The sequence below is a fragment of the Streptomyces sp. NPDC050997 genome (assembly GCF_040660135.1).
Taxonomy (GTDB): Bacteria; Actinomycetota; Actinomycetes; order Streptomycetales; family Streptomycetaceae; genus Streptomyces.
The window spans coordinates 147,371-202,848 of record NZ_JBFAGK010000017.1; the positions used below are offsets into that span (position 1 = coordinate 147,371).

General features: G+C 69.6%; 52 protein-coding genes and 4 pseudogenes (2 of these 56 running past the window's edge). 25 read left to right on the top strand and 31 right to left on the bottom strand.

Features of this window, described 5'->3' with window-relative positions:
* The 4 genes from AB0H86_RS31765 to mce all read right to left on the bottom strand — a co-directional run.
* On the bottom strand, positions 1–238 hold the 5' portion of the coding sequence (locus AB0H86_RS31765) for an ABC transporter ATP-binding protein (RefSeq protein ID WP_362446502.1). It extends 716 nt beyond the left edge of the window; the window shows 238 of its 954 coding nt (coding positions 1–238); its start codon is at positions 236–238; the stop codon falls past the left edge of the window.
* A gap of 171 nt (positions 239–409) precedes the next feature.
* Positions 410–1,345, bottom strand: coding sequence for a cellulose-binding protein (locus tag AB0H86_RS31770; protein ID WP_362446505.1), 936 nt, complete (start codon positions 1,343–1,345; stop codon positions 410–412).
* Between the two features lie 184 nt (positions 1,346–1,529).
* Entirely contained in the window at positions 1,530–5,444 is a 3,915-nt protein-coding gene (scy, locus tag AB0H86_RS31775; protein ID WP_362446508.1) for a polarized growth protein Scy, read from the bottom strand.
* Between the two features lie 234 nt (positions 5,445–5,678).
* Positions 5,679–6,119: a methylmalonyl-CoA epimerase gene (gene mce / locus AB0H86_RS31780; RefSeq protein ID WP_362446510.1), complete on the bottom strand. Its 441-nt coding sequence runs from the start codon at positions 6,117–6,119 to the stop codon at positions 5,679–5,681.
* 150 nt (positions 6,120–6,269) lie between these two features.
* Between mce and AB0H86_RS31785 the strand changes: the two genes are divergently transcribed.
* Complete coding sequence (locus tag AB0H86_RS31785; protein WP_362446513.1) at positions 6,270–7,472, top strand: acetyl-CoA C-acetyltransferase; 1,203 nt, start codon at positions 6,270–6,272, stop codon at positions 7,470–7,472.
* 34 nt (positions 7,473–7,506) lie between these two features.
* Positions 7,507–8,463, top strand: a complete 957-nt coding sequence (gene meaB, locus AB0H86_RS31790) for a methylmalonyl Co-A mutase-associated GTPase MeaB (protein WP_362446516.1) — start codon at positions 7,507–7,509, stop codon at positions 8,461–8,463.
* Between the two features lie 68 nt (positions 8,464–8,531).
* Here the strand turns inward: meaB and AB0H86_RS31795 are convergent, their stop codons facing one another.
* On the bottom strand, positions 8,532–9,209 hold the full coding sequence (locus tag AB0H86_RS31795) for a PepSY domain-containing protein (protein ID WP_362446519.1): 678 nt from the start codon (positions 9,207–9,209) through the stop codon (positions 8,532–8,534).
* A gap of 136 nt (positions 9,210–9,345) precedes the next feature.
* Here AB0H86_RS31795 and AB0H86_RS31800 point away from each other — a divergent pair, with 136 nt between their 5' ends.
* Together AB0H86_RS31800 and AB0H86_RS31805 are read left to right on the top strand one after the other, a co-directional pair.
* Positions 9,346–10,017 (top strand): response regulator transcription factor, encoded by a 672-nt coding sequence (locus AB0H86_RS31800; RefSeq protein ID WP_362446522.1) that lies wholly within the window; start codon positions 9,346–9,348, stop codon positions 10,015–10,017.
* Positions 10,014–11,459: an ATP-binding protein gene (locus tag AB0H86_RS31805; RefSeq protein WP_362446525.1), complete on the top strand. Its 1,446-nt coding sequence runs from the start codon at positions 10,014–10,016 to the stop codon at positions 11,457–11,459. Before AB0H86_RS31800 ends, AB0H86_RS31805 begins: the two co-directional genes overlap by 4 nt.
* Before the next feature lie 16 nt (positions 11,460–11,475).
* On the opposite strand, the gene AB0H86_RS31810 is transcribed toward AB0H86_RS31805, so the two are convergent.
* The 4 genes from AB0H86_RS31810 to AB0H86_RS31825 all read right to left on the bottom strand — a co-directional run bounded on the left by AB0H86_RS31810 (position 11,476) and on the right by AB0H86_RS31825 (position 14,133).
* Complete coding sequence (locus AB0H86_RS31810; RefSeq protein ID WP_362446529.1) at positions 11,476–11,952, bottom strand: MarR family transcriptional regulator; 477 nt, start codon at positions 11,950–11,952, stop codon at positions 11,476–11,478.
* A gap of 96 nt (positions 11,953–12,048) precedes the next feature.
* Positions 12,049–12,846, bottom strand: coding sequence for an AIM24 family protein (locus tag AB0H86_RS31815; protein WP_362446532.1), 798 nt, complete (start codon positions 12,844–12,846; stop codon positions 12,049–12,051).
* A gap of 2 nt (positions 12,847–12,848) precedes the next feature.
* Positions 12,849–13,499, bottom strand: a complete 651-nt coding sequence (locus AB0H86_RS31820; RefSeq protein ID WP_362446535.1) for an AIM24 family protein — start codon at positions 13,497–13,499, stop codon at positions 12,849–12,851.
* Position 13,500: 1 nt separating this feature from the next.
* The gene (locus AB0H86_RS31825) at positions 13,501–14,133 is read right to left on the bottom strand and encodes an AIM24 family protein (protein ID WP_362446661.1); all 633 of its coding nucleotides are present in this window, start codon (positions 14,131–14,133) and stop codon (positions 13,501–13,503) included.
* A gap of 212 nt (positions 14,134–14,345) precedes the next feature.
* Between AB0H86_RS31825 and AB0H86_RS31830 the strand changes: the two genes are divergently transcribed.
* Together AB0H86_RS31830 and AB0H86_RS31835 are read left to right on the top strand one after the other, a co-directional pair.
* Positions 14,346–14,696, top strand: coding sequence for a DUF3817 domain-containing protein (locus tag AB0H86_RS31830; RefSeq protein ID WP_362446538.1), 351 nt, complete (start codon positions 14,346–14,348; stop codon positions 14,694–14,696).
* Complete coding sequence (locus tag AB0H86_RS31835; protein WP_362446541.1) at positions 14,693–14,986, top strand: MTH1187 family thiamine-binding protein; 294 nt, start codon at positions 14,693–14,695, stop codon at positions 14,984–14,986. The genes AB0H86_RS31830 and AB0H86_RS31835 overlap by 4 nt, the downstream gene beginning before the upstream one ends.
* On the opposite strand, the pseudogene AB0H86_RS31840 reads toward AB0H86_RS31835, so the two are convergent.
* Positions 14,943–15,140, bottom strand: a pseudogene (locus AB0H86_RS31840) (hypothetical protein); the annotation flags it as partial. The gene AB0H86_RS31835 and the pseudogene AB0H86_RS31840 overlap by 44 nt on opposite strands.
* Position 15,141: 1 nt before the next feature.
* Between AB0H86_RS31840 and AB0H86_RS31845 the strand changes: the two are divergent.
* The 4 genes and pseudogenes from AB0H86_RS31845 to AB0H86_RS31860 all read left to right on the top strand — a co-directional run.
* Positions 15,142–15,537: pseudogene (locus AB0H86_RS31845) on the top strand (MFS transporter); the annotation flags it as partial.
* A gap of 10 nt (positions 15,538–15,547) precedes the next feature.
* Positions 15,548–16,057 (top strand): MarR family transcriptional regulator, encoded by a 510-nt coding sequence (locus AB0H86_RS31850; protein WP_362446544.1) that lies wholly within the window; start codon positions 15,548–15,550, stop codon positions 16,055–16,057.
* A 43-nt stretch (positions 16,058–16,100) separates the two neighbouring features.
* Entirely contained in the window at positions 16,101–16,439 is a 339-nt protein-coding gene (locus AB0H86_RS31855) for a DUF3817 domain-containing protein (protein ID WP_362446547.1), read from the top strand.
* Between the two features lie 75 nt (positions 16,440–16,514).
* Positions 16,515–18,251: a methylmalonyl-CoA mutase family protein gene (locus tag AB0H86_RS31860; protein ID WP_362446550.1), complete on the top strand. Its 1,737-nt coding sequence runs from the start codon at positions 16,515–16,517 to the stop codon at positions 18,249–18,251.
* Here the strand turns inward: AB0H86_RS31860 and AB0H86_RS31865 are convergent.
* Positions 18,227–18,934, bottom strand: a complete 708-nt coding sequence (locus AB0H86_RS31865; RefSeq protein WP_362446553.1) for a TetR/AcrR family transcriptional regulator — start codon at positions 18,932–18,934, stop codon at positions 18,227–18,229. The genes AB0H86_RS31860 and AB0H86_RS31865 overlap by 25 nt on opposite strands.
* A gap of 203 nt (positions 18,935–19,137) precedes the next feature.
* Here AB0H86_RS31865 and AB0H86_RS31870 point away from each other — a divergent pair, with 203 nt between their 5' ends.
* The 4 genes from AB0H86_RS31870 (at position 19,138) to AB0H86_RS31885 (ending at position 23,460) form a co-directional block, all read left to right on the top strand.
* Complete coding sequence (locus tag AB0H86_RS31870) at positions 19,138–20,118, top strand: tetratricopeptide repeat protein (RefSeq protein WP_362446556.1); 981 nt, start codon at positions 19,138–19,140, stop codon at positions 20,116–20,118.
* A gap of 652 nt (positions 20,119–20,770) precedes the next feature.
* Positions 20,771–21,403 (top strand): DUF6230 family protein, encoded by a 633-nt coding sequence (locus AB0H86_RS31875; protein ID WP_362446559.1) that lies wholly within the window; start codon positions 20,771–20,773, stop codon positions 21,401–21,403.
* 103 nt (positions 21,404–21,506) lie between these two features.
* A complete protein-coding gene (locus AB0H86_RS31880) occupies positions 21,507–22,118 on the top strand; it encodes a DUF6114 domain-containing protein (RefSeq protein ID WP_362446562.1) in 612 nt (203 codons plus the stop codon).
* A complete protein-coding gene (locus AB0H86_RS31885) occupies positions 22,108–23,460 on the top strand; it encodes a hypothetical protein (RefSeq protein WP_362446565.1) in 1,353 nt (450 codons plus the stop codon). Before AB0H86_RS31880 ends, AB0H86_RS31885 begins: the two co-directional genes overlap by 11 nt.
* Positions 23,461–23,567: 107 nt before the next feature.
* Here AB0H86_RS31885 and pyk read toward each other — a convergent pair whose 3' ends face one another.
* The 3 genes from pyk to pta all read right to left on the bottom strand — a co-directional run bounded on the left by pyk (position 23,568) and on the right by pta (position 28,415).
* Complete coding sequence (gene pyk / locus AB0H86_RS31890; RefSeq protein ID WP_362446568.1) at positions 23,568–24,992, bottom strand: pyruvate kinase; 1,425 nt, start codon at positions 24,990–24,992, stop codon at positions 23,568–23,570.
* A gap of 130 nt (positions 24,993–25,122) precedes the next feature.
* Positions 25,123–26,328, bottom strand: coding sequence for an acetate kinase (locus AB0H86_RS31895; RefSeq protein WP_362446571.1), 1,206 nt, complete (start codon positions 26,326–26,328; stop codon positions 25,123–25,125).
* Complete coding sequence (gene pta, locus AB0H86_RS31900; protein WP_362446574.1) at positions 26,325–28,415, bottom strand: phosphate acetyltransferase; 2,091 nt, start codon at positions 28,413–28,415, stop codon at positions 26,325–26,327. Before pta ends, AB0H86_RS31895 begins: the two co-directional genes overlap by 4 nt.
* A gap of 240 nt (positions 28,416–28,655) precedes the next feature.
* Here pta and AB0H86_RS31905 point away from each other — a divergent pair, with 240 nt between their 5' ends.
* Positions 28,656–29,681: an ATP-dependent 6-phosphofructokinase gene (locus tag AB0H86_RS31905; RefSeq protein ID WP_362446577.1), complete on the top strand. Its 1,026-nt coding sequence runs from the start codon at positions 28,656–28,658 to the stop codon at positions 29,679–29,681.
* 17 nt (positions 29,682–29,698) lie between these two features.
* On the opposite strand, the gene AB0H86_RS31910 is transcribed toward AB0H86_RS31905, so the two are convergent.
* Positions 29,699–30,409: a helix-turn-helix transcriptional regulator gene (locus tag AB0H86_RS31910; RefSeq protein WP_362446580.1), complete on the bottom strand. Its 711-nt coding sequence runs from the start codon at positions 30,407–30,409 to the stop codon at positions 29,699–29,701.
* Between the two features lie 178 nt (positions 30,410–30,587).
* On the opposite strand from AB0H86_RS31910, the gene AB0H86_RS31915 reads away from it, so the two are divergent.
* The gene (locus AB0H86_RS31915) at positions 30,588–31,046 is read left to right on the top strand and encodes a PPOX class F420-dependent oxidoreductase (RefSeq protein WP_362446583.1); all 459 of its coding nucleotides are present in this window, start codon (positions 30,588–30,590) and stop codon (positions 31,044–31,046) included.
* A 33-nt stretch (positions 31,047–31,079) separates the two neighbouring features.
* On the opposite strand, the gene AB0H86_RS31920 is transcribed toward AB0H86_RS31915, so the two are convergent.
* The 5 genes and pseudogenes from AB0H86_RS31920 to AB0H86_RS31940 form a co-directional block, all read right to left on the bottom strand.
* Positions 31,080–31,919 carry a carbohydrate ABC transporter permease gene (locus tag AB0H86_RS31920; RefSeq protein ID WP_362446586.1) on the bottom strand — a complete coding sequence of 280 codons (840 nt, stop codon included), beginning with the start codon at positions 31,917–31,919 and terminating at the stop codon, positions 31,080–31,082.
* Positions 31,920–31,925: 6 nt separating this feature from the next.
* Positions 31,926–32,759 carry a sugar ABC transporter permease gene (locus AB0H86_RS31925; RefSeq protein ID WP_362446664.1) on the bottom strand — a complete coding sequence of 278 codons (834 nt, stop codon included), beginning with the start codon at positions 32,757–32,759 and terminating at the stop codon, positions 31,926–31,928.
* 115 nt (positions 32,760–32,874) lie between these two features.
* The gene (locus AB0H86_RS31930; RefSeq protein ID WP_362446588.1) at positions 32,875–34,257 is read right to left on the bottom strand and encodes an extracellular solute-binding protein; all 1,383 of its coding nucleotides are present in this window, start codon (positions 34,255–34,257) and stop codon (positions 32,875–32,877) included.
* A 190-nt stretch (positions 34,258–34,447) separates the two neighbouring features.
* Positions 34,448–35,134, bottom strand: a complete 687-nt coding sequence (locus AB0H86_RS31935; RefSeq protein WP_362446591.1) for an SDR family NAD(P)-dependent oxidoreductase — start codon at positions 35,132–35,134, stop codon at positions 34,448–34,450.
* A gap of 135 nt (positions 35,135–35,269) precedes the next feature.
* Positions 35,270–35,610: pseudogene (locus AB0H86_RS31940) on the bottom strand (SDR family NAD(P)-dependent oxidoreductase); the annotation flags it as partial.
* Positions 35,611–35,702: 92 nt separating this feature from the next.
* Here AB0H86_RS31940 and AB0H86_RS31945 point away from each other — a divergent pair.
* Positions 35,703–36,311 (top strand): TetR/AcrR family transcriptional regulator, encoded by a 609-nt coding sequence (locus tag AB0H86_RS31945; RefSeq protein ID WP_362446594.1) that lies wholly within the window; start codon positions 35,703–35,705, stop codon positions 36,309–36,311.
* Positions 36,312–36,386: 75 nt separating this feature from the next.
* Positions 36,387–36,935, top strand: a complete 549-nt coding sequence (locus tag AB0H86_RS31950; RefSeq protein WP_362446597.1) for a GNAT family N-acetyltransferase — start codon at positions 36,387–36,389, stop codon at positions 36,933–36,935.
* 375 nt (positions 36,936–37,310) lie between these two features.
* Here the strand turns inward: AB0H86_RS31950 and AB0H86_RS31955 are convergent, their stop codons facing one another.
* From AB0H86_RS31955 to AB0H86_RS31965, 3 genes are all read right to left on the bottom strand, one after another.
* A complete protein-coding gene (locus AB0H86_RS31955) occupies positions 37,311–38,003 on the bottom strand; it encodes an alpha/beta hydrolase (protein ID WP_362446600.1) in 693 nt (230 codons plus the stop codon).
* Between the two features lie 83 nt (positions 38,004–38,086).
* On the bottom strand, positions 38,087–38,491 hold the full coding sequence (locus tag AB0H86_RS31960) for a nuclear transport factor 2 family protein (RefSeq protein ID WP_362446603.1): 405 nt from the start codon (positions 38,489–38,491) through the stop codon (positions 38,087–38,089).
* A 95-nt stretch (positions 38,492–38,586) separates the two neighbouring features.
* Positions 38,587–39,567, bottom strand: a complete 981-nt coding sequence (locus tag AB0H86_RS31965) for an aldo/keto reductase (protein WP_362446606.1) — start codon at positions 39,565–39,567, stop codon at positions 38,587–38,589.
* A 205-nt stretch (positions 39,568–39,772) separates the two neighbouring features.
* Between AB0H86_RS31965 and AB0H86_RS31970 the strand changes: the two genes are divergently transcribed.
* Positions 39,773–40,684, top strand: a complete 912-nt coding sequence (locus AB0H86_RS31970; protein WP_362446609.1) for a helix-turn-helix transcriptional regulator — start codon at positions 39,773–39,775, stop codon at positions 40,682–40,684.
* A 131-nt stretch (positions 40,685–40,815) separates the two neighbouring features.
* Here the strand turns inward: AB0H86_RS31970 and AB0H86_RS31975 are convergent.
* The 3 genes and pseudogenes from AB0H86_RS31975 to AB0H86_RS31985 all read right to left on the bottom strand — a co-directional run.
* Positions 40,816–41,206, bottom strand: a pseudogene (locus tag AB0H86_RS31975) (transposase family protein); the annotation flags it as partial.
* Between the two features lie 15 nt (positions 41,207–41,221).
* Positions 41,222–41,413: a hypothetical protein gene (locus AB0H86_RS31980; RefSeq protein WP_362446612.1), complete on the bottom strand. Its 192-nt coding sequence runs from the start codon at positions 41,411–41,413 to the stop codon at positions 41,222–41,224.
* 16 nt (positions 41,414–41,429) lie between these two features.
* On the bottom strand, positions 41,430–42,287 hold the full coding sequence (locus tag AB0H86_RS31985) for a helix-turn-helix transcriptional regulator (RefSeq protein WP_362446615.1): 858 nt from the start codon (positions 42,285–42,287) through the stop codon (positions 41,430–41,432).
* Positions 42,288–42,580: 293 nt separating this feature from the next.
* Between AB0H86_RS31985 and AB0H86_RS31990 the strand changes: the two genes are divergently transcribed.
* Positions 42,581–43,081: an ATP-binding protein gene (locus tag AB0H86_RS31990; protein WP_362446618.1), complete on the top strand. Its 501-nt coding sequence runs from the start codon at positions 42,581–42,583 to the stop codon at positions 43,079–43,081.
* A 112-nt stretch (positions 43,082–43,193) separates the two neighbouring features.
* Here AB0H86_RS31990 and AB0H86_RS31995 read toward each other — a convergent pair whose 3' ends face one another.
* The 3 genes from AB0H86_RS31995 to AB0H86_RS32005 form a co-directional block, all read right to left on the bottom strand.
* Complete coding sequence (locus tag AB0H86_RS31995) at positions 43,194–44,075, bottom strand: GNAT family N-acetyltransferase (protein WP_362446621.1); 882 nt, start codon at positions 44,073–44,075, stop codon at positions 43,194–43,196.
* A 205-nt stretch (positions 44,076–44,280) separates the two neighbouring features.
* The gene (locus tag AB0H86_RS32000) at positions 44,281–44,988 is read right to left on the bottom strand and encodes a response regulator (RefSeq protein WP_362446623.1); all 708 of its coding nucleotides are present in this window, start codon (positions 44,986–44,988) and stop codon (positions 44,281–44,283) included.
* A complete protein-coding gene (locus AB0H86_RS32005) occupies positions 44,985–46,835 on the bottom strand; it encodes a sensor histidine kinase (RefSeq protein WP_362446626.1) in 1,851 nt (616 codons plus the stop codon). The genes AB0H86_RS32000 and AB0H86_RS32005 overlap by 4 nt, the downstream gene beginning before the upstream one ends.
* 179 nt (positions 46,836–47,014) lie before the next feature.
* On the opposite strand from AB0H86_RS32005, the gene AB0H86_RS32010 reads away from it, so the two are divergent.
* Positions 47,015–48,406 (top strand): cation:dicarboxylase symporter family transporter, encoded by a 1,392-nt coding sequence (locus AB0H86_RS32010; protein ID WP_362446629.1) that lies wholly within the window; start codon positions 47,015–47,017, stop codon positions 48,404–48,406.
* Positions 48,407–48,958: 552 nt separating this feature from the next.
* On the opposite strand, the gene AB0H86_RS32015 is transcribed toward AB0H86_RS32010, so the two are convergent.
* Positions 48,959–49,639: a TetR/AcrR family transcriptional regulator gene (locus tag AB0H86_RS32015; protein ID WP_362446632.1), complete on the bottom strand. Its 681-nt coding sequence runs from the start codon at positions 49,637–49,639 to the stop codon at positions 48,959–48,961.
* 168 nt (positions 49,640–49,807) lie between these two features.
* Between AB0H86_RS32015 and AB0H86_RS32020 the strand changes: the two genes are divergently transcribed.
* The 4 genes from AB0H86_RS32020 (at position 49,808) to AB0H86_RS32035 (ending at position 54,796) form a co-directional block, all read left to right on the top strand.
* Positions 49,808–51,505, top strand: a complete 1,698-nt coding sequence (locus AB0H86_RS32020) for an MFS transporter (protein ID WP_362446635.1) — start codon at positions 49,808–49,810, stop codon at positions 51,503–51,505.
* Between the two features lie 64 nt (positions 51,506–51,569).
* Positions 51,570–51,998 carry a MerR family transcriptional regulator gene (locus AB0H86_RS32025; protein ID WP_362446638.1) on the top strand — a complete coding sequence of 143 codons (429 nt, stop codon included), beginning with the start codon at positions 51,570–51,572 and terminating at the stop codon, positions 51,996–51,998.
* Between the two features lie 14 nt (positions 51,999–52,012).
* On the top strand, positions 52,013–52,327 hold the full coding sequence (locus tag AB0H86_RS32030) for a thioredoxin domain-containing protein (protein WP_362446667.1): 315 nt from the start codon (positions 52,013–52,015) through the stop codon (positions 52,325–52,327).
* A 246-nt stretch (positions 52,328–52,573) separates the two neighbouring features.
* On the top strand, positions 52,574–54,796 hold the full coding sequence (locus AB0H86_RS32035) for an ATP-dependent DNA helicase (protein ID WP_362446641.1): 2,223 nt from the start codon (positions 52,574–52,576) through the stop codon (positions 54,794–54,796).
* Positions 54,797–54,918: 122 nt separating this feature from the next.
* Here the strand turns inward: AB0H86_RS32035 and glgB are convergent, their stop codons facing one another.
* A protein-coding gene (gene glgB / locus AB0H86_RS32040) for a 1,4-alpha-glucan branching enzyme (protein WP_362446644.1) crosses the window boundary here: on the bottom strand, positions 54,919–55,478 show its 3' portion. It continues 1,879 nt past the right edge of the window; 560 of the gene's 2,439 nt are visible here — the last part of the coding sequence; the start codon falls outside the window, past its right edge — the gene reads right to left on this strand; it ends in the stop codon at positions 54,919–54,921.

Genomic DNA, 55,478 nt, shown 5'->3' on the forward strand with positions numbered 1-55,478 from the left:
CCAGCAGGGCGCCGATGTACGTCAGCGGGTCCTTGAGCTGGTCGTAGTGCTTGCCGTCGATACGGACGTCCCCGGCGGTGGGGCGGTCGAGGCCGAGCATCATGCGCATGGTCGTCGACTTCCCGGCGCCGTTCGGTCCGAGGAAGCCCGTCACGATGCCCGGTCTGACGGTGAAGGTCAGGTTGTTGACCGCCGTCTTCTCGCTGTACCGCTTGGTGAGGCCCTCCAGCTCGATCATGCGGACCACGCTAGGACCCGTGTTCCGCGAATGCCAACCGGCTGGGCAAACGGAGTCCGACGAGTGTGGCAAGAAACGTGAAAGACGGCCGGGAGGCACCGGCACGACGAAGGCCCGCATCCCCTGTACAGAGGATGTGGGCCTTCGCCGTACTACTTCACCCGCTCGCGCCTACCGGGACTGCTGAGCCGGGACACCCCGGGAGATCGGCTCGTCGTCGGCCGGCGAGCCGGCGGCGGCCACCGCGGCGCCCGTGAGCGTTGCGAGCATCTCGCGCACGTTCGTCAGCTGGGCGTTGATGGAGTCGCGGCGGTTGGTGAGAGCCGCCAGCTCCCGCTCGGATTCCGAACGGATGCGGTCCGCCTTGGCGTTGGCGTCGGCCACGATGTCCTCGGCCTGACGCTGCGCCGTCTCGACGGTCTGACGGGCACGACGCTCGGCGTCCGTGCGCAGCTTCTCCGCCTCCAGGCGCAGCTGCTCCGCGCGGTGCTCGATCTCCGCGAGACGCTTCTCCGCCTTCTGCTGACGGGACGCCAGGTCGCGCTCCGACTGCTCGCGGCGCTTGGCGAGGTTCGTCTCGAAGTCGGCGGCTGCCTGCGCGGCCTTGGCGCGGGTCTCCTCGAAGAGGGCGTCGGCCTCCTCGCGCTTCGACTGCGCGTCCTTCTGAGCCTCGGAACGCAGCTGCGAAGACTCGTTCTTGGCCTTCTCGACGATCCGGACGCCCTCGTCCTCGGCCTTGGACTTGCGCTCCGCAGCGAACGATTCTGCGTCGTTGCGAACCTGCTGGGCCGCCGACTCGGCCAGCTCGCGGTGCTGCTCGGCCGCGCGACGTGCCTCGTCGCGCAGGTCCTTGGCCTCCTCCTCGGCGAGGCGGAGGATCTTCTCGACACGCGCGCCGAGACCGGCGTACGACGGCTCGGCGTCGGTTACCTGGGCCTGGGCGTTCTGCGTCTCGAGGTGGAGCTCCTCGATGCGCTTTTCCAGAGCGGTGATGCGGGCGAGAGCGCTGTCACGATCGGAGACGAGCTTCGAGATCCGTTCGTCCACCTGAGCGCGGTCGTACCCACGCCGCACAAGCTCGAAGCCGTAGGGGGAAGTGTCGCTCATGGGGTTCCTGTCGAATGAGACCGGTGAGGTGATAGGGGGAATCCTAGGGGCCGAAGCGGTGTGTCATCGAGCGGATACGTGTTTGATCTGGAGAATGACACCCCTTTTGGGTGGCTGAACCCTAGGACGACTTACCAAAGACTTGGTCAAAGGCCCCAGAAGACACCAGAATCCGCTCTCCGGTCTAGCCCTCTGACGTCTTGCCACCCGAACGAGGGGCACCGACCACGGCACCCGCCTTGACGCCACCATCCTTGCCCGCCCCGGGCGTCTCGAAGGATTCCAACGCCTCCAGGACGTCCTGGACACGGGAGATCTCGGCGTTGATGTCCTCGCGGCGGCGCACCAGGATCTCCAGCTCGCGCTTGCCCTCCTCGACGGTGCGCTTCGCCTCGCGGATCGCCTCCGCCCTGAGTTCCTCGGCCTCCCTGATCAGCGTCGCCTTCTTCTGCTCGGCCTCCTTCAGGAGCCCCTCCGCCTTCTTCACGGCGGCGATCCGGACCTTGCCCGCCTCGGAGTTGGCCTCCGAGACCAGTTCCCTGGCCTTCGACTCGGCCTTGGCGAGCTGCTCCTCGGACGCCTTGATGAGCGCGTCGCAGCGGTCGCCGGTCGACTTCATCGTCTCGGCGGCCTCGCGACGGGCCCGCTCGTGCAGGTTCTCGATCTCGCCCGTGATGCGGTCGCGCAACTCCTCGGCGCGCTCCCTTATCGCGGTGGCGTCCCGGCGGGCACCGACGAGCAGTTCGTCCGCGTCCGTACGGGCCCTCTCCACCAGCGCGTTGCCCTCGACCGTCGAATCGGACACCAGCCGGTCCGCCTCGGTGCGGGCCGCGCCGACCATGCTGTCGGCCTGGGACTCCGCGTCCGCGGTGGCCTTCTGTGCCTGCTGCTGCGCCTCGGTGAGCAGCTTGTCGGCCTCGGCGGTGGTCTCCGTGATGAGCTTGTCGACCTGTTCGGCCGCCTCGGAGCGCCGCTTGTTGGCGTTCTTGCGGGCCTCGTCGAGGGTGTTCTCGGCCTCCTGGCGCGCGGAGTTGACCAGCCGCTCGGCCGCCGCCTCCGCCTCCGCCCTGATCCGTTCCGCCCCGGCGCGGACCCGCTCGGAGTGCTGCTGGGCCGCCCCGACCGTGTCGGCGGCCTCGGCGCGCAGCCGCTCCGCGTCGCCCCTCGCCTCGCCGACCAACCGATCGGCCTGGCTGAGCGCCTCGGACCGTACGCGCTCGGCCTCCGCGACCGTCTCCGACCGCAGCCGCTCGGCCTCGGCGACCGTCTCGTGGCGCAGCCGGTCGGTGTCCGTGATCGTCTCGGTGGTGAGCCGCTCGGCCTCGTTGCGTGCCTCGGTGATGAGGGTGTCGGCCTGCGTCGCCGCGTCCGACCGGATGCGGTTGGCGTCGTCGCGGGCCTCCGCCCGGGTGCGCCCCGCCGCCTGGTCGGCCTCGGCGATGGTCTCCGACGCCTGCGTACGGATCCGCTGGGCGTGCTCGGACGCGTCCGACCTGAGCCGCTCGGCCTCCGCGATCGCCTCCGACACCGTGCGCTCCGCGAGCGCCTTCGCGGCCTCGGACTCCTCGCTCGCCTGGCGCCGGACCCGGTTGGCGTCGTCGGTGGCGCGCTCCCGCTCGGAGTAGGCGTCGGAGCGGACCCGGTCCGCCTCCTCCTGGGCCTCCCGGCGAGTACGGTCCGACGCGTGCTCGGCGGCACTGCGCAGCCCGGTGATCTCGTCCTGTGCCTGCTCGTGCAGCCCGGCGACCGAGTCCCGGACCTGCTGGGCGTGCTGCTCGGCGGCGGACACCATCTCGCCCGCCCGCCGGTCGGCCTCCTCGACCAGTCGTACGGCCTCGGTCTGCGCCTCCTCCACGCGCTTGCGCGCCGAGGCCAGCAGCTCCTCGCTCTGCTCGCGGGCCCGCTCACGCTCCTGGTCGGCCTCCTGCCGGGCGGAACCGAGGTACTCCTCGGCCTCGCGCCGGCGCCGGTTGGCCTCCTCCTGCGCGGCGGCCAGCGTCTCCGACGCCTCCGTCGACAGCCGCTCGGCGGCGGCCTGCGCCTCCGCCCGTACCCGGTCGGCGGTGTCCTGAGCCTCCGACTTCAGCCGCTCGGCCTCGGCCGCGGCCTCCGACCGCAGGCGTACGGCGACGGCCTCGCCCTCCGCGCGGGACGCGGACGCGTCCGACGCGGCCTCGGTGCGCAGCCGCTCCGCCTCCGCCTCGGCCTGCTGCTGGAGCGAACGGATCCGCTCGGCGGCCTCGCCGCGCAGCCGGTCGCTCTCCTCGGCGGCCTCGCGGCGGATCCGGGAGGCCTCCTCACGGGCCTCGGTCAGCGCCTGCTCGGCCGCGGCGAGCCGCTCCTCGGCCTCGGTGTGCAGCCGGGTCAGTTCGTCGGCGGCGTCCGCGCGGCGGGCCTCTATGGCCCGCTCGGTCTCCTCGTGCAGCTCGACGGCGGCCCGCTCGGCGTCGGCCTTGATGCCCTCGGACTGCTCGATGACCTCGGCGCGGTGCCGCTCCGCCTCCTGGCGGGTGCGCTCCAGGGTCTCCTCGGCCTGCCGGCGCAGGGTCGTCGCCCGCTCGATGGCCTCCGTACGGACCTTCTCGCTGTCCGAGGAGGCCTTCTGGCGCAGCTCGTCCGCGTCCTGCCGGGCCTTGCTCAGCAGCTCCTCGGCGGTGGTGGCCGCCTCCTCGATCTGCTGGACGGCCTCCTTGCGGGCCTCGGAGCGGATCTTCTCGCCCTCGGCGACCGCGTCGGCGCGCAGCTGCTCGGCCTCGCCGCGCAGCCGACGGGCCTCCTCCTGCAGCTCGACCGTCTTGGCGCGGTACTCCTTGGTGTCGTCCTTCGCCGTGCCCTTGAGCTGCTCGGCGATGTCGTGTGCCTCGGCCCGCAGCCGGTCCGCCTCGGTCTCCGCCTCGGTGCGGATCCGCTCGGCCTCCTCGGTGGCGGCCTTGGTGGTCCTCTGCGCGTCCTCCTGCGCCCTGTTCAGGACGTCCTCGGCCGTCCTGGCCGCCTTGGACAGCTGGGTCGCGCTCTCCTCGGCGGTGAGGGTGCGGGCCTTCTCGGCCGCTTCGTCGAGCACCTTCTCGGCCTCGGCGCGGGCGTCCGCGACGATCTGCTCGGCGGACTCCCTGGTGGCTTCGGCCTCCTTGGTGGCCTCGGTGACCAGTCGGGCGACCTGCTCCTTCGCCGTGCGGGTGCGCTGCTCGTTGGTCGACTCCGCGCTCGACAGCGCCTTCTCGGCGGCCGCCTTGGCCTCGGCGACCAGCTTCTCCGACTCGGCGCGCGCCTCACGCAGAGCCGTGTCGGCCTCCGCGATGCGCTGCTCGGCGGTCCGGCTCAGTTCCTGCGCCTCACGGCGGGCGGTGTCCGACTCGGTCGCGGTGGACGTCCGCAGCTGCTCGGCGTGGTCGCTGGCCTCCTGGGCCTGGCTGGAGGCGGCGTTCAGCAGGCGTTCGGCGTCCGCGCGGGCGCGTCGCAGCAGCTGCTCGGCCTCGGCGCGGGCCGATTCGGCCTCGCTCTGCAGCCGCTGACGGGCCTCCGAGGTCACCCGCTCGGCCTCCGCGCGGGCCGTGGCCATGGCCTGCTCGGTCTCCGCGCGGCTCTCGTCGAGAAGCCGGCGGGCCTGCTGCTCTGTCCGGGCGCGCAACTGCTCCGCCCAGGCCACGTTCTCGTTGACGTGCGACTCGACGGTCTGCCGACGCTCGGACAGCTCCTGGTCCAGCTGCTGGCGGCGGGTGACCGCCTCCTGGTGCAGCTCCGCCTGGAGCCGCGCGGCCTGCTCGGCGTGCTCCTGGAGGATGCGCTGGGTCTGCGCCCGGGCCTGGCTCAGCTCGCGCTCGGCCTCCTGGCGCAGCTGGTCGGCCTGGACCTGCGCGTTGCGCAACAACTGCTCGGCCTGGTAGCCGAGGTCGCCGCCGTCGAAGGCGGGCCGGGACATGATGGTGCGCCGCGCCTCGTGCAACTTGGCGCGCAGCACCTCGACCTGGTAGCCGAGGTCCTCGGCGTGCTGAATCGCCTTTTCCCGCTCGGTCTTCAGCCGCTTCATCTCGGCTTCGAAACGAGTGAGGTGATCGACGTCAGCCGCCGGTTCCCGCTCCTGGCTCTCGTAGCCCCGCACTGCGCGGTCCCATCCGTCCCCTGGTCGCAAGTCTCTCCGTACGAGCTCCGTCCGTACGCCGAACGGGGCTCCCGGGGAATGGTGTCAGATCAACGGCGGAGCATGGGCTGCTGCCCCGACGCTCGTCCCCCGAAACCCGGACCCCGGACAGGTCCCGCCGTCACGACAGAACCTCGGTCGCCCTGGTTGCGAGCGACGACCGCCCCCAACCCTACCGGCCCATATGTACGAGGGTCAGTGCTCAGATGACTCAACAGGCGCCGAAGTGACCAGTTCTGTCAGTACGCCATGGCAATCCTTCGGGTGCAGGAAGGTGATCCGTGACCCCATGGAGCCACGTCGCGGCTCTTCGTACAGGACGCGTACGCCCTTGCCCTTGATGTCGGCGGCCTCCCCGTCGACATCCGCCGTACCGAACGCGATGTGATGGACGCCCTCCCCGTTCTTGTCCAGCCACTTCGCGACGGTGGAGTCCGCCCGCGTCGGCTCCAGAAGTTGCAGGTACGAGGCCCCGCCGTCGGACGTATCGTTGATCTTGAGCATGGCCTCACGTACGCCCTGCTCCTCGTTGACCTCGGAGTGGAACACCTCGAAGCCGTAGGTGGCCCGGTAGAACTCGACGGTCTTGTCGAGGTCGAAACAGGCGATCCCGATGTGGTCGATTCGCGTCAGCATGAATTCAGTGCAGCGCGCCACAGGTGGTTACGCAACGTGCGCGCGATCACACCGACAGCCGGATGACGGAATGTGCTACCGCTCAGTACATTCGAAGTAAACCCTCGTTCACTCCTCGGCCTGTGCGGGCCGGTAAGGGGATCGCAGCTCATGACTGGATCGAACAGCACGACCTCGGTGATCGTCGCGGGCGCCAGGACGCCCATGGGACGGCTGCTGGGCTCGCTGAAGTCCTTCTCCGGAGCCGACCTCGGCGGCTTCGCGATCAAGGCCGCCCTCGACCGTGCGGGGATCGGCGGCGACCAGGTGCAGTACGTCATCATGGGCCAGGTGCTCCAGGCCGGGGCAGGGCAGATCCCGGCACGTCAGGCCGCCGTCAAGGCCGGCATCCCGATGAACGTCCCGGCGCTCACCATCAACAAGGTGTGTCTGTCCGGCCTCGACGCCATCGCGCTGGCCGACCAGCTGATCCGCGCCGGCGAGTTCGACGTGATCGTCGCGGGCGGCCAGGAGTCCATGACCAACGCCCCCCACCTGCTGCCGAAGTCCCGCGAGGGCTTCAAGTACGGCGCGATCGAGATGCTCGACGCCATGGCGTACGACGGTCTCACCGACGCCTTCGAGAACATCGCCATGGGCGAGTCCACGGAGAAGCACAACACCCGCCTCGGCATCCTGCGCCCCGAGCAGGACGAGATCGCCGCCCTGTCCCACCAGCGCGCCGCCGCCGCCCAGAAGAACGGCCTGTTCGAGGCGGAGATCACCCCGGTGGAGATCCCGCAGCGCAAGGGCGAGCCGGTCGTCTTCAGCAAGGACGAGGGCATCCGCGGGGAGACCACCGCGGAGTCGCTGGGCAAGTTGCGCCCCGCGTTCACCAGCGACGGCACCATCACCGCGGGTTCGGCCTCGCAGATCTCCGACGGCGCCGCCGCGGTCGTGGTGATGAGCAAGGCCAAGGCGCAGGAGCTCGGCCTGGAGTGGATCGCCGAGATCGGCGCCCACGGCAATGTGGCCGGACCGGACAACTCCCTGCAGTCCCAGCCGTCCAACGCCATCCTGCACGCCCTCAAGAAGGACGGCCTGGAGGTCTCCGACCTCGACCTGATCGAGATCAACGAGGCCTTCGCGGCGGTCGCGGTGCAGTCAATGAAGGACCTCGGGGTGTCCACAGAACGGGTGAATGTCAACGGCGGTGCCATCGCCCTCGGTCACCCGATCGGTATGTCCGGCGCCCGTCTCGTGCTGCACCTGGCCCTGGAGCTGAAGCGGCGCGGCGGTGGCGTGGGCGCGGCCGCGCTGTGCGGCGGCGGCGGTCAGGGTGACGCGCTGGTCGTGCGGGTACCGAAGCCCTGAGCGCGCTGTACGTCACTACCAGAACGGAGCTGTGATGCAGGACGTCTCCTCGCTGGTCGCCCAGGCCAGGGAAGGCCGGCCGCGGGCCGTGGCCCGGCTGATCTCCCTGGTGGAGGGGGCGTCCCCGCAGCTCAGGGAGGTCATGGCGGCGCTGGCCCCGCTGACGGGCGGGGCGTACGTGGTGGGGCTGACGGGCTCGCCGGGCGTGGGCAAGTCCACGTCGACCTCCGCGCTGGTGACGGCGTACCGCAAGCAGGGCAGGCGGGTCGGTGTCCTGGCCGTCGACCCGTCCTCACCGTTCTCCGGCGGGGCGCTGCTCGGCGACCGCGTCCGGATGTCCGACCACGCCTCCGACCCCGGCGTCTACATCCGCTCGATGGCGACCCGGGGCCACCTCGGCGGCCTCGCCTGGGCGGCCCCGCAGGCGATCCGGGTCCTGGACGCGGCGGGCTGCGACGTGATCCTGGTCGAGACGGTCGGCGTAGGCCAGTCGGAGGTCGAGATCGCGTCCCAGGCGGACACCTCGGTGGTACTGCTGGCCCCGGGAATGGGCGACGGCATCCAGGCGGCCAAGGCCGGAATCCTGGAGATCGGCGATGTGTACGTCGTCAACAAGGCCGACCGTGACGGCGCCGACGCGACCGCGCGCGAACTGAACCACATGCTCGGCCTGGGCGAGTCCCGAGGCCCCGGTGACTGGCGCCCGCCCATCGTCAAGACGGTCGCCGCCCGCGGCGAGGGCATCGAGGAGGTCGTCGAGGCGCTGGAGAAGCACCGGGCCTGGATGGAGGAACGGGGCGTCCTGGCGGACCGCCGGCGCGCCCGCGCGGCTCGCGAGGTGGAGGCCATCGCGGTCACCGCGTTGCGCGAGCGCATCCAGGACCTGCACGGGGACCGGCGACTCGGCGCGCTGGCCGAGAAGATCGTCGCCGGAGACCTGGATCCGTACCGGGCGGCGGACGAGCTGGTGGCGGGGCTGACGGAGGGCTGAGCGTCGAAATGCCGGACGGGCCGTTTCCGCGGCCCGTCCGGCGCGTTCGCCGTTCGCCAACGCTCACGTCAGTCGTCGTCACCGGCGTCCGTGTCGCTGTCGGCCTTGTCGTCGGCGCTGTCGTCCGCGTGGTCCGCGGTGACCTTGCCGCTCCTCAGGTCGACGTTCCACTCCTGCTCGGCCTTGCCGGAGTTCCGCGTCTCCACGTCCCAGCCCTTGGCCGTGCCGTCCTCGTCCAGGTCCACCGACGTCACCGTGCCCTTGCCGGCCGCGGCCTTCGCGGCCTCCGCCGCCGTCACGGACGACGCCTTCAGCGCGGCCCGTACCTGACCGGTGTCGTCCTCGCGCTCGCTGTGGGAGCCGAGGACCTTGCCGTCGGCGGGGTCGATCCGCACGCTGTGCCAGGCGTTGTCGGCGGCGAGCACGTCGACCTCCCACGCGGCCGGCCCCTTGTCGTCACCGTCCTGGTCGTCCAGCTCGGCGGAGACGGCGGTGCCCGGCGACTGCCGCAGCGCGGAGGCGATGGCGTCGGCGGCCGTCACCTTCGCGGAGACGGCCCGCGCAAAGTCGTCGTCCGTCCCGTCCGCGTCGTCGTCCCGCGCGTCGTCACCCGACGTCCTCACGTCCGCCGCCTGCCGCGCCGTCCCCTCGCCGTCGCCGTCGCCGCTCACCGCGAGGGCCGAGGCGGTCCCGCCTCCGATCAGGGCGGCGGCCGTGACGGCGGCGATCACGATGTTGCGCTTCATGAGGTTTCCTCCAGAGTCCTACGGCTTCACGCCGCTTCCGTTCGCTTTCGACGTCGACCAACGTCGCCTACGGACGCTGAGAGGAACCTGAAACCCCCTGAAGAGATCTTCAGCTTCACTTTGCGAACCTTGACCAATGCGCCTGTTGATCGTGGAGGACGAGAAGCGGTTGGCCCTCTCCCTCGCCAAGGGACTGACCGCCGAGGGGTACGCCGTGGACGTCGTCCACGACGGCCGGGAGGGCCTGCACCGGGCCGCCGAGGGGACGTACGACCTCCTGATCCTCGACATCATGCTGCCGGGCCTCAACGGCTACCGCGTCTGCGCCGCCCTGCGCGCCGCCGGCCACGAGGTGCCGATCCTGATGCTCACCGCCAAGGACGGCGAGTACGACGAGGCGGAGGGCCTCGACACGGGCGCCGACGACTACCTGACCAAGCCGTTCTCGTACGTCGTCCTCGTCGCCCGCGTCAAGGCGCTGCTCCGGCGGCGCGGCCAGGGCGCCGGAGCCTCGCCCGTGCACGTCCACGGCGATCTCACCGTGGACACCGCCGCCCGCCGTGTCTTCCTCGGCGAGGACGAGGTCGCCCTGACGGCGAAGGAGTTCTCCGTCCTGGAACAGCTGGTGCTGCGGGCCGGCGAGGTGGTGTCCAAGTCCCAGATGCTGGAGCACGTCTGGGACTTCGCCTACGACGGCGATCCGAACATCGTCGAGGTGTACATCAGCGCCCTGCGGCGCAAGCTGCGCGCCGGCCTCATCCGGACCGTCCGCGGCGCGGGCTACCGGCTGGAGGCGGAGCGGCGATGAGACACCTGTTCGGCTCCGTCCGGTCCCGGGCGACCCTCGCCGCCACGCTCGTCGTGGCCGTGGCGCTGGTCGCCGCCGGGGCCGCCGTCCTGCTGTCCCTGCGCTCCAACCTCATCGGCCAGGCCGGCACCCAGGCGGAGCACACAGCACGGTCGATCGCCACCGAACTGTCCCTGGGGAAGACGACCGGGCAACTGGACCTGGACGAGGACGAGGAGCCGGTCCAGGTCGTCGACGAGAACGGGAAGCTCCTGGCGGTCACCAAGGACCTGGAGCGGATCAGCGGCACGGTCACCGACGCGGTGAAGCGGCAGCCGACGACGCCCGCCGCCACCGGCGACCAGAGCGACGAGGACCCGGACGACGACTCCGACGCCGCCGAGCCCCTCGAACCGGGCGACATCGACGACAGGACCACCTTCACCAACGGTTCGGCGACCATGGACCACGAAAGCGCCGACTACCGCTTCGCCGCCGTCCAGGTGGAGACCGAGAAGGCGGGCACCCTCACCGTCTACGCCGGCGCCCCTCTCTCCGCCGAGCAGGGCGCCGTGCGCACCGCGCTGACTGTCATGCTGATCGGCTTCCCGCTGCTGCTCGCCGTCGTCGCGGCGGTGACCTGGCTGGTCACCCGGCGCGCCCTGCGCCCGGTCGAGGGAATCCGCGGCGAGATGGCCGCGATCACCGCCTCCGAGGACCTCGCGCGCCGGGTCCCGGTGCCGGACACGCACGACGAGGTGGCCCGCCTCGCCCGCACCACCAACGAGACGCTGGCCGCCCTGGAGAGCTCCGTGGAACGCCAGCGCCGGTTCGTCGCCGACGCCTCGCACGAGCTGCGCAGCCCGATCGCCTCTCTGCGCACCCAGCTCGAAGTGGGCGCCGCCCACCCCGAGCTGCTGGACGTTTCGGGAGCGGTCGAGGACACCGTACGACTGCAACGCCTCGCCACCGACCTGCTGCTGCTCGCCCGGCTGGACGCGGGGGAGCGGCCCGCCGCCGACGCGCGGTTCGACCTGGCCGCGCTGGCGCGGGAAAAGGCCGAGGGGCGCGCGGGTGTGACGGTTCAGGCGTCGGAGGGCGGCGTGCCGGTGGCGGGGTCGCGGGGGCAGGTGGGGCGGCTGCTCACCAACCTGCTGGACAACGCGGATCGGCACGCCCGCTCGGCCGTCCGGGTGAACGTGCGGCGCGCGGGGGAGTGGGCCCTGGTCGAGGTCGCCGACGACGGCGACGGGGTGCCGGAGGACGACCGGGAGCGGATCTTCGAGCGGTTCGTACGGCTCGACGCCGCCCGCAGCCGCGACGACGGCGGCGCCGGGCTCGGGCTCGCCATCGGCAGGGACGTGGCCGTCCGGCACGGCGGCACCCTCACGGTCCGTGACGCGACGGCGGGCGGAGCCCAGTTCGAACTCCGCCTGCCGACGATCGCCCAGGACAGGGCCTAGGGCAGGGCTTAGGGCGTCAGGGTCGTCCCCGCTGCCCGCGGAGGTGTTCCGCGATGGGCTTCAGGCCCTTGTCGAGTTCCGTGAGGGACTCGGGGGACAGCAGATCGATGAAGTGCCTCCGCACAGACCCCACATGATGGGGCGCGACCTTCTTCATCGTCTCCATGCCGTGCTCGGTGAGAACCGCGAAGAGTCCTCGGCGGTCCGACTCGCAGTTCTCGCGCCGCACGAGATCCGCGTTCTCCATACGAGTGATCTGGTGGGACAGTCGGCTCTTGGACTGGAGGGTGGCCGACGCGAGGTCACTCATCCGCATCCGTACGCCCTCCGACTCGGAGAGATTGACCAGGATCTCGTAGTCGTTCATTGTCAGGCCGAACGGTTGCAGGTCCTTCTCGAGCTGGTACGTCAACAGTCTGTTGACCTCCAGGTGGGTGCGCCAGGCGCACTGCTCCGCGTCCGTCAGCCAGCGCGTGGCCGTCTCGGTCTCCATGAATGAAGTCTACCTAAAAGGTTGAAAGGCGAACTAGCGAGGGTGACGATGACGCCGACGCGCACATGTTCGACGTCACCCTCCGCAGACTACCGCTCACAGCCCGAAGCGACGCTGGAGGTCCCCCAGCTGTCCGGGAAGGCGCGGTGCGCCCGCCTGCTGTCCGGGGCCCGCGGGCCCCGCGCCGCCGCCGGGCACTCCTGCCTGCTGCGGAACCGCCCCCGTGGCCTGCTCGGCCATGAGTGCCTCCGTCGACTGGAGGAGGACCGTGCCTGCCCCGACGAACTCGAACTGGTGCTCCTCCCCGGAGGCCCCGCCGACGCCCGTCATCGCACGTAGACCGCCCATCAGGCCGGTCATGTAGCCGTGGTCGTAGTGATGGCACGGCGAGGGGCAGTCGGCCCAGCCGACGAGCGCCTGAGGGTCCACCCGGATCGGGGGTTCCATGAACACCACCGGCCCGTTCGATGCGGCCACGAACTTTCCGGTTCCGATGAGTGTCAGAAAACCCGGCACGATCGACTGTTTGAGGGAAAGAGTTGGCTGAAAAGCGAGCAAGTTGCCTGAGCGAATGGTCAGGTTGCCCTCTTCCAGGTCGTACGAGTTCACATCGAAGGCCCGGTCGGCGAGGAGCATCTTGCCCGAGCCCTCCGCCACGACCCAGTCGCTCGCGTGCAGAGGCGAATGGAACGACGTACGGACAAGACGGTCCAGTCGGCCGTGCCCGATGCCGTTGAAGTCCATCTGGCCGTAGTACGCGATCATCTTCCCCTTCTGCAGGAACCACTGGCTCCCCTTGAGCTCCACGCAGAAGGTGTAGTTGTTGACGTTGTCGTCGGACGGCAGCGTCATCGGGTCGTAGACCGTCGGGCCGCCGCCCGGAGCCCCGTACATGTTCAAAGCTTCTCCTCCGAGGCCTGGACGTACACCGCGCCGTTGCCGCTCAGCTCCAGCTGGAACGCCTCGCCGGAGCCGCGGCCCACCATGTCCCGCCAGCCCAGGGCGGTGGACAGCTTGTTGCGTACGTCGCCGTGGTGGGCGACGTATGCCTGCGGGTCGACATGGACCGGGCGCTGCGGGGTGATGGGGACCTCGATGACCCCACCGTGCGCCATCACCGCCACCGAGCCGTGCCCGCGCAGCGTGGTCGTGAACAGCCCCTGGCCGGTGACCTGGCCGCGGACCATGCCCATGACGCCGCCCTGGGAGCCCATGAACATCGTGCCCTGCTCCAGCGTGCCCTCGAAGGCGAGCAGACGGTCCGCCTCCACATAGAGGGTGTCGCCGGTCATGTTGATCACCTGGACGTGGTGGCCGCCGTGCCCGAACAGCACGGTGCCGCTGCCCTCGACGGACATCAGCGGCGCCGCCTCATTGGCCACCCGGCGGCCGATCATCGACATGACCCCGCCCTGGCCGCCCTGCATGTTGGGCGTGAAGGACACCTCACCCCGGTAGGCGAGCATCGCCCCGCGCTGACTGAACAGCCGCTGCCCCGGCAGGACGGTCGCCTCGACCATCTTGGAGTTGATCTCACGGAAGGCCATGTCACACCTCCCCCGCGATCGTGTTCCGCTCGCTCGGCTGGACGTACACCAGGCCGTCCCCCTCGAAGCGGATCTGGAAGGCCTCGCCGCCACCCTCGCCCATGAACGTGCGGAACGTCACGCCGGACTGGAACGACTGCCGCAGGTCGCCCTGGTGCGCGATGTACGCCCCCGGGTCGACGGTCAGCGGATACTGCCCGCTCACCCGGAGCACGACCGCGGGCCCGTCCGACATGATCGCGGCCTGGCCGTGGCCCTCGACCGTCGTCGTGAACAGTCCGTTGCCCTGGGTGGCCCCGCGCATGCCCGTGAACGACGTGCCGGTCCTCAGGCCCGAGTCGGTCGCGAGCAGATTGCTCGACTCCACGTACAGCTTGTCGCCCTGGAGCGCGACGAGGTTGATCTCCGAGGCCCGGTCCGCGAACCAGCACGTCCCATGCCCCTTCACCTCCATGAGTGTCATCTGCTCGCCGGTGATCCGCCGGGTCACCATCCCCCGCAGGCCCTCACCGCCGCCGCTGAGTTTCTTGAAGTCCATCTGCCCGTCGTACGCGACCATCGAGCCGTTCTTCGCCTTCACGGCGTCCCCGGTCATGTCGACGGCGAGCACTTTGCTGCCTTGAAGTCGGAACATCGCCACGCAGCGAAGGTAGCGGCCGGAAGGCTCCTCCGACAGGTCCTTCGGGTGGAGTGGACCCTGATCGCAACCCTGGACATCCTCCCTCGGGCCGCCGGAACGGGCCTTCCACCCCCGGCACGGTGACCGCTCGGACGTTTGCCACAATGGGCGGGCATTTGTGCCCGCATTCACAAGCCGTCCGACGTCTCTCCCACCGAAGGTGACCCGTGGACATCAAGACCGCCAGCGCCCTCCGCCGACTCCGCCTGGTCTCGGCCCCCGAGGCGATCTCCTTCCTGCTCCTCCTTGTCTGCTCGGTGCTGAAGCGGACCACCGACTTCAACGCGGTCCCCGTGATGGGGATGGTCCACGGCGTCCTCTTCATCCTGTACGTGATCTTCTGGGCGGACGCCTGGAACCGCGCCAAGTGGCCCCTGAAGACCGGCGCCCTCTACTTCGTCCTCTCCGTGCTGCCCACCGGCGGCTTCTTCGCCGAGCGCAAGCTGCGCCGCGAGGCCGAGGACGCGGTCATCGCCTCCCGCGCCCGCCAGGCGAAGGACGGGGCCGTGAACGCATGATCGTCGCCTTCTCCGTGACACCGCTGGGCGTCGGCGAGGACGTCGGGGAGTACGTCGCCGACGCGGTCCGCATCGTCCGCGAATCCGGCCTGCCCAACCGGACCGACGCGATGTTCACGTCGATCGAGGGCGAGTGGGACGAGGTCATGGACGTCGTCAAGCGTGCCGTCGCCGCCGTGGAGGCACGGGCGCCGCGCGTGTCGCTGGTCCTCAAGGCCGACATCCGCCCCGGCGTGACGGACGGCCTCACCTCGAAGGTGGACACGGTCGAGCGTCACCTGTCCGCGTAGCGCGCAGTACGAGGGGCGACGCCGTCGGAGCCACGGCGGCGGGCTCCAGTACCGTCAGGGCCCCCAGCGGTGTCCGCTCGTACAGCACCTGATGGCCGTACCGCCTGGACACCAGCAGGCCGGCGTCCCGCAGGGCTGTCAGATGCGCGGACACGACGCCCGCCTCCCGGTCCCGGATCGTGCTGCCGCTCGCGGTCGGCGGGCTGCTGCCGCTGCTGGTCTACCCGTTGGCCCCGGGCCTCGGCTGGATCCTGTCGGCGCTGGTGGTCACCGGGCTGAGCGGGGCGTACACCCTGGGCCTGGACCGCTGGTTCGTGGACGCCGTGCCCGAGGAACTGCGCGGTCGGGCGATGACCGTGCACACCGCGGGGCTGATGACGATCCAGGGGGTCGGTATGGCGCTCGCCGGTGTCGCGGCCGAGTTCTGGACGGTCCGGACCGTGGTCGGCGGAGTCGGGGTGCTCGGTACGGTCTGCTGCGCGTTGTTGGCCCTGGAAGTACGGCGGACCGAAGGGCGAGACGGGGCTGACCACCATGTGACCGGCCGGTAGGGTCGGGGTCGTGCCGAAGCCGCTCAGCCTTCCCTTCGATCCCATCGCCCGTGCCGACGAACTCTGGAAACGGCGCTGGGGAAACGTGCCGTCCATGGCGGCGATCACCTCGATCATGCGGGCACAGCAGATTCTGCTCGCCGAGGTCGACGCGGTCGTCAAGCCGTACGGACTGACGTTCGCGCGGTACGAGGCGCTGGTGCTGCTCACCTTCTCCAAGGCCGGTGAGCTGCCGATGTCGAAGATCGGTGAGCGGCTCATGGTGCACCCCACGTCGGTGACGAACACCGTCGACCGCCTGGTGCGGTCGGGTCTGGTGGCCAGGCGCCCCAACCCCAACGACGGGCGCGGCACGCTCGCCACCATCACCGACAAGGGCCGCGAGGTCGTGGACGCGGCCACCCGCGACCTGATGGCGATGGACTTCGGGCTCGGGGTGTACGACGCGGAGGAGTGCGCCGAGATCTTCGCGATGCTCCGGCCGCTGCGGGTGTCCGCGCACGACTTCGACGAGGACTGACCCGGGGCAAGATCTCCCGGAGTGCGTGGTTACGCTCGTACGCATGAAAAAGAGCGTGCTGACCCGCTATCGCGTCATGGCCTACGTCACCGGTGTGCTGCTGGTCCTGCTGACCCTCGGCGTGATCGCCAAGTACCTGCTCGACCTGGACGGCGCCGACGGCTTCACCCGTGTCGTGGGCATCGCGCACGGCTGGCTGTACGTCGTCTACCTGGTCTTCGCGTTCGATCTGGGCTCGAAGGCGAAGTGGCCGGTCGCCAAGCAGCTGTGGGTGCTGCTGGCCGGGACCATCCCCACGGCCGCCTTCTTCGTGGAGCGCAAGGTCACCCGCGAGCTGGAGACGAAGATCGCCGACGACGCTCCGGTGACCGCCAAGGCGTAGACCGCACCGCCGTACGACACGCGTACGGCGGTCAGCCGTCGACATTTACTAGGACGCCCTAGTAAATTTGCGGGTATGGACGCTGCCGCCATCGAAGAAGGCCGCCGACGCTGGCAGGCCCGGTACGACGCCGCACGCGGGCGTGAGGCCGCCGGGGGTCCGGGGGCGAAGCCCCCGAAGGACTGGACACGCACCACGCTGTCCGGGGATCCCGTGGAGCCCGTGTACGGGCCACGGCCGGGGGACGCGTACGACGGCTTCGACCGGATCGGCTGGCCGGGGGAGTACCCCTTCACCCGCGGTCTGTACCCGAGCGGCTACCGGGGGCGCACCTGGACCATCCGGCAGTTCGCCGGGTTCGGCAACGCCGAGCAGACCAACGAGCGCTACAAGATGATCCTGGCCAACGGCGGTGGCGGGCTGTCGGTCGCCTTCGACATGCCGACCCTCATGGGGCGGGACTCCGACGATCCGCGCGCGAGGGGCGAGGTCGGACACTGCGGTGTCGCCATCGACTCGGCCGCCGACATGGAGGTCCTGTTCAAGGACATCCCGCTGGGTGACGTCACGACCTCGATGACGATCAGCGGCCCGGCCGTCCCGGTCTTCTGCATGTACCTCGTCGCCGCCGAACGGCAGGGCGTCGACCCTGGCGTCCTCAACGGCACGCTGCAGACGGACATCTTCAAGGAGTACATCGCCCAGAAGGAGTGGCTCTTCCAGCCCGAGCCGCACCTGCGCCTGATCGGCGACCTGATGGAGTACTGCGCGGCGGGCATCCCCGCCTACAAGCCGCTGTCCGTCTCCGGCTACCACATCCGCGAGGCCGGATCGACGGCCGCGCAGGAGCTGGCGTACACGCTGGCGGACGGCTTCGGATACGTGGAACTGGGGCTGAGCCGCGGGCTCGACGTCGATGTCTTCGCACCCGGGCTGTCCTTCTTCTTCGACGCGCACCTCGACTTCTTCGAGGAGATCGCCAAGTTCCGTGCGGCGCGCCGCATCTGGGCGCGGTGGATGCGGGACGTGTACGGGGCGCGGACCGACAAGGCGCAGTGGCTGCGCTTCCACACCCAGACCGCCGGTGTCTCGCTGACCGCGCAGCAGCCGTACAACAACGTGGTGCGTACGGCCGTGGAGGCGCTGGCCGCCGTGCTGGGCGGCACCAACTCGCTGCACACCAACGCCCTCGACGAGACCCTCGCGCTGCCGTCCCAGCAGGCGGCGGAGATCGCGCTGCGCACCCAGCAGGTGCTGATGGAGGAGACCGGGGTCGCCAACGTGGCCGACCCGCTGGGCGGTTCGTGGTTCGTCGAGCAGCTGACCGACCGGATCGAGGCGGACGCGGAGAGCGTCTTCGAGCAGATCAAGGAGCGGGGGCTGCGGGCCCACCCGGACGGACAGCACCCGATCGGGCCGGTCACCTCCGGGATCCTGCGCGGGATCGAGGACGGCTGGTTCACGGGCGAGATCGCCGAGTCCGCGTTCCAGTACCAACGGGCCCTGGAGAAGGGCGACAAGCGGGTCGTGGGGGTCAACGTCCACTATGGCTCCGTCACCGGCGACCTGGAGATCCTGCGGGTCAGTCACGAGGTGGAGCGGGAGCAGGTGCGCGCGCTGGGCGCCCGTAGGTCCGCGCGGGACGAGGCCGCTGTGCGGGCCGCGCTCGGCGCGATGCTCGCCGCCGCGCGGGACGGATCCAACATGATCGAGCCGATGCTGGACGCTGTACGGGCGGAGGCGACCCTCGGCGAGGTCTGCGGGGTGCTGCGGGACGAGTGGGGGGTCTACACGGAGCCGGCCGGGTTCTGAGACCCCTGAGACCCGTACGGGCCCCTGTACGGGCCCCTGTGCGGGCCCCCTGCCCCGTCCTGGCCGTCCGCCCCGGTCAGTCCCAGCAGCAGCACCCGGGTGAAGTCGCGGGCCCACTCCTCGTCCGCCGGTTCCGCGCTGACCAGGGTGCGGTGGACGACCGCGCCGGCGACCATGTCGAAGATCAGGTCGATCTTGCGGGTGGCCTCCTCCGGGGCGGGCTCGGGGGGGAGTTCGCCGCGTCGCTGGGCGCGGCAGCGGCCCGCCAGGACCAGGCGCTTCTGGCGGTCCACGATCGAGGCGCGGATGCGTTCACGCAGGGCGTCGTCGCGGGTCGACTCCGCGACCACCGCCATCAGGCCGTTCCTCGCCTCCGGTCGGTCCAGGATCGCCGCGAACTGCAGGACCACGCCCTCGATGTCGGCGGCGAGGCTGCCCCGGTCGGGGAGTTCCAGCTCGTCGAAGAGCTCCGCCACCGCGTCGACGACCAGCTCGTTCTTGCCGGACCAGCGGCGGTAGAGCGTCGTCTTCGCGACGCCGGCCCGGGTCGCCACATCACCCAGGGTGAGTTTGGACCAGCCGAGCTCCACCAGGGCCTCCCGGGTGGAGCTGAGGATCGCGGTGTCCGCGGCGGCGCTGCGGGGGCGTCCGGTGGCCCGCGGGGCGGGAGTGCGGCTCTGCATTCCTCGACCATAACCGTCGGTTCGTGTGAGGCCGTGAGGGAGATCACCGGGGTGGGGTGGCCCGAAGGCACCCCGTGCCATTACGCTACGACCCGTAGCGAAACCACTGGCGCGGGGTGGGGACCCCCCGCCGAACAGCACATGGCACGACCGGCTTTCGGAACGCTTTTCGCGCGGGCGGGGGAACGGGGGAGGATAGACGCATGCAGCCACGGAACATGTCCATGAGCGGAGTCGTCGACCTCGCCGCGGTGAAGGCGGCCCAGGAGGCCAAAGCGAAGGCGGAGCAGGCGCGCGCCGAAGCGGCCCGACAGGGCGGCGGGGTGGGCGGGCTCTCCCCGGCCGATCTCGTCATCGACGTCGATGAAGCAGGATTCGAGCAGGATGTCCTGCAACGGTCCGCCGAGGTGCCCGTCGTCATCGACTTCTGGGCCGAGTGGTGTCAGCCCTGCAAGCAGCTGAGCCCGGTCCTGGAGCGGCTCGCCGTCGAGTACAACGGGCGTTTCCTGCTCGCCAAGATCGATGTCGACGCCAATCAGATGCTGATGCAGCAGTTCGGGATCCAGGGGATCCCGGCGGTCTTCGCCGTCGTCGCCGGGCAGGCTCTGCCGCTCTTCCAGGGAGCCGCCGAGGAGGCGCAGATCCGGCAGACCCTGGACCAGTTGGTGGAGGTCGCCGAGCAGCGCTTCGGCCTGACCGGTCTGGTCGTCGACCCGGACGGTGAGCCGGCCGGCGCCGCCGAGTCGGCTCCCGAGGTGCCGGCCGGCCCGTACGACTCGCTCCTCGAAGCCGCCGTACGGGCCCTGGACGCCGGGGACTTCGGCGGCGCGGTCCAGGCGTACCGGAACGTACTGAGTGACGATCCGGCCAACTCCGAGGCCAAACTGGGCCTCGCGCAGGCCGAGTTGCTCCAGCGGGTGCAGGGCCTCGACCCGCAACAGGTGCGCAAGGAGGCGGCCGACGGGCCGGACGACGCGCAGGCGCAGATCGCCGCCGCCGACCTGGATCTGGTGGGCGGTCACGTGGAGGACGCCTTCGGGCGGCTCATCGACACCGTGCGCCGCACGGCGGGCGATGACCGGGACGCCGTACGGCGCCGACTGCTGGAGCTGTTCGAGGTGGTCGGTGCCGACGATCCGAGGGTGGCGGGGGCGCGCAGGGCGCTCGCGCGGGCGCTGTTCTGATCGGGGTTGGCGCCCCGGTTCTGACCAGTCTCTAAACGTCACAGCTTGTGATGCCCGAGTGAAAGATTGGCCGAGGGGTGGCAGTTGCGGCCGCACTTTACCAAATCTTGGTAAACGCGGCCGCTGTTACTTGCAGTAAGCCAATGGCGCGGATCTGTCGGTTTCTGTCCAGCGATCAATGGCTTTGTCCTGGCCCCTGTTGACACCCAGCGTCGCCGACCGAGACCAGTGGGTCGTTGTTCGGTTATACGGCCGTTACTAGCCAGTAATGAACCCCCTTGTGTCAGCGGCGAGAATGCACCACGATCGGCGACGCTCGGTCCATTCCCGTACCCCGACAGCCGGTTGGGTCGACGGGATTCCCTGGGTCCCCACCGAGCAGAGCCGACGGCAGTGACGTCGGCTCTAGGACAGGGGGGTCTTCGCCCATCCGGCGAAGCCTGTCCAGCAGGGTTGTGCGTGATGCGTGTTCAGGCGCGACCAGTGGTTGTCGCTCGGGGGTGATCGCCGGTGATTCGGGCGCGGTAAGTGTCTCCGAGTACAGGCGCTCCCCTTCCCGAGGACGTAGCACTTCTCCCATCCCTGCCCGGCTGAGCCGTCGAGTCGAAGGGGCAGCCAGGGCCAGGAGATGTACGTCCGAGAAGGAGGAAATATGGAGTCCCAGGTGCGTGGCGGGACGAGATGGAAGCGGTTCGCTGTGGTGATGGTGCCCAGCGTTGCCGCCACGGCGTGTATAGGTCTCGCCCTCGCGAACAACGCCCTCGCGGCGTCGTTCAGCGTGTCGGGGCAGTCGTTCAAGGTTACGGCCGACAAGCTCGTCGGCACGGGCTTCTCGCAGTACGGGGCCATTGACTCGGGGTACACCCTCGACGGCAAGAAGACGGCTCACCCCGTCGCGGTCTCGGCCTTCAAGCAGGCCTCGATCACGAACATGTGCCAGTCCGTGGTCACGCCCGACATCCCGCTGCTCGGATCGGTCAGCCTGATCCTGAAGGCGGGCGGCGGTGACACGCCGGTACAGGCCGACAACCTGTACATCGACGTCGAGGACCTGTCGGCTGATGCCACGTTCAAGAACATCGACATCGGTGTGGCGGGCAAGGACCTCAGCAAGGGTCCCGGCATCAAGAGCGGTGACACGGCCAACCCGTTCGGCTTCGCGCAGCAGGCCGAGTCGGCCACGCTGCTCGACGTGAAGCAGACGGCGTGGGCGACCACCGCCGGTACGTTCAAGCTCAGCGGCCTGAAGATGTCGCTGTCGAAGGGCGTCAAGGAGTGCTACTAGGCACTCGCTGATGGGCGGGGGAGCCAACGGCGCCCCCGCCCGTCCACTCTCCGCCCGCTGTAACCATTCACCACAGAAACGCCGTTCCAGGGAGCTGTTTTCCATGAGCGCCGAAACTCCTGCCGCGCCCGGCCACGATGAGCACTACCTCCGGGTCTTTCGGCGGAACTTCCGCGCCTGGCGGGGTAGTCGGCCGTTCTGGGCCGGCCTGTTCGTCACGCTTGCAGGCTTCCCCATCCTTTACTTCCCGTACGCGAACCTTCAGTTGGGTCACGTAACGCTGGCCATGGCCACCACCGCGGGTGCCGGCTCCCTGATCATCGGCGTGCTGCTCTTCGTCCTGGGTCTCAGCCTCTGGTTCCAGAAGCACGTACGCACGTTCGCGGGCGTCGCGGCGATCCTGCTGGGCCTGGTGTCCCTCCCGGTGTCCAACTTCGGCGGCTTCGTCATCGGCTTCCTCCTCGCCCTGGTCGGCGGAGCGATGGCCGTGTCGTGGGTACCGGGCGAGCCGCCCGAGTCGCAGCCGCCGGGGGCCCCCGCGAGCACGGGCGGTGCCCCCGAGGGCGCGGTCCCGGGTGTCGCGTTCACCAAGGACTCCGCGGTGACGGACCCCGACGCCGCGATCCTCAGGCCGGTGGACGGGCCGGGCGGGCCTAACGATCTGTCAGTAACGATCCCGGTCAACGGGGCTAACGGGAGGCACAGTGCCGGCTGACGAGGTGACCCACGGGGCTGACGTGGAGGCGTCCCGTGTGAGATCCGGGCCGCGCCACGCGGCACCCAAGAAGCCGCTGTTCACCAGGTTCCACGTGCCGGCAGGCAAGGCGATAGCCCTGGCGGCGATGCCGACGGCGGTCCTCATGGGAATGGGATTCACGCCGACCCTCGCGCTCGCCGACGACCAGCCGGCGTCCAAGAGCCTGACGGCCGACGAGTACAAGGACTGCCTCACGGCACTGGAGGACGGCTCCTCGCCGTCGGCCAGCCCGTCGCCGTCCACCTCGACGGGCGAGGACGACAAGGACACGTCCGCGGACGACTCGGACTCCTCGGACAAGGGCGACTCGGCGGAGCCGAACCCGTCCGCGTCCTCGGGCGGCACGGACTCCTCGGACGGCTCTTCGTCGGATTCAGGTTCCGACGACAAGGCCGACCCCACACCGTCCCCCTCGGCCTCCTCGAGCGAGGAGAGCGACTCGGCGTCCGACGCCGCGAGCCCCTCGCCCTCCGAGAGCGGTGGCCTGCTGGAGGACATCGGCGACGCGATCGGCGGGATCCTCACCGGCGGCACCAAGGCGACGGACAGCGCGAGCCCGACGCCGTCGGCCACCCCGTCCGCCTCGGCGAGCCCGGACGGCTCGGACGACGCCCCGGAGACCTCGGCGAGCACCGGCACGGGCACGTCCGACGCCCTCGAGGACGCCACCAAGAAGGTCACCGACACGGTGGGCGACACCGTGAAGGACACGACCGACGGCGCCTCCAAGACGGTCGAGGACACCACCGAGGCCGTCGAGAAGGCCGCCGAGGACGCCGCCGAGGGGGCCACCTCCTCGCCCAGCCCGTCCGCGAGTCCCGGCACGGACGCGGAGGACTGCCCGGTCGCCACGGACGATGTGGGCGACGTCGACAACGCCGTCCCGCTGCCCGACAACCCCTGGCAGCTGGAAGCCAGTTCGCTGCTCCTGAAGGGCGCGGACTACCAGGGCGTCGTCGAGGTCAGGACCGCCAATGGCAAGACCAAGAAGGTCCTGAAGTACGTGATCTCCGAAGGCACCGACATCGGTGACCTGCACCAGATTGTCAAGGAGAACGGCAGGACGTACCACGTGCAGGCGGGCAAGGGTACGACCTCCACGATCCGTGACGGCAAGACGATCATGTACACCGAGAGCATCTCCGGGAACCTGTTCGGTCTGATCCCGATCACCTTCGACCCGGAGAACCCGCCGCCGCTGAACATCCCGCTGATCTACTTCACCAACGCGAAGGTGACGCAGGCCGCCCAGTTCGGCGGGACCCTGCACGTACCGGGGATGCACCAGTTCAGCGAGTAAGCCCCCTGTATGCCCGCACAAGCCCGTTCGGGAGCCGCACACGCCTGAGGGCGCCCCCTTGTCACAGGGGGCGCCCTCAGCGCCGTACAAGAGCCTTTACCGTGCGCTCACTTGGTGCCACCGAGGTGGTGGACGCGCAGCATGTTGGTGGTGCCGGCGACGCCGGGGGGCGAGCCCGCGGTGATGATGCAGATGTCGCCCGGGTTGAAGCGGTTGAGCTTGGCGATCTCCTGGTCCACCAGGTCGACCATCTCGTCGGTGCTGTTCACGAACGGCACGACGTGCGACTCCACGCCCCAGCTGAGCGTCAGCTGGTTGCGGGTGGACTCGTCCGTGGTGAACGCGATGATCGGCTGGACCGCGCGGTAGCGCGAGAGGCGGCGGGCGGTGTCGCCGGACTGGGTGAAGGCCACCAGGCCCCGGCCACCGAGGAAGTCGGCGATCTCGCAGGCGGCGCGGGCCACCGAACCGCCCTGCGTGCGCGGCTTCTTGCCCGGGACCAGCGGCTGCAGGCCCTTGGACATCAGCTCCTGCTCGGCCGCGGCGACGATCTTCGACATCGTCTTCACGGTCTCGATCGGGTACGCGCCCACGCTCGACTCGGCGGACAGCATGACCGCGTCGGCGCCGTCCAGGATCGCGTTGGCCACGTCGGAGGCCTCGGCGCGGGTCGGACGGGAGTTGGTGATCATCGACTCCATCATCTGGGTCGCCACGATCACCGGCTTGGCGTTGCGCCGGCACAGCTCGATCAGGCGCTTCTGCACCATGGGGACCTTTTCGAGCGGGTACTCGACGGCCAGGTCGCCACGGGCGACCATCACGCCGTCGAAGGCCATCACGACGGCCTCCATGTTCTCCACCGCCTGCGGCTTCTCCACCTTGGCGATGACGGGGACCCGGCGGCCCTCCTCGTCCATGATCTTGTGCACGTCCGCGACGTCCGTGGCGTCCCGGACGAAGGACAGGGCGACCAGGTCACAGCCCATGCGCAGTGCGAAGCGCAGGTCATCGATGTCCTTCTCGGACAGCGCCGGGACGTTCACGGCCGCGCCGGGCAGGTTGATGCCCTTGTGGTCGGAGACGACGCCGCCCTCGATCACGATCGTCCTGACCTTGGGACCCACGACCTCGGTGACCTTGAGCTCGACGTTGCCGTCGTTGATCAGGATCTGGTCGCCCTTGCTCACGTCACCGGGCAGGCCCTTGTAGGTCGTCCCGCAGATCTGCTTGTCACCGGAGACGTCCTCGGTCGTGATGACGAACTCGTCACCGCGCTCCAGCTCGACCGGACCCTCGGCGAAGGTCTCCAGACGGATCTTCGGGCCCTGCAGGTCGGCGAGGACACCGATGGCCCGGCCGGACTCCTTGGCGGCGGCACGGACGCGGTCGTACCGCCCCTGGTGCTCGGTGTGTGAGCCGTGGCTGAAGTTGAAGCGGGCCACATTCATGCCGGCTTCGATCAGCGACACGAGTTGTTCATGGGAGTCGACCGCGGGGCCGAGAGTACAGACGATTTTCGAACGGCGCATGGGGCGATCCTATCGGTTTGTTTCGCTACGGAATATTCCGTCTGGTGGAAGATACAAATGTGCGGCTCTGTGCTCAGGCGTGTTACTGCCGTGTATTGCTCAGCCGGCCACGCGGCGGAGCCGCATATCGTTACCGCCCGACCAGTGCGTAGGTCTGTGTGGCGATCTCCAGTTCTTCGTCGGTCGGCACCACCGCGACGGCCACCCGCGCGTCCCCGGGCGAGATCAGCCGCGGCTCGTCACCGCGTACGGCGTTGAGCGCGCCGTCCACGGCCAGGCCCAGTCCCTCCAGGCCCGCCACCGCAGCTTCCCGCACCGCGCTCGCGTTCTCCCCGACTCCCGCTGTGAAGGCGACCGCATCCACGCGTCCGAGTACGGCGTAATAGGCGCCTATGTACTTCTTCAGCCGGTGAATGTAGATGTCGAAGGCCAGTCGGGCCTGTTCGTCACCCTCGTCGATCCGGCGGCGGATCTCCCGCATGTCGTTGTCCCCGCACAGACCGATCAATCCGCTCTTCTTGTTGAGAAGAGTGTCGATCTCGTCCGTGGACATTTTGCCAACGCGCATCAAATGGAAGATGACGGCCGGATCCATGTCTCCGGAGCGCGTACCCATCACCAGCCCCTCCAAAGGCGTCAGTCCCATGGAGGTGTCCACGCACTTCCCGCCCCGGACCGCCGAGGCGGACGCCCCGTTGCCGAGGTGCAGCACGATCACGTTGACGTCCTCTGGCGCCCTGCCCAGCAGCTTGGCCGTCGCCCGGGACACATACGCGTGGCTGGTCCCGTGGAAGCCGTAGCGCCGGATCCGGTGCTCGTCGGCGGTCTTCACGTCGATCGCGTAGCGGGCGGCCGACTCCGGCATCGTGGTGTGGAAGGCGGTGTCGAAGACGGCGACCTGGGGGAGGTCGGGCCGCAGGGCCCGGGCGGTGCGGATGCCGGTGAGGTTGGCCGGGTTGTGCAGGGGGGCCACCGGGATCAGCCGCTCGATCTCGGCGAGTACGGCCTCGTCGACGACCGTCGGCTCGGTGAAGGTCTTCCCGCCGTGCACCACCCGGTGCCCGATCGCGGCCAGCTCGGGGGAGTCGAGCCCCAGACCGTCCTTCGCCAGCTCTTCCGCGACCGCCTTCAGGGCCGCGTCGTGGTCGGCGATCGGCCCGGTCCACTCCCGGGACTCGCCGCCGCGGGCGAGGGGCGTGTGCTTGAGCCGGGAGGACTGCTCGCCGATCCGCTCGACGAGCCCCAGGGCCAGCCGGCTGCTGTCACTCATGTCGAGCAGCTGGTACTTCACCGACGAGGAGCCGGAGTTGAGGACGAGGACGCGGGACGGGCTCACTGGGCGGTTGCCTTCTCGTCGGGGTGCTGGGCCTGTATCGCCGTGATGGCGACGGTGTTCACGATGTCCGAGACGAGCGCGCCCCGGGACAGGTCGTTGACCGGCTTGAGCAGACCCTGCAGCACCGGCCCGACGGCGATCGCGCCGGCCGACCGCTGCACGGCCTTGTAGGTGTTGTTGCCGGTGTTGAGGTCCGGGAAGATCAACACGCTTGCCTGACCGGCGACTTCGGAGCCCGGCATCTTGGTCGCCGCGACCGACGGCTCCACGGCCGCGTCGTACTGGATCGGCCCCTCGATCCTCAGGTCGGGCCGCCGCGAGCGCACCAGCTCGGTCGCCTCGCGCACCTTGTCGACGTCGGCGCCCGAGCCGGAGGTACCCGTCGAGTACGACAGCATCGCGATCCGCGGCGCCACACCGAACTGCGCGGCGGTGGACGCCGACTGGACGGCGATGTCCGCCAGCTGCTCGGCGTTCGGGTCCGGGTTCACCGCGCAGTCGCCGTAGACCAGGACCTTGTCGGTCAGGCACATGAAGAAGACGGACGAGGCGATGTCCGCGTCCGGCTTTGTCTTGATGATCTCGAAGGCCGGCCGGATGGTGGCCGCCGTGGAGTGCACCGAGCCCGACACCATGCCGTCGGCGAGGCCCTCCTGGACCATCAGGGTGCCGAAGTAGTTCACGTCCGAGACGACGTCGTACGCCAGCTCCACCGTGACGCCCTTGTGGGCGCGCAGGGCCGCGTACTGCCCGGCGAAGGAGTCCCGCAGTTCGCTGGTGGCCGGGTCGATCAGCTGGGCGTCGCCCAGGTCGATACCGAGGTCGGCGGCCTTCTTGCGGATCTGGTCGACCGGGCCGAGGAGGGTGAGGTCGCACACCCCGCGGCGCAGCAGCACCTCGGCCGCGTGCAGGACGCGCGGCTCGGTGCCCTCGGGCAGCACGACGCGGCGCCGGTCCGAGCGGGCCTGCTCCAGGAGCTTGTGCTCGAACATCATCGGGGTGACACGGTCGCTGCTCGGCGCGGAGACGCGCCGGTTGAGGTCGGCGGTGTCGACGTACCGCTCGAAGAGGCCGAGCGCGGTCTCCGCCTTGCGCGGGGTGGCCGCGTTCAGCTTCCCCTCCAGGGAGAAGAGCTCGGCGGCGGTGGGGAAGCTGTTGCCGGCCACCGAGAGGACCGGCGTGCCGGGGGCCAGGCGGGCGGCGAGGGTGAGGATGTCGTCGCCCGGCACCTCGCCCAGGGTGAGCAGTACGCCGGCTATCGGCGGGGTGCCGGCACTGTGCGCGGCCAGCGAACCGACGACCAGGTCGGCGCGGTCGCCCGGGGTGACGACCAGGCAGCCCGGCGTCAGGGCGCCGAGGAAGTTCGGCAGCATCGCCCCGCCGAAGACGAAGTCCAGAGCGTCCCGGGAGAGCCCGGAGTCGTCGCCGAGGACGACCCTGGCGCCGAGGGCGTGCGCGATCTGGGCGACGGTCGGCGCGGAGAGGGCGGGTTCGTCGGGGAGGACGTGGCAGGGCACGGGGAGCCGGGAGTCGAGCTGCTCGGCGATCTTGTCCCGGTCGTCCCGGGCGACCCGGTTGGTGACCATGGCGAGGACGTCGCAGCCGAGGCCGTCGTAGGCGCGGTAGGCGTTGCGGGTCTCGGCGAGCACGGACTCGGCGGTCTGGCCCCGGCCGCCGACCACCGGGATCACCGAGGCGCCGAACTCGTTCGCCAGCCGGGCGTTGAGGGACAGCTCGTCCGGGAACTGGGTGTCGGCGTAGTCGGTGCCGAGGACCAGGACGACGTCGTAGTCGCGGGCGACCCGGTGGAAGCGGTCGACCAGGGTCGACACCAGCTCGTCGGCGCCGCGCTCGGCCTGGAGGGCGGACGCCTCGTGGTAGTCCATGCCGTAGACGGTGGCCGGGTCCTGGGACAGCCGGTACCGGGCGCGCAACAGCTCGAAAAGACGGTCGGGGCCGTCGTGGAGGAGGGGACGGAACACGCCCACCCGGTCGACCTGCCGGGTCAGGAGCTCCATGACCCCCAGCTCGACGACCTGGCGGCCGTCGCCGCGGTCGATGCCGGTCACGTACACGCTGCGGGTCACGCGTGCTCTCCGTTTCGTCGTCGTCTTCGTCTTCGCCGTAGTCTTCGCTGTCGTCTTCGTCTTGCTCAGGGGTACTCGTGGGCTCATAAAAATCGCCCACCGAGGTGAGCAGAACCCTCTTGACAATACCTCTCGCGATATATAAGGCGCCCGTCAGTGGCAACGACGACGTCGTCCTGTGGGCATGAAACAATCGGATCTGGCTCACCGGTATCAACAGCGAGCAGGAGACACAGCACGATGCGCATCGGAGTGCTCACAGCAGGTGGCGACTGCCCCGGCCTGAACGCCGTGATCCGGTCGGTCGTGCACCGAGCGGTCGACCACTACGGCGACGAGGTCATCGGCTTCGAGGACGGGTACGCCGGCCTGCTCGACGGCCACTACCGCACGCTCGACCTCGACGCCGTCAGCGGCATCCTGGCCCGCGGCGGCACCATCCTCGGCTCGTCCCGCCTGCAGCGCGACCGGCTGCGCGAGGCGTGCGAGAACGCGTACGACATCGCGCGCGACTTCGGCATCGACGCGCTGATCCCGATCGGCGGCGAGGGCACGCTGACGGCCGCGCGGATGCTGGCCGACGCGGGTCTGCCGGTTGTCGGCGTCCCGAAGACCATCGACAACGACATCTCCTCCACCGACCGCACCTTCGGCTTCGACACCGCGGTCGGTGTCGCCACCGAGGCGATGGACCGCCTCAAGACCACCGCCGAGTCCCACCAGCGCGTGATGGTCGTCGAGGTCATGGGCCGGCACGCGGGCTGGATCGCCCTGGAGTCCGGTATGGCGGCCGGCGCCCACGGCATCTGCCTGCCCGAGCGGCCCTTCGACCCGGCGGACCTGGTCAAGATGGTCGAGGAGCGTTTCTCCCGCGGCAAGAAGTTCGCCGTCGTCGCCGTCGCCGAGGGCGCCCACCCCGCCGACGGCACCATGGACTACGGCAAGGGCGCGATCGACCAGTTCGGCCACGAGCGCTTCCAGGGCATCGGTACGGCCCTGGCGTACGAGCTGGAGCGCCGCCTCGGCAAGGAGGCCAAGCCGGTCATCCTCGGTCACGTCCAGCGCGGCGGCTCACCGACCGCGTACGACCGTGTCCTCGCCACCCGCTTCGGCTGGCACGCGGTGGAGGCCGCGCACCGGGGCGAGTTCGGCAGGATGACCGCCCTGCGCGGCACCGACATCCTGATGGTGCCGCTCGCGGAGGCGGTGACCGAACTGAAGACGGTCCCGAAGGACCGGATGGACGAGGCGGAGTCGGTCTTCTAGGCGGCCCTCCGGGGCCGCTAGCCGGTGTTGTCCTGGACCGTGGTCCAGAAGTGGTCGACCACCCGGTCCAGGAAGTCCTGCCCGGTGTCACCGGTACCGCCGCCGCCCCAGCCGAGCGTGGAGACCGTCTGCCCCTGGTACTGCCGGTGCAGCTTCTGGAGGCTGTCCTCCAGGAGCCGCCGGCCCAGCGGCACGATCTTCGCGACCGGACGGACGTACGCCTGCCACCGCGTCGTCACGGCATTGCGCAGCAACGCGGCGAGTTTCGGCTCGCGGCCCGTGACGATCACGAAGTCGGGCAGCGTGAGGTCCAGCAGGTCGGCCAGCGCGGACGACTGCCGGTCGGTGCCGCGCCACTGGTCGTGCTCCTCCATGCTGAGATACGCGAGGAGTTCGAGCCCGACGGCATTCGCCACGTCCTCGGGCGCGAACCCGCGGGAGAGCCGGTGCTCGCGCAGGGTGCGCGGTCTGCCGATGAGGTCACCGGGGGAGCACCACAACACGCCCGCGAGCCCGACGAGTTCGGGGTTGGTGGGAGAGGTGATCCCGCGCTCCCAGGCGATCACGAGGTCGGGGGTCACATAGGGGAGCCCGTACGAGACACGCATGCCGTAGGCGACATGTTCGGGCCCCATTCCGAGAGCGGTCCGGAGCCTGCGGGCGGCGGGAGCGTCGAACGGGGGAGGCGGCGGTGGGCTGGGCGGACTGGGCTGTGGGGGTCGGCGCACGGGCCACAAGTTAGGGGCGCGGGCGTGCGGTGACTACGTTCAGTTCGGCCAGGATCACAGATTGTAGGAACATACGGTTTCGGCCGTGGGTTCGAGGTGGCCGAAGATCGTCTGTCGGCGGTTCGGTGGCTGGTAGGGAGGGTGGCGGAGGGCGCCCGGACGGGTGCCCGAAAGGAGCGTGACGGTCGTGCACGAGGCAAATGGCAAGGTAGAGGGGCATATTCGCGAACGTCTGGTGGCGCCGAACTTCTGGCACCTCGCGACGGTCGGCGCCGACGGGACCCCGCAGATCTCGCCCATGTGGGCGGACATCGAAGGTGAGTACGTCATGGTCAACACGGCGATCGGCCGTGTGAAGGAGGAGAACCTGCGGCGCAATCCGAACATTTCCCTCTCCCACCACGACCCTGACAACCCCTACGACCGCGTCGAGATCCGGGGCCGGGTCATCCGTTTCGTCGAGGGCGAGGAGGCGGATGCCTCCATGGACCGGCTCACCCGGAAGTACATCGGGCAGGACCGGTACCCCTGGTTGCTCCCCGGCGAGCGACGGGTGATGCTGCTGATCGAGCCGGTGCGGGTGCGCCACGTGGTGGGGGTGGAGCCGTTCCGGCCCGGGGTGCTGCCGGAGGCGTGACGTGCTGCCGGAGGCGTGACACGTGCGCCGGGCTCACCCCTTGACCGCGCCACCCAGCGCGAAGCCTCCTCCCAGCCGGCGGGCGATCAGGACGTAGAGCAGGATCACCGGGGTCGAGTAGACGACGGAGAACGCGGCGAGTTGGCCGTACGCCACCATGCCGCGGTTTCCGAAGAACTCGTTGATGCTCACGGAGGCCGGCATCTGGTCCGGGGTGAGCAGCAGCATGAACGGGACGAAGAAGTTCCCCCACATCATCACGAAGGAGAACACCGTCACGACGGAGACTCCCGGGCCCATGAGGGGGAGCACGATCCGGACCAGTGACTGGAGCGACGACGCGCCGTCCGTCCAGGCCGCCTCCTCCAGTTCCCTCGGGACGCCGTCCATGAAGTTCTTCATCAGCCAGATGGCGAACGGGAGTTGGGAGGCGGCGAAGAAGAAGATCGTGCCCTGCATGGTGTCGATCAGGTCCACCCGCACGAACAGCGCGTACACCGGAACCATGATCGCCGTGATCGGCAGGCTGGTCGCGAAGAGGATCGTGAGCAGGAACGGGCGGTTCAGGCGGGACCTGAAGCGGGACAGGGGGTACGCCGCGAGGGCCGCGCACACCACCGTCAGTCCGGTCGCGCCGCCGCACAGGATCAGGCTGTTCAGCAGCGGGGTGAAGGTGATGTCGGAGGTCAGGATCGCGTCGAAGTTGCCCAGGGTGAGGCCGTCGGGCGCCTTCACCCTGAGGTCGGCTCGCGGGTCCAGGGCCGACAGGACCACCCAGGCCAGCGGCAGCACGAACGCGGCGGCGAACACGAACAACCCGGCGTCGGCCGCCAGCCGACGGCTACGGCGGCGGGAGGAGAGCGTGAGGGCCATGTGTCGTCAGACCTCCGTCCGCAGCAGGCGCAGATACACGAGCGAGAACAGGGAGCCGACCAGCAGCAGAAGGAGGGCCACGGCCGTGCCGTAGCCGATCATGCTGTTCTGGAAGGCCTGTTCGTACATGAAGAGGGGAAGGGTCTGGCTCTTGTCACCCGGGCCGCCCCTGGTCATCACCCAGATGAGCCCGAAGACGGACAGGGTCTGGAGGGTGTTGAGCATCAGGTTCGTGGCGATGGAACGCCGGATCATCGGGAGCGTGATGTGCCACATACGGCGCCAGCCGCCCGCGCCGTCGACCTCGGCCGCCTCCGTGATCTCCTTCGGGATCTCGTTGAGGGCGGCGGAGTACACGAGCATCGAGAAGGCCGTCCCCCGCCATACGTTCGCGAACGACACCGCGAGGATCGGAAGCGTGAACAGCCAGTTCTGGGACGGGAGATGGAGCCAGTCCAGGATGGCGTTCAGGGTGCCCTCGCGGCGGAAGAAGGCGTAGAGCAGGAAACCGGCGACCACCTCCGGCAGCACCCACGCTGTGATCACGATCCCGCCGGTGAGCGTACGGACCGGCTTCGACGCGCGCCGCATGAGGGAGGCCAGCGCCAGGCCGAGGGTGTTCTGCCCGATCAGCGACGAGATGACCGTGAACACCAGCGTCAGCCATACGGCGTTGAGGAACTCCTCGTCCTGGAAGGCCGTACGGAAGTTCTCCAGACCGACGAACGACGACTCGGCCTGGCCGGTGAGCTGGAGGTCGGTGAAGGCGATCCAGACGCAGTAGACGATCGGGCCCGCGAGGAAGAGGAGCAGCAGGACCAGGGCGGGGGAGACGGGCAGGGCACGGACGAGGGAGCGGCGGAGGGGGGCACCCGGGGGGGGGCGGGCGGTGAAGGGGCCGGGCCCGAGGGGGACTTGGCCGCCCCCGGGCCCGTCGCCCGCGGTGCGGCGGTGGTCACTTCTCGACCACCTGGTTGTCCGTGGCCTCCTTGAGCGCGTCGTCGTAGCCCCGCGCCGCCTGTTGTACGGGCTGGTCACCCGTCGTCACACCCTCCATCGCCTCCTGGATGGTGGTGGAGACCTTCGGGTACGCCGGGTAGGCGGGCCGGTAGTGGGTGCTGGCGACCAGGTCGGTGAAGAACGTGATGCCGGGCTGGGCCTTGGTGTACGCGGGATCGGCGGCGACGTCCTTGCGGACGGCGATGCCCGAGTTGGCGATGTACCACTTCTGGGCGTTGGCCTTCGTCTGCATGGTCTTGACGAAGTCGAAGGCGAGGCCGGGGTTGGCGGACTTGTCCGGGATGGACCAGGTCCAGCCGCCGGACATGCTCACCCTGCCCGGGGCCTGGCCGTGCTGGGTGGGCATGGCGGCGAGACCGAGTTCCTTCGACCACTCGGGCCATTCGTGTCCACTGCCCTTCAGCCAGTCCTGCGGGAGCCAGGAGCCGTCGAGGGCGATGCCGAGCTTGCCCTTGGGGAGCCACTCGCCGCGGACCCTCGTCATCACGTTGGGGTCGAGGGCGTCTTCGATGTCCGGGCCGAGCTTCTCCTTGTAGACCGTCTCGACGAAGGCGAGGGAGTCCTTGAAGCCGTCGCTTCCGGCGACCCACTTCTTCGACGTCCGGTCGTAGAGGGGGTCTTGGCCGCCGGCGTCGTCGGTGCCGTAGAGCAGCATCTCGAACGTCTGCATGGTGGCGGCCTCGCCGACGGGCTTGCCCGTGTAGACGTTCAGGGGGATGACGCCCGGGACCTTCCGCTTGATCGTGCGGGCGGCGGCGAGGACGTCGTCCCAGGTCTTCGGCTGCCAGCCGTCGGGCAGGCCGGCTTTCCGGAAGACGTCCTTGCTGAACCAGAGGCCGCGGGTGTCCGTGCCGTCCGGGATGCCGTACGTCTTCCCGTCCTCGGCCTTGGCGGCGGCCTTCGCGGTGTCCATGAACTGCTTCCAGTCCGGCCACTTGGCGAGGTAGGCGTCGAGCGGCTTCAAGTACCCGCTGGTGATGTCCGAGTTGATGAGGAACGTGTCCTCGTAGACCAGGTCCGGGGCGGTCTTGGGGGAGCGGAGCATCTGCTGGAGCTTGGTGTAGTACTCCGAGTCCGGGGCCTTGATGGGGACGAGCTCGACCTTCTTGCCGGGGTTCTCCTTCTCGAACTGCTTCTTGATACCGGCGAGGTAGTCGTCCATGACGTGGATCGAGTTGTCCGTGGACTGCTTGAAAGAGACCTTCACGGTGTCCGGGTCACTACCGGAGCCGCTGCCGCAGGCGGTGGCGGTGGCTGCGGTGGCAACAAGGGCGATCAGCAGGGCAGTTGGGCGGACGGCGGTGGGGCGCACGGGCATGACCTCCTGCGGGCTCACTTCGTTGTGGCCGGGATGGCTGCCGTGCGAACGTAAGAGGAGTGGTCTAGTCAGGTCAATGAGCGTGCGCCGATTGGATGTTGGACGGCCGTACCGGCGAGTGCGGAGCGTCAGGCCTGGGGGAACGGTCGGGGGCAACCCGCCTGGGCTGCCCCCGACCGTTCCCCCACGGCTACCAGGGCACTTCCCCGTTCTCGTCCTGGAAGGTTCCTGTCGGACCGTCCGCGTCGAGAGTGGCGAGACGAACCACGACCCTGGCACTCTCCTCCGGCGCCCTTCCGATGCCGAACGCCGCGGTCAGGTCTGTCGCGGTGGTGCCGGGCTCGACCGCGTTGAACTTGATGCCCGGCTGGGACTTGGCGTACTGGACCGTGAGCATGGTGGCTGCGGACTTCGAGGCGGAGTAGAGCGCCAACGGCAGGTTGAACTCCGGCCGGTCCGGATTGGTAACTGCCCAGAAGGACCCGGCACTGCTCGAAACGGTGACCACGGTCGGGTTCGAGGACTTGCGCAGCAGGGGAAGCGCCGCCTCCGTGACGCGCACGATTCCCACCGCATTGGTGTCGAAGGCCCGAAGTGCCGTGGGACCGTCGGTGACTCCGTCCCCCAGGATGCCCGCGTTGTTCACCAGGACGTCGAGCCGGCCCTCGGCCGAGTCGATCGTCGCCAGCGCGCTGCTCACCGACGCGTCGTCGGTCACGTCGAGCCGCACGAATCGTGCGCCGAGCTCTGCCGCCGCCTTCTCGCCTCGCTCGACATCACGCGCGCCGATGTAGACGACGTGGCCCAACGCCAGAAGCTGTCTGGCTGTCTCGAAGCCGATGCCCTTGTTGGCCCCGGTGATCAGTGTGATGGTCATTGCGTAACCTCGCGAATTATGAGGCCCGGGTGGGCCGTTGGCGATGTCCGGAGTGTTCTTCGAGTTGCCGGACGTCATGCTTCTGAACCGCGATGAGGTCGTCCCGGGTGGCCGGCTCACCGTTCAGGGTGGTCCGCCCCGGACGTTGATGCCGAAGAGGATGTCGAAGTGTTCCTCGGTGATCTGCTCCAGTGGCCCGAGCGAGGCGATGGAGGCATTCGCGAACAGGACGTCCAGGCCCCGTTCCCGGCTGCGGATCGTCTCGTAGAGCCGGTCCAGGTCGACCAGGTTCGAGATGTCGCCGGTCACCGCGGTAGCCGCTGAACCGATCACTTCGACGGCCGCGTCGAGTTCGGTCTTGCGTCGGCCGGCGATGAACACGTGTGCGCCCTCGGCCGCCAGCCGGACGGCACTGGCCAGGCCGTTCCGGTGCTGCCCCCGGTGACGAGTGCGGTCTTGCCCTCAAGTAACCCCACGGAACAACCTCCTTGGACTTCTGCAGCGATCGCCGCAGAAGTCGAAGGTAGCACTTCCGCATCGATCGATGCGGAAGAGGTAGAGTGTGGGAGTGGAGACGAAACGGAGCGGTCCCATCGGCCGACCGCGAGGATTCGACGCCGACGAGGCTCTCGAGCGCGCCATGCTGGTCTTCTGGGAGCACGGGTACGAGGGGGCCAGCCTGGCCAACCTGACGGACGCGATGGGGATTTCCTCCACCAGCATGTACGCGGCCTTCGGCAACAAGGAGGAGCTGTTCCGCAAGGCTCTGGAGCGCTACACCGAAGGCCCGAGCGGATACCTGCCCCGGGCCCTGGAGGAGCCGACCGCCCTCGGCGTCGCCACCGCGATCCTGGCCGGCACCGTTCGAACCACCACCCGCCCGGCCAATCCCCCCGGATGCCTGGGTGTCCAGGGCGCCTTGACCGCCAGCGACTCCGGGCAGGAAGTCCGTGACCTCCTCGTCGCCTGGCGCAACAACGGCTACGCCTGCATCCGAGAGCGGTTCCAGCGAGCCGTCGACGACGGCGACCTGCCTCCGCGGACCGATCCAGGACTACTGGCCCGCTACCTCACCACCTTCGGCTACGGCATCGCCGTACAAGCCGCGAGCGGTGTCAGCCGCGACGAACTAAAGGAGATGGCCGACGCCGCCCTACGCAATTGGCCACCCTCCTGAGGACCGCCCGGCACGAGGCGCGCTTCCGGGACCATCACACCTTTGCCCGGTGGACGGGCGGCCAGGTTGCCCGCCATGACTGAGCTTGGACCCGTCGCCTGGCTACCTGCCCCGATACGAACCGAACGGCTCGTGCTCCGGGAGCCCGAGGCCCGCGACCGCGCGGCGTTCATCGAGCTGTTCGCCTCACCGGAGGTGGGCGCCTACGTCGGCGGCCCTCGACCGCGTGACGAGTTGGAGCGCGCGTTGCCTGAGACGCCCGAGAGTCGCCCCGGGCTTTTCGTGGTCGAGCTCGACGGAGCGATGATCGGCACCATCGAGCTCAACCGGCGCGACGCGCAGCGTCGGAGTCAGGTCCGTCCGGATGCCGGGGAAGCCGAGCTCGGCTACCTGTTCCTGCCAGCGGCATGGGGACGGGGATACGCCGCCGAGGCGTGCACGGCGGCGCTCGGCTGGTTCGCCGACGTGCTTCCCGGCGAGCCGGTGGTGCTCTGCACCCAGACCGCCAACGACCGCTCGATGCGCCTCGCGTCGACGCTGGGGTTCACCGAGGTGCGACGGTACGAGGCGTGGGGCGCCGCACAGTGGATGGGCGTGTGGTCCCCTGTCACGCCGTCCCGTTGAGCCCGTTCTCGACACCGGTGCGAGGGCTCTGGCCAATGCTGAACACTGAGCCATTTTCATCGTGCCGGCACAGGTCACGGCAGGGGCCCATGGCCCCGGTGTCGGCATTGGTCACTGTGGGAAATTTTGAGCGCGCCGAGCGTTCGACTACTGGGTGAGGAGACGCTGGAGGCGATCAGCGAATTTGAGTGTGCGCTACACAACCTTGGGCTTGCCGACCAAGGTGTTGGCGTTGTTGTAGAACGGCCGAAGCTCGATGACCTTGCCGTCCTTGAGAGTGAATTGTTCGATGAAGTGGGTCAGCTATCCCGCCGTGACGTCCGGGATGCCAATCGCCCTCGATCGTGGACCGGGGACATGCGACGGGTGGTTCGCTCAGCTGACCGACTGGGCGGCCTTCTTGATCAGGTCGGCGACGGCGGCCGGTTGCGAGACGTACACAGCGTGGCTGCCGGAGGACTCGACCGTGGTCGCGGCGGCCCGTTCGGCCATTGCCCGCTGGGCGGGCGGGGGGATCATGCGGTCGTCGGCGGCGACCAGGTACCAGCTCGGCTTGGTTCGCCAGGCAGGCGCAGAGACGGCGCCGGCGAGCGCGTCGACGCCCCACGGGAGCTGGGAGTCTGCCATGAACGCCGCCTGGCTTGCGGGCAGGTCACCGGCGAACGACTCGGCGAAGCGCTCACGGTCCAACAGCAGGAAGCCGTCGACGGGCGGCAGGATCGGCGGCACCGGTGCGTCGGGCGGTGGGTCGGCGATGAGCGTGCTTACCGACTCGCCCTGGTCCGGGGCGAACGCGGCGATGTACACCACCGCCGCCACGGCGTCGTGGGTGCCGGCCTCGGTGACGACGACTCCTCCGTAGGAGTGCCCAACAAGCACGGCGGGGCCGTTTTGTGCGTCGAGGACCCGGCGGGTTGCCTCGACGTCGCCGGCGAGCGAGAACGTGGCGTGCTGCACGATGCTGACCCGGAAGCCGTCGGCGGTCAGCAGGTCGTAGACGCCCTGCCAGCCGGAACCGCCGGCAAACCCGCCGTGCACGAGTATGACGTTGGTTATGGGCAGACTCATAGGAACCTCCTGGAGTTCGGATGTCGCGAGTTCCATTACTGGGTGAGGAACGTTGGAGGGCGATCAGTGAGTTCGAGTGCGCGCTACACGACCTCGGGCCTGTCGATCATGCTGCCGACGTTGTGGTAGAACACCCGATTCTCGACGATCTTGCCGTCCTTGAGGGTGAATTGTTCGATGAAGTGGGTCAGCTCTCCGGTCGCGACGTCCGTGATGCCGACGCACGCCGCGACGCGGTCGCCGTCGGCGATGGTGTAGTGCACCGTGATCTTGGAAACGTCGAGGTAGTTCGGCAAGACCTGGGCGAGGCCGAGGAATTCGTCCTTGCCGTGGTAGGCCTTCCCGAAGGGCAGGAACACCGGCTCGATGACCGCGACGTCCTCGGACAGGTAGGAGAAGACTCCCTCGACGTCACCGCGGTTCGCCGCCGCGAACATGGCTTCGACGATCGCGCGGTTCTGCTCGGTCAGTGATGTAGCTGCGGACATGGTGTTTCTCCTCTGAGGCGAAGGCTCTCGTGCGTCGAGAACTACGTTGGGGTCCGGCGTTCGCGCTGGTTGCGGCACACGCGCTGATGCTGGGTTCAGCGGTCGATCGTGGACTCGTTGAAGTCGTCGTGTCGGGCACCGGTGGCCGGCGTGAGGGTGTCGAGCCGCTGCAACTGGTCGGCGGTCAGGACGAAGCCGTCGGCGGCGGTGTTCTCTTTGACGCGAGCGACTCGCCGGCTGCCGGGGATCGGGGCGATGTCCTCGCCCTGGGCCACCAGCCAGGCCAGCGCGATCTGTGCCGGGGTGGCACTCACCTCGGCCGCGATGTTCCGTACTTCCTCGACGAGCTGCAGGTTCTGGTAGAAGGCCTCGCCTATGAAGCGCGGATTGGTCTTGCGCCAGTCGCCGTCGGGGATCTCATCCGGCGTGCGGATCTGGCCGGTCAGGAACCCGTGCCCGAGTGGCGCGTAGGGGACGAGGCCGATGCCCAGGTCGCGTAGCAGGGGCAGCAGCTCGGTCTCGACGTCGCGGGTCCACAGGGAGTATTCGGTCTGCAACGCGGCGATCGGGTGCACGGCGTGGGCGCGGCGAATCGTGTCCGGAGAGGCCTCGGACAGGCCGATGCTCAGGACCTTGCCTTCGGCGACCAGCTCGGCCACGGTGCCGATGGTCTCCTCGATGGGCGTGTTCTGGTCGACCCGGTGCTGGTAGTAGAGGTCGATCCGGTCGGTGCGCAGGCGCTTCAGGGAGCCCTCGACGGCAGTGCGGATGTTGACCGGACTGCTGTCGAACAGGCCGGTTCCATCCCCGGCATGGGACAGGATGCCGAACTTCGTGGCGAGGACGACCTGGTCGCGCCGGCCCTCCAGCGCCTGACCGACGATCTCCTCGCTGTGGTACGGGCCGTAGCTTTCAGCGGTGTCGATGTGGGTGACGCCGAGGTCGAGCGCGCGATGGACGGCGCGGATGGATTCAGCGTCGTCCAGGCCGCCGCCGGAGAGGAGGGTGCCGGCCATGGACATGGCACCCAGGCCGATCCGGGAAACCTGCAGGCTCCCCAGCATGGCGTGCTGCATCAGAGAACTCGTTTCTCGTCGAGAGTGTCGAAGGAAGGTGCATCAAGGGAAAGCGGCGAGGGCCGGCGTCCGCAGCATCCGGGCGCCGATCTCGATCTCGTCGACATGCAGCCAACATCGGTTCACCACATCCCGACAGGCACTGCGAAAAGGGGTACTCACAGGGACCCCTTCCGGGACGCGGGCCGGGCCTACCCTTGATCTCATGGACGAGAAGGAGGCCGCACGGGTGGCGGTCCGCGAGTTCCTCACCACCCGCCGCGCCCGGGTCACCCCAACCGAGGCCGGCCTTCCTCCTCAGGGCACCCGCCGTCGGGTGAAAGGCCTGCGCAGGGAGGAGGTCGCGTTGCTCGCCGGGGTCAGCCCGGAGTACTACGTGCGGCTCGAACGCGGCCAGGCAACCGGGCCCTCCGCCGGAGTCGTCGACGCCGTCGCCGGAGTCCTGCGTCTGGACGACGACGAACGCGCTCACCTCGACCGGCTGCTCGCCGCTCTGACCCCCGCATCCCGCAAGCGGAGCCGCGGCGCAGCTAAAGACCTGGTCACCCCCGGAATCCGAGTGCTGCTGGACTCTATGGACCACCTTCCCGCAGTGGTCTTCAACGGCCGGTTCGACATCCTCGCGGTCAACGCACTGGGACGCGCACTCCTCGCACCCATGTACGACCTGCCCGGACGGACGAACAGCGCCCGCTTCCTGTTCCTCGACGAGCCCAGGGCCCGGGACCTGTTCCCCGAGTGGGACGGGATCGCAGCCGACACCGTGGCGATACTGCGCATCGAGGCCGGCCGCCACCCCCACGACCCCGACCTGACCGAACTGATCGGAGAACTCGCGACCCGCAGTACAGCATTCCGGACGCGCTGGGCGGCTAACGACGTACGAACCGCCCGAGCCGGCGCGAAGACCTTCCGGCACCCACTCATCGGTGAGGTCACACTGCCCTACGAGACTCTCCGTATCGACGCCGTCTCCGGCCAGGTCTTGAGTGTCTACACCCCTCAACCCGGCACCCCTGAAGCCGACGCGATCCGTCTCCTGGCCAGCTGGAACGCCGACGACCAACGGAACAACAACCCGACAGCGGGAACGCGCGACCGGAACCCCGATGATTAACTTGATCTCTAACCTGCGGCCGATCGGTATCGACCCCGGCGGATCACGGGGACAGCCCTTGAAGGATCATTCCTCTTGCCCAGGGAAGAAGATCAAGAACCAAGGGCTATCTGATGATCGGTGAGCGTTCTTCATCCTCGGTGGATCGCGTTCTCGACGTGGTGTAGGACGAGGGTGGCCTGCATGATCGCGGTCGCTCGGCGGGGGCAGCAGCGCAGCTTGGTCAGGACTTTCCAGGTCTTGAGGGTGGCATTGGCGCGTTCGCCGCGGGCGCGGATGCGGGCCTGTGCCTGGTTGACGGCCTTCTGCAGGACCGACGGGTCTGGCCGGTGGCGGTGGCCCTTGAACGTGTCCGGACGCCGCCGCGGGCTCCCTGGTACGCCTTGTCAACGAAGGTCATCACGTACGCGCTGGTCAACGCGTCGATGATGCCGTGGTGCGGGCTGCGGTCAGGGCATGGGTGGATCCGGGCAGTGCCGCGGACGCCCAGACGAGTCGGCCGGCCGCGTCGGCGATGACCTCAGTGAGCGGTTTCGGCTACAGGAGGTGGTCGACCTTGCCGGACTTGATGTCGCGGATGAGGGTGCGGAGCGCTTCGCGGGAGTCGGTGAGGGGGTTGTCCTCTTGTCCGGCGACGGCGATGTAGGCGTTGCCGTTTGGGTCGGTGCCTATGCGGAAGCAGTTGTTGCCTTCGGCGCAAAAGGGGTCTTCCCATGTGATGTCGGCCATGGCGTTCCTCTCCGAGTCAGAGCTGGCGGGCGATGGAGTGGATCAGTTCCCGCGAGTCCTTGGGGCTCAGCGTATGTGTGTGCCACCAGTCCATGTGGGCGCGGTACTTGGCCAGTTGAGCCTCGGAGTGGGTGAACTCACCGCCGTGCGCGGAGTCGAGCTGCACGGTGTCGAGCTGGGGTACGGCGCCGTGCGCGTAGAGCACCGCGTGTCCGGCGCCTGGGAAGGCGCCGGCCTCGACGGGAAGCACGCGGACCTCAATATGGGGGCGCTCGGAGGCCTCGCAGATGTGCTGGAGCTGCTCGCGCATCGCGCGGCGTCCGCCGAACTGCATGCGCAAAGCCCACTCGTGCACGTACGCGACGTAGCGGACGGGCTCTGGCTGCTCGCGGTCGAGCATCTGTTGCCGACGCAGGCGCTGTACGACGCGGAGTTCCACCTCTGACGCGGGGAGCGGGGGGAGCGCGGTGGCGAAGATGGCGCGCGCGTACTCCCCGAGTTGCAGAAGCCCGGGGACGTGGACGGTCTGGTAGCTGCGCAGCGTTGTGGCGAACCACTCCAACTCGGCGACGTCCAGCAGCCCTTGGGGCAGGGTTCCTCTGAACTGTTGCCACCAGCCCCGCTTGCGGGTGTCGGCCATGGCCGCCAGCGCCTCGACGTATACCTCGTCCGCGCACTCGTAGTTGCTGGCAAGTATCCGGACCCGTTCCGGTGAGGCGGCACGGACTCCCGACTCCATGTTGGACACCTTCGTACGATCCAGCCCCAGCAGCCCGGCGGCGTACTCCGTGGTCCGACCAGCAGCGAGCCGCATCCTGCGTAGTTCGGCGCCCAGGCGTTTCTGACGTTCCGTCGGCGCGGGCCTTGTCGGCATCGGTGCCCTTTCTCCCTGTCGGGTGGGGGTCAGTCTGCACTGGGTGGGTGGCGCGGGTCCAATCAAAAGGAGGCAATGAGTAGGAGTAGGTGGCACGAGTGCCACATTTTTCTCTACAGTCAGTGATGAGCCGCTTACGAGATGACGTCATCGGAAGCGCATCGCGCGAGCCTGCCCGCGTTCTCCTTCCCCGGGAGGGATGGGCCCGTGCCAGGGAGACAGGCCACCGGGCGTCGGTCGAGTCGTCGGCTCACCTGGAAGCACCACCATCTGAACTCGCGAAGGAGTCGTCCGTGCCCGCATCGGTCACCGTCTCGGCCTGCCCTGTCTCCACCGACGAACGGCAGGCACCACCACCGTCCCCCGACACGCTCGCCTACAGCTTCACGCTGCCCGCCGGACCGACCAGTCCGCGTATCGCTCGCGCGGCCACCCGGGTTGTCCTCCAGACGCATGGCCTGGCCGACATGACGGACACGGTGGTGCAGGTGGTCGGTGAACTGGCCGCCTGTGCTTGTCGGTTCACGCCTGACAGTGAGGTCTATGTGTCCTTGCGGTACCGGGACGGGGAGGTGCGCGTGATCCTCTACGACGGGCACGCTCGGCACTCCCATCCCCGGCTCGCGGCGGCCTGCGACGCGCGAAGGCGGGCGGCGTTGCGGGTGTTGGGGTGCGTTGTGCGGGCGTGCGAGGGGGAGTGGGGGTTCGGGGAGGCGCGGGAGCCCGGGGGCGGGACGCGGATGTGGGCGGTGGTGCCTTGGCGGGGGGCTCGGGGGGATGCGGGGGTGGGATGAGGTGCGGGACTGTTCCGGTTGTTCGGCGGCGCGGGCGCTGACGGGCGCGGCGTCTTGAAGACGGCGGTGGGGGCCGGGGCAGGACTACGTCCCGGCCCGGCCCCCGCCGTTTCTAGAGGTCGAGTTGGTACTCGAATGCTGTGTGCGTCGGCGTATAGCCGAGCGTGTCGTTGATGTGCCTCATGTGGGGGTTGTTGTCGGCGGTGTCGGTGAGCAGGCCGCCGAGGTCCGGATGTCGTTCGAGGGCCTGCCGGATCGAGGCGGCCTTCATCCAGCGGCCCAGGCCGTGCCCGCGGTGCTCAGGGAGGACACCGGTGCCGTAGTGCTGGCCATTGCCCTTGCCGTCGCCGGGTACCACCAGTTCGGTGAACCCGGCGATCGAGCCGTCCGACTCGTCGATGGCAGCGACGGTGTGCAGCAGGTCACCCCGCTTTTCGATGGCCGCGGCCGCGGCCCGGACCCGTTCCAGGTCCCAGGTCACCGTGCCGAAGTCGGTGGCGCCCATCGGCATGTCGTCCATGGCGTGACGCGACGCGACAAACGTCTCGGCGAGGCCGTCAGGAACCGTGCCCTCCCATGACGTCAACCGATAGCCGGGATGCGGCTGTTCGGTGATTCCGGTGAGAGCCGTGATGTCCGCCTCGGCCAAGGGAAGGCGGGTGAAGGTCAGGGTCAGGACCTTGTGGAAGCCCCGGGCCGGCAGGAATCGGGCGCCGGGAGAGCCGGACTCGGCTTGGGCGATGACACAGCGTCGGCCGTCCTGACGTGCGGCGGCCACGGCCGCCTCCAGGAGCCGGGAGCCGGTGTGGTTTCGCCGCTCGGCCGGATGGACACGCAGGTCCAATTCGGCGAGGTGGTCCTGCCCGACCTCGGTGAAAAGACGCAGGAACGCCGACCCGACGGGAATTCCGTCGGTGTCGGATGCCAGCCATGCCAGACGGCGGGATGACGGGCCGCCGTCGGGGTCGATCAGCGCAGTGATGCGAACGGACAAGATGTCTCCGTCGTGGGAAGGGGGAAGGTGTCAGGACCTGGGATTGATTGCTGACGGTTCGTGCGCATTTGCTGCACACCTCCTTGGCGACGGCGTCGCGGTAGCGACGGCCTGGGGCGACCGGCGGCCCGGAGAAGGTAGCCGCTCCAACTCGCAAGGAGCAAAGGGTTTTACAGGGCGGCCGCTGAACTCGACGGCGCCTCCCCTAACGCCCCCGCCCCACCACTCCCCGCACCCACCGATACACCAACTCCGGACGCCCCACCTGCCCATACACCGGCGCCCGTTCCGCCCGCCCCGCATCCACCAGGTGCTCCAGATATCGCCGTGCCGTGATCCGGGAGATGCCGACCGCCTCGGCGATGCCCGCCGCGGTCAGGCCCTCTTCCGCCTCCCGCAGCGCGCCGGTCACCCGTTCCAGCGTCGGTCCGCTCAACCCCTTCGGCAACGCGGCAGGCCCTGGCGCCCGCAGCGTCGCCAGGGCTCTGTCGACCTCGTCCTGGCCGCTCGCCTCGCCCGCCGACGCGTGGAACTCGGCGTATCGCACGAGGCGGTCCCGCAGGGTCGCGAAGGTGAAGGGCTTCAGTACGTACTGGACGACGCCGAGGGAGACCCCCTCCCGTACGACGGTCAGGTCCCGCGCCGACGTCACCGCTATCACGTCCGCCTGGTGGCCGGCCGCCCGTAGGGAGCGGGCCAGTTGGAGGCCGTGCACGTCCGGCAGGTGGAGGTCCAGGAGGAGCAGGTCGACCGGTGTGCGGTCCAGCGCGCGCCGGGCTTCCGCGCCGGTGTGGACCTTGCCGACGGCGGTGAAACCGGGGACACGGTTGACGTACATGACGTGGGCGTCGGCGGCGACCGGGTCGTCCTCCACCACCAGGACCCGGATCGGCTGCTGCTCGGTCGTCGTCATGCTTCGCCTCCAGAAACCGGGTTGCCGCCTGACACCGTGCTGTCCCCGGAGACCGCACTCCCCCCAGTGATCGCGCCGCCATCAGTAGCCGTGCTGCCCCGAGAACCCCCAGAAAACCCAGACATCCCAGAACCCCCAGACATCCCAGACATCCCAGAACCCCCAGACATCCCAGAACCCCCGCCCCCGGAGCCGCCCCCGCTCGCCGACACCACGGCCCCCTCCGGCACCCGCCCGGATCCGTCCCCGCCCTCCAGCGACAGCCGTACCTCGAACTCTGCCCCGCCCCCGTCGGCCTCCGCCACCGTCAGGGATCCCTCGTGCCGGTTCACCGCCTGCCGTACGAGAGCCAGGCCCAGACCCCGGCCGCCCGGTCCGGCCGGCTTCGTCGAGAAGCCCCGCTGGAAGACCGCCTCCGTGTGGGCGGGGTCGACGCCTGCTCCGGTGTCCGAGACGCGTAGCACCAGCTCACGGTCTTCGGTGTACGCCGTCACCGTCACCCGGGCCGGCACCCCGCCCTGCGCCGCGTCGACCGCGTTGTCGATCAGGTTGCCGAGGATGGTGACCAGGTCACGGGAGGGCAGCGAGGCCGGCAGCAGGCCGTCGTCCAGGCGGCTGTCGTCCGACACCACCAGCTCCACGCCCCGCTCGTTGGCCTGGGCGGTCTTGCCCAGCAGCAGGGCCGCCAGCACCGGCTCGCCCACCGCCGCCACCACCTGGTCGGTGAGGGCCTGGGCCAGCTCCAGTTCGGCGGTCGCGAAGTCCACCGCCTCCTCCGCGCGGCCCAGCTCGATCAGGGAGACGACCGTGTGGAGGCGGTTCGCCGCCTCGTGGGCCTGCGAGCGCAGGGCCTGGGTGAAGCCGCGTTCGGAGTCCAACTCGCCCATCAGCGACTGGAGTTCGGTCACATCACGCAGAGTGACCACGGTCCCCCGGCGCTCACCGCCCGACACCGGGGACGTGTTGATCACCAGCACCCGGTCCGCCGTCAGGTGCACCTCGTCCACCCGCGGCTCCGACGCCAGCAGCGCCCCGGTGAGGGGGGCGGGCAGGCCGATCTCCGCGACCGAACGGCCCACCACGTCCGCCTCGGACGCCACCCCGAGCAGTTCCCGCCCGCCGTCGTTGATGAGCGCCACCCTGTACTGCCCGTCCAGCATCAGCAGACCCTCGCGTACGGCGTGCAGGGCGGCCTGGTGGTAGTCGTGCATGGCGCTCAGCTCGGCCGCGTTCATGTTGTGGGTGTGGCGGCGCAGCCGGGCGTTGACGACGTACGTGCCGATCGCGCCGAGGGCGAGCGCGCCGGCCGCGACCCCGAGCATGGCCGTCAACTGGCCCCGCACCCTCTTGCTGATCTCCTCGACCTTGATGCCGGCGCTGACCAGGCCGATGACCCGGTGGTCGCCGTCCTCGACGGGGGCGACCGCGCGGACCGACGCGCCGAGCGTGCCCGTGTAGGTCTCGGTGAAGGGCTTTCCCTTCAGGGCGGGGGCGATGTTGCCGCGGAAGTGCTGGCCGATCTCGGCCTCCACGGGGTGCGTCCAGCGGATGCCCCGCGGATTCATGATCGTGACGAAGTCGACGTCGGCGTCCGTCATCACCCGCAGCGCGTACGGCTGGAGCTCGGCCGTCGGATCGGAGGTGCCGATCGCCTCCCGTACGGAAGGGGAGTCGGCGACCGACCGCGCCACCGCCAGGGCCTGCCGACGGGCGGAGTCCTCCGCCTGGCCGCGGTCACTGACATAGGTGAACAGCGCGTAACCGGCGACGACGACCGCTATCAGCACGGCCTGCATGGCGAAGAGCTGGCCGGCCAGGCTGCGGGGTCTCGGGACGCGGACGTACATGTCGTCAGTCTGCCTCTTGGCTGATTGTGAACTATATGAACGGAAGGGTGACCGCCCTCACACGGCGGGAGATAGTCACCGCATCCCCCCATGCAGAACCGCGATACACAACCCCATCCAAATCCCCCGGACGTGAGCCGCACGCCGGTGATGCCGACGACGTCGTCAAGGAGGGCTCCGTGACCAGCGCAGCCGATACGGCACCTGCCGCACCCAAAGCCAAGCGGGACCGCACCCATTATCTGTACATCGCCGTCATTGGCGCGGTGGCGCTCGGCATCGCGGTCGGTCTGATCTGGCCCGATCTCGGGGTCGAGCTCAAGCCCCTGGGCACGGGCTTCGTGAACCTGATCAAGATGATGATCTCGCCCATCATCTTCTGCACCATCGTTCTGGGCATCGGCTCGGTACGGAAGGCCGCGAAGGTCGGTGCCGTCGGCGGCATCGCGCTCGGCTACTTCATGGTGATGTCCCTGGTTGCGCTGGCCATCGGCCTGGTCGTGGGCAACATCCTGCACCCGGGCGACGGGCTGCACCTGACCGAGGCCCTCAAGGCGTCCGGCCACGAGCAGGTGTCGGCCGACGCGCTTCCGCCCGTCGAATTCGCGCTGTCGATCATCCCGGTGACGTTCGTCTCCGCCTTCACCGAGGGCCAGGTTCTCCAGACCCTTCTTGTCGCGCTGCTCGCCGGCTTCGCCCTGCAGGCGATGGGTTCGGTCGGTCAGCCGATTCTGCGCGGTGTCGAGCACATCCAGCGACTGGTGTTCCGCATCCTCGCCATGGTGATGTGGGCCGCCCCGATAGGTGCCTTCGGTGCCATCGCCGCCGTGGTCGGATCGGCGGGTTTGGACGCGCTCAAGAGTCTCGCCGTGCTGATGGTCGGCTTCTACATCACCTGTCTGCTCTTCGTCCTCGTCGTGCTCGGGACGCTGCTGCGCGTGGTCGCGGGGCTGAACATCTTCATGCTGTTCAAGTACCTCGCCCGGGAGTTCCTGCTGATCCTGTCCACCTCCTCCTCCGAGTCGGCGCTGCCGCGGCTCATCGCGAAGATGGAGCACCTGGGTGTGAGCAAGCCGGTGGTCGGCATCACCGTTCCGACCGGCTACTCCTTCAACCTTGACGGCACGATGATCTACATGACCATGGCGTCGCTCTACATTTCCGACGCCTTGGGGACGCCGATGTCGATCGGCGAGCAGATCCCGCTGCTGCTCTTCCTGCTGGTCGCCTCCAAGGGCGCGGCGGGCGTCAGTGGCGCGGGTCTGGCCACCCTGGCCGGCGGTCTGCAGTCGCACAAGCCCGCTCTGGTGGACGGCATCGGCCTGATCGTCGGTATCGACCGCTTCATGAGTGAGGCGCGGGCCGTGACGAACTTCGCGGGCAACGCCGTGGCCACCCTCCTGATCGGCACCTGGACGAAGGAGATCGACCGCGAGCGTGTCGACCAGGTGCTCGCCGGACACCTGCCCTTCGACGAGAAGACGCTCCTGGACGACGGTTCCGACGGCGACCAGGACGTCCACGCGGAGCTTCCCGAGCAGGGCGGCGAGAAGGAACTGGCCAAGGCCTGACGATGACGCCCGGCGTCGGGGCCTCCGCCTGATCGGAGGCCCCGACGCCGATCGGCCTTGCGGTCACCGGCCCCGACGCCGATCGGCCTTGCGGCCACCGGCCTTGCGGCCACCGGCCTCCCAGGCCCTCGGTCACTCCGCCCCACAGCAGGGCCGGGCCCGGCCCTGAACCCGGGCCCGTCCTTCGGTCTCCGGGCGGCTGAGTACTCCCCAGTAGCTCAGCCGCCCGGTTCGCCTTTCCAGACCTCACGGCCTGCCGGGCCCCCGCCTCCCCGGGGCCTCCGGGGACCTTCGGGCCCGGCCGCCTCCGGGGACCTTCGGGCCCGGCCGCCTCCGGCCTTCCCGGCCTCCCCGGCCTCGGCGGCTTCGGCCCCGGCCACCTCCGGCCTCGGCGGCTTCGGCCCCGGCCATCTCCGGCCTCGGCGGCTTCGGCCCCGGCCATCTCCGGCCCCGGCGCTTTCGGCCCCGGCGCTTTCGGCCCCGGCCATCTCCGGCCCCGGCGGCTTTGGCCCCGGCCACCTCGGCCCCCAGCAGGGCCAAGCCCAAGCCTCCTTAGTTCCTCTCGCCCTCCTCGCCGCTCTCGGCCCGCTCCGCGTCCTCGCCATCGCCCCCGCTCTCCTCGCTCAGTTTCGCGACCAGCGACGTGGCGCGGGAGGCCGGTACGCCTGCCGCGGTCAGTACGGTGACCGCGGCCGAGGGGCCCGCCTCCCGTGCCGCGAGCAGTCCGTCGTTCACGGCCTCCATCAGCGCGATCAGCGTCTGCTCGTGGACGTACGCCAGTGCCGGCGGCGGCAGCGGTGAGTCGAAGACGCCCTCCTCCAGGCCGCGGCGCAGCAGCTCGACACTGGCCCGGCGCACCGGGGTGAGACGGTCGCGGATGCCCTGCATGGTCACGCTGCGCTGGGCGAGCGCGACCAGGATGCGGTAACGGTCGGCGACCTCCCAGACCGCCAGCACCGAGCGCGCCACGGCCTCCGCCGGGTCGTCCACGCCGTCCCGGCCCGTCGCGTGCGCCGCCGCCACCGACTCCACGGCACCGTCGACGAGCGTGCCGACCAGCGCCTCGCGGCTGGGGAAGTGGCCGTACACCGTCCGTCGTACGACTCCCGCGGCGCGGGCGATCTGGTCCATGGACGCGTCGGGGTCGCGCAGCAGCTCCGCGAGGGCGACGTCGAGGATGCGGCGCCGGTTGGCGTCGGCGCGACTGGTGGGGCCGGTGGTCATGGCAGCCATTCTGCACGCCCCTCCGCGGGCACCCGCGTCCCGCCACCAGGGCTTCACCTCCTCCATTTGCACAGTGCTGTGCAGGTGCCGTACATTGCACATGGTTGAGTAATTGCACATCACTGTGCAAGCGATACGACGATCTTGCGGCACTCTGCGAGGAAGGCGACCCCTGACATGCGACTCGTCATGACCGAACCGGTCGAGAGGATGGACCGCCCCTACGCCCGGCGCTGGGGGGCGCTCCTGGTCCTGTGCCTGAGCCTGCTGATCATCGTGATGGCGAACACCGCCCTCACCGTCGCCGCGCCCGACATGACCCAGGACCTGGGTCTGTCCAGCGCCGACCTGCAGTGGGTCATCGACGGCTACACCGTCCCGTACGCGGCGCTGATGCTGCTGCTCGGCGCGCTCGGCGACAAGTACAGCCGTCGCGGGGCGCTCGTGCTGGGGCTGTTCGTCTTCGGGGGAGGGGCCGTCGCGGGATCGCTCGTCGACAGCTCCACCGGCGTCATCGCCGCCCGCGCGGTGATGGGTGTCGGCGCGGCCATGATCATGCCCGCGACGCTCTCGCTGCTCGCCGCCACCTTCCCGCGCGCCGAACGCGCCAAGGCGATCACGCTGTGGACCGCCACGGCGGGTCTCGCGATCGCGGCCGGCCCGTTGCTCGCGGGGGCGCTGCTGGAGCAGCACAGCTGGAAGTCCACGTTCCTGATCAACGTCCCGATCGCCGCGCTCGCCGTCATCGGCGCGCTCGTGCTGGTGCCGCCGTCGAAGGCCGGCAAGAAGGGGCGGATCGACTACGTCGGCGGTCTGCTGTCGGTCGTCTGGATCGGCTCGCTGGTCTACATGATCATCGAGGGTCCGCACTTCGGCTGGGGCGTCAAGGCGCTCACGGCCGCGGTGGTCGCGGGTGTCGGTCTCGCGCTCTTCGTGGCGTGGGAACTGCGCCACCCGCGTCCGGTCGTGGACGTCCGCCGCTTCACGAACCGCCGGTTCGCCGGTTCGAACCTCGCCGTGGCCCTGTTCTTCCTGGCCGTCTTCGGCGCCTTCTACTACCTGACCCAGCACCTGCAGTTCGTCCTCGGGTACAGCGCTCTGGAGACCGGTCTGCGCATGCTGCCGCTGGCCGGCGCGGTCTTCGTGGGCTCGGCCCTCACCGGCTATCTGACGCCGAAGGTCGGCATGAAGTGGACCGTCACCGCGGGCATGGTCGGCGGCACGGCGGCGCTCGCCCTGCTCACCCAGGTCGACGCGGGTTCGTCGTACGGCGATCTCGTCGCGCCCCTCGCCGTACTGGGCCTCGCGATCGGTCTCGCCCTCTCGCCCTGCACGGACGCGATCATGGGCGCCTTCCCCGAGTCCGAACTGGGCGTCGGCGGCGCGGTGAACGACACCTCGCTGGAACTCGGCGGCTCGCTCGGCATCGCCATCCTCGGCTCGCTGCTGGCCACGTCGTACTCCGACCATCTCGCGGACGCCACCTCCGGCAGCAAGCTGCCCGCCGGCACCCTGGCCACCGCGCAGGACTCGGTCGGCGCCGGGTACGGCGTCGCGCAGGGCATCTCCGCGCAGGCCGAGAAGGCCGCCGCGCAGGCGGCCCGGGCCACCGACCCGCAGCAGGCCGCCCAGTTGAAGGCCCAGGCCGAGCAACTCGCCCAGGGCGCCCACCAGATGGCCGACGCGGTCGGCTCCTCCTTCTCGGACGCGGTCGCCCACACCAGCCTGATCGGCGCGGTCGTCCTGGGTGTGGGCACGGTCGTCGTGGCGCTGCTGATCCCGCGGGGACGGGAGACGGATCCGGCGGAGCGGGCCGAGCACCCGGTCGAGGCCAAGGAGTCGGACGAGGCGCACAAGCTCGTCGAGAGCCGCTGACTCGGCGAACTCTCCCTCAGCCGCACGTTGCCTTGACGTCGGCGTCAAGGCTTACGTTCTTCTCATGCGCATCGGCGAGCTGGCCGCGCGGGCCGGGACGACCACCCGGACGCTGCGGTACTACGAGTCACGGGGTCTGCTGCCCGCGAGGCGGAACGGCAACGGATACCGCACCTACGACGAGGACGACCTGAAGCTGCTCCGGCAGATCAGGACGCTGCAGGACTTCGGGTTCGACCTGGAGGAGACGCGGCCGTTCGTGGAGTGTCTGCGGGCCGGTCACCAGGAGGGCGACACGTGTCCCGCCTCGCTCGCGGTCTACCGGCGCAAGTTGGACGAGCTCGACGCGCTGATCGGCGAGCTGCGGGCCGTGCGCGAGCAGGTCGGGGCGCAGTTGGTGAGGGCCGAGCGGGCGCGGGAAGAGCTGGCGGCCGAGGCGCAGGCTCCGGGTGGTCCGGAGCCGGTGTGTGAGCTGGGAGGGATCCTCAAGTGATCAAGGCGGCGGGTGTGGCCGAGGTGACGGACGCGACCTTCGAGGCGGAGGTGATCGGCGCGGAGCTGCCGGTGCTGGTGGAGTTCACCGCCGACTGGTGTCCGCCGTGCCGGCAGATGGGGCCGGTGCTCAGCGCCCTCGCCGCGGAGGAGGGCGAGCGGCTCAGGGTGGTCCAGCTGGACGTGGACACCAACCCGGAGACCACGAACGCGTACAAGGTGTTGTCGATGCCGACGTTCATGGTGTTCCGGGGCAGTGAGCCGGTGAAGGCGATGGTGGGGGCCCGGCCGAAGCGGCGACTGCTGGAGGAGTTGGCCGACGTCCTCTGAGTCCCCGAAGAGCTCCCCGGATGAGCTCCCCGGATGAGCTCCCCGGATCAGCCGCCCGGATGACTGCCTCCGATGAGCTGCCCAGATACAAAGAAATCCCCCGAGCAATTGCGCTCGGGGGATTTCTTTGCGTATATTCAATAGTTCGCGACTTCACGGAAATTAGTCGCGAATGAGGCTTAGTGAGCACAGTATATCCGGGCGGGAGTGGAATTGTCAAACGCCGACTTTCCAGATCGTGAATTGATGCGCGAACAGGAATTCATCGACGAGCTGTACGCGCGTGTGGACGCCCTGCGCGGCGACACCGAGGTCTCGGTCACGGACGCACTCGCCCAGGGCAACACCCCCAGGCAGGCCCGGCTGGAGCGGGACATCCTGGTCGCCGAGCGCTCCGGGATGCTGACCGCGCTGAACGCGGTGGAGGGTTCGCTCTGCTTCGGCCGGATCGACCTCACCTCCGGTATCACCCACCACATCGGCCGGATCGGTCTGCGTACCGACGACGCCGAGCGCACCCCGATCCTGATCGACTGGCGGGCCGACGTCGCCCGCCCCTTCTACCTGGCCACCGGCCACACCCCGATGGGTATCGGCCGACGCCGGCACATCACCACCGAGGGCCGCACGGTCACCCACCTGCACGACGAGATCCTCGACCTCGGCGACGCCACCCGCACCGGCCACGAGGACCCGACCGGCGACGCCGTGCTGCTCGCCGCCCTCAACTCCGCCCGCACCGGCCGGATGAGCGACATCGTGCAGACCATCCAGGCCGAGCAGGACGAGATCATCCGGGCTCCCCACCGGGGCGTGCGGGTGGTCGAGGGCGGCCCCGGCACCGGCAAGACGGCGGTAGCCCTGCACCGGGCCGCCTACCTCCTGTACGAACACCGGGAGCTGCTCGCCAAGCGGGCCGTCCTGATCGTCGGCCCCAACCCCGCGTTCCTCGGCTACATCGGCGAGGTGCTGCCCTCCCTGGGCGAGACCGGCGTCCTGCTGGCCACGGTCGGTGAGCTGTACCCCGGTGTGAAGGCGACGGCGACCGACACCCCCGAGGCGGCCGCCGTGAAGGGCCGCGCCGACATGGCCGACGTCCTCGCCGCCGTCGTACGCGACCGGCAGGCGCTGCCCGACCCGGTGATCGCGATCGAGCACGACCGCGAGATCCTGATGCTCGACGACGACCTGGTGAACATGGCACGCGAGCGCACCCGCGCCGCGAAGCTCCAGCACAACGCGGCGCGCGAGTCCTTCGAGGGCCACATCCTCAACACGCTCACCGACATGGTCGCCGAGCGCATCGGCACGGATCCGTACGACGGATCCAACCTGCTCGACCCGAGCGACATCACCCAGATCCGCGACGAGCTCGCCGAGAACCCCGAAGTCTGGTCGGCGATCCACCAGTTGTGGCCGAGAGTGACCCCGCGGCGCCTGCTCGCCGACTTCCTCGCCGCGCCCGAGGGATACCTCGGCGACGAGGACGCGGCCGCCATCCGCCGCCCGGTGACCCGGGCGTGGACCGTCTCGGACGTACCGCTGCTCGACGAGGCGGCCGAACTGCTGGGCGAGGACGACCGGTTGGCGCGGGCGCGCGAGGAGCGGGAGCGGGAGACGCAGATCGCGTACGCCCAGGGGGTGCTGGACGTCTCGTACGCCTCCCGGACCTACGAGTTCGAGGACAAGGACGAGGAGGACTCCGAGGTTCTGTCCGCGCACGACATCATCGACGCCGAACGGTTCGCCGAGCGCCACGAGGAGGACGACCACCGCAGCGCCGCCGAGCGCGCGGCCGCCGACCGCACCTGGGCGTTCGGGCACATCATCGTCGACGAGGCGCAGGAACTGTCGCCGATGGCCTGGCGGTTGCTCATGCGGCGCAGCCCGACCCGCTCGATGACCCTGGTCGGAGACCCGGCGCAGACCGCGGAGGCGGCAGGGGTCGGCTCCTGGGCGGGGATCCTCGAACCGTACGTCGAGGACCGCTGGGAGCACACCCGCCTGCGGGTCAACTACCGCACCCCGGCCGAGATCATGGACGTGGCGGCGGCCGTGGTGCGCGCGGAGCATCCCGGCTTCGAACCGCCGAGCTCGGTGCGCTCGACAGGGGTACGACCCTGGGCGCGCGCCACCGACGACCTCCCCGGCGCCGTCGCGAAGGCGGTGGCCGAACTGACCCCCGCCGAGGGCCGGCTGGCCGTCATCGCGCCGCGCGCACTGCACCGGAGGCTGGCGGCCGGCCTGGACGGTGTGACGGCGGGCGCGGAGCCCGACCTGACGCGGACGGTCGTCCTGCTCGACCTCCGCCAGTCCAAGGGCCTGGAGTTCGACTCCGTCCTGGTGGTCGAACCCGGACAGTACGGCACGAGCGACCTGTACGTGGCCCTGACCAGGGCGACCCAACGGCTCGGCGTGCTGCACACCGGGGCACTCCCGGCGAGCCTGGCCGAGGCGTTCGGGGGCTGAACACAGCCCCTCCGGCATTTGAGGAGCGGGGGCCCGGGGGGCTGGGCCGGCCCCCGGAACGGGGTCGGAGGGGCAGCGCCCCTGGAGGATGGGACGGGTAGGGGCGGCGGGGGCGAGGCAAGCTACGCCGGGCGGAGCCACACCGTTGCCAGGGGCGGCAGCGTCAGCAGGACGCTTGCCGGGTGGCCGTGCCAAGCCTGGGGCTCCGGCTTGATGATGTCCGGGTTCGTCACGGCGCCGCCACCGTACTTGGCGAGGTCGGTGTTGACGGATTCGTGCCAGGCGGGGACATCGTCGGGGACGCCCAGCCGGTAGTCCTGGCGGACGACCGGAGCGAAGTTGGACACCGCAAGGAGCGGGACACCGTCCGCGTCCTCGCGGAGGAAGGCGAAGACGTTGTCCTCGGCGGCGTCACCCACGACCCACCGGAACCCGGCGGGGTCGGTGTCGCGCTGCCACAGCGCCGGGGTGTGGCGGTAGACGGTGTTGAGATCGCGGACCAGGTCACGGACACCTCGGTGGTCGGCCTCCGCCCCGTACGCCGGATCCAGCAGCCACCAGTCCGGGCCGTGCTCCTCGGACCACTCCGCGCCCTGCGCGAACTCCTGGCCCATGAAGAGGAGTTGCTTACCGGGGTGCGCCCACATGAAGCCCAGATAGGCGCGGAGGGTGGCACGCTGCT

Excerpts from the sequence above, each read along its gene's own strand:
- AB0H86_RS31805 (WP_362446525.1), top strand. The coding sequence starts at position 10,014 with ATGAGACACCTGTTCGGCTCCGTCCGGTCCCGGGCGACCCTCGCCGCC.
- AB0H86_RS31870 (WP_362446556.1), top strand. The coding sequence starts at position 19,138 with ATGCAGCCACGGAACATGTCCATGAGCGGAGTCGTCGACCTCGCCGCG.
- pyk (WP_362446568.1), bottom strand. The coding sequence starts at position 24,992 with ATGCGCCGTTCGAAAATCGTCTGTACTCTCGGCCCCGCGGTCGACTCC.
- AB0H86_RS31960 (WP_362446603.1), bottom strand. The coding sequence starts at position 38,491 with ATGTCCGCAGCTACATCACTGACCGAGCAGAACCGCGCGATCGTCGAA.
- AB0H86_RS32005 (WP_362446626.1), bottom strand. The coding sequence starts at position 46,835 with ATGTACGTCCGCGTCCCGAGACCCCGCAGCCTGGCCGGCCAGCTCTTC.
- mce (WP_362446510.1), bottom strand. The coding sequence starts at position 6,119 with ATGCTGACGCGAATCGACCACATCGGGATCGCCTGTTTCGACCTCGAC.
- AB0H86_RS31955 (WP_362446600.1), bottom strand. The coding sequence starts at position 38,003 with ATGAGTCTGCCCATAACCAACGTCATACTCGTGCACGGCGGGTTTGCC.
- AB0H86_RS31800 (WP_362446522.1), top strand. The coding sequence starts at position 9,346 with ATGCGCCTGTTGATCGTGGAGGACGAGAAGCGGTTGGCCCTCTCCCTC.
- AB0H86_RS31865 (WP_362446553.1), bottom strand. The coding sequence starts at position 18,934 with ATGCAGAGCCGCACTCCCGCCCCGCGGGCCACCGGACGCCCCCGCAGC.
- AB0H86_RS31810 (WP_362446529.1), bottom strand. The coding sequence starts at position 11,952 with ATGGAGACCGAGACGGCCACGCGCTGGCTGACGGACGCGGAGCAGTGC.
- AB0H86_RS31785 (WP_362446513.1), top strand. The coding sequence starts at position 6,270 with ATGACTGGATCGAACAGCACGACCTCGGTGATCGTCGCGGGCGCCAGG.
- AB0H86_RS31835 (WP_362446541.1), top strand. The coding sequence starts at position 14,693 with ATGATCGTCGCCTTCTCCGTGACACCGCTGGGCGTCGGCGAGGACGTC.
- AB0H86_RS31820 (WP_362446535.1), bottom strand. The coding sequence starts at position 13,499 with ATGGCCTTCCGTGAGATCAACTCCAAGATGGTCGAGGCGACCGTCCTG.
- AB0H86_RS31875 (WP_362446559.1), top strand. The coding sequence starts at position 20,771 with ATGGAGTCCCAGGTGCGTGGCGGGACGAGATGGAAGCGGTTCGCTGTG.
- AB0H86_RS32000 (WP_362446623.1), bottom strand. The coding sequence starts at position 44,988 with ATGACGACGACCGAGCAGCAGCCGATCCGGGTCCTGGTGGTGGAGGAC.
- AB0H86_RS31880 (WP_362446562.1), top strand. The coding sequence starts at position 21,507 with ATGAGCGCCGAAACTCCTGCCGCGCCCGGCCACGATGAGCACTACCTC.
- AB0H86_RS32035 (WP_362446641.1), top strand. The coding sequence starts at position 52,574 with ATGCGCGAACAGGAATTCATCGACGAGCTGTACGCGCGTGTGGACGCC.
- AB0H86_RS31815 (WP_362446532.1), bottom strand. The coding sequence starts at position 12,846 with ATGTACGGGGCTCCGGGCGGCGGCCCGACGGTCTACGACCCGATGACG.
- AB0H86_RS31930 (WP_362446588.1), bottom strand. The coding sequence starts at position 34,257 with ATGCCCGTGCGCCCCACCGCCGTCCGCCCAACTGCCCTGCTGATCGCC.
- AB0H86_RS31860 (WP_362446550.1), top strand. The coding sequence starts at position 16,515 with ATGGACGCTGCCGCCATCGAAGAAGGCCGCCGACGCTGGCAGGCCCGG.
- AB0H86_RS32025 (WP_362446638.1), top strand. The coding sequence starts at position 51,570 with ATGCGCATCGGCGAGCTGGCCGCGCGGGCCGGGACGACCACCCGGACG.
- AB0H86_RS31770 (WP_362446505.1), bottom strand. The coding sequence starts at position 1,345 with ATGAGCGACACTTCCCCCTACGGCTTCGAGCTTGTGCGGCGTGGGTAC.
- AB0H86_RS31905 (WP_362446577.1), top strand. The coding sequence starts at position 28,656 with ATGCGCATCGGAGTGCTCACAGCAGGTGGCGACTGCCCCGGCCTGAAC.
- AB0H86_RS31935 (WP_362446591.1), bottom strand. The coding sequence starts at position 35,134 with ATGACCATCACACTGATCACCGGGGCCAACAAGGGCATCGGCTTCGAG.
- AB0H86_RS31970 (WP_362446609.1), top strand. The coding sequence starts at position 39,773 with ATGGACGAGAAGGAGGCCGCACGGGTGGCGGTCCGCGAGTTCCTCACC.
- AB0H86_RS31985 (WP_362446615.1), bottom strand. The coding sequence starts at position 42,287 with ATGCCGACAAGGCCCGCGCCGACGGAACGTCAGAAACGCCTGGGCGCC.
- AB0H86_RS31980 (WP_362446612.1), bottom strand. The coding sequence starts at position 41,413 with ATGGCCGACATCACATGGGAAGACCCCTTTTGCGCCGAAGGCAACAAC.
- AB0H86_RS31965 (WP_362446606.1), bottom strand. The coding sequence starts at position 39,567 with ATGCAGCACGCCATGCTGGGGAGCCTGCAGGTTTCCCGGATCGGCCTG.
- AB0H86_RS31825 (WP_362446661.1), bottom strand. The coding sequence starts at position 14,133 with ATGTTCCGACTTCAAGGCAGCAAAGTGCTCGCCGTCGACATGACCGGG.
- AB0H86_RS32015 (WP_362446632.1), bottom strand. The coding sequence starts at position 49,639 with ATGGCTGCCATGACCACCGGCCCCACCAGTCGCGCCGACGCCAACCGG.
- meaB (WP_362446516.1), top strand. The coding sequence starts at position 7,507 with ATGCAGGACGTCTCCTCGCTGGTCGCCCAGGCCAGGGAAGGCCGGCCG.
- AB0H86_RS31920 (WP_362446586.1), bottom strand. The coding sequence starts at position 31,919 with ATGGCCCTCACGCTCTCCTCCCGCCGCCGTAGCCGTCGGCTGGCGGCC.
- AB0H86_RS31950 (WP_362446597.1), top strand. The coding sequence starts at position 36,387 with ATGACTGAGCTTGGACCCGTCGCCTGGCTACCTGCCCCGATACGAACC.
- AB0H86_RS32020 (WP_362446635.1), top strand. The coding sequence starts at position 49,808 with ATGCGACTCGTCATGACCGAACCGGTCGAGAGGATGGACCGCCCCTAC.
- AB0H86_RS31795 (WP_362446519.1), bottom strand. The coding sequence starts at position 9,209 with ATGAAGCGCAACATCGTGATCGCCGCCGTCACGGCCGCCGCCCTGATC.
- AB0H86_RS31855 (WP_362446547.1), top strand. The coding sequence starts at position 16,101 with ATGAAAAAGAGCGTGCTGACCCGCTATCGCGTCATGGCCTACGTCACC.